The sequence below is a fragment of the Bacillus sp. MD-5 genome (assembly GCF_002201875.1).
Classification (GTDB): domain Bacteria; phylum Bacillota; class Bacilli; order Bacillales; family Bacillaceae; genus Bacillus; species Bacillus stercoris.
The window spans coordinates 3,088,015-3,145,301 of the sequence record NZ_CP021911.1; the positions used below are offsets into that span (position 1 = coordinate 3,088,015).

The 57,287-nt window shown below is 43.6% G+C and carries 61 protein-coding genes, 1 pseudogene and 1 riboswitch (2 of these 63 only partly in view); of the genes and pseudogenes, 12 read left to right on the forward strand and 50 right to left on the reverse strand.

From position 1 onward, the window contains the following. Positions 1-49, forward strand: the 3' end of a protein-coding gene (locus CDO84_RS15650) for a YjcZ family sporulation protein (protein WP_014665279.1). It extends 77 nt beyond the left edge of the window; the window shows 49 of its 126 coding nt (coding positions 78-126); its start codon lies beyond the left edge, outside the window; it ends in the stop codon at positions 47-49. A gap of 186 nt (positions 50-235) precedes the next feature. On the opposite strand, the gene pucE is transcribed toward CDO84_RS15650, so the two are convergent. The 7 genes from pucE to allC all read right to left on the reverse strand — a co-directional run bounded on the left by pucE (position 236) and on the right by allC (position 8,155). Further along, on the reverse strand, positions 236-757 hold the full coding sequence (gene pucE, locus CDO84_RS15655) for a xanthine dehydrogenase subunit E (protein ID WP_040081912.1): 522 nt from the start codon (positions 755-757) through the stop codon (positions 236-238). Further along, complete coding sequence (gene pucD, locus CDO84_RS15660; RefSeq protein WP_040081911.1) at positions 748-2,985, reverse strand: xanthine dehydrogenase subunit D; 2,238 nt, start codon at positions 2,983-2,985, stop codon at positions 748-750. Before pucD ends, pucE begins: the two co-directional genes overlap by 10 nt. Continuing rightward, on the reverse strand, positions 2,986-3,819 hold the full coding sequence (gene pucC, locus CDO84_RS15665) for a xanthine dehydrogenase subunit C (protein WP_040081910.1): 834 nt from the start codon (positions 3,817-3,819) through the stop codon (positions 2,986-2,988). It lies immediately after the preceding gene. Further along, positions 3,816-4,433 carry a xanthine dehydrogenase accessory protein PucB gene (pucB, locus tag CDO84_RS15670; RefSeq protein ID WP_014665283.1) on the reverse strand — a complete coding sequence of 206 codons (618 nt, stop codon included), beginning with the start codon at positions 4,431-4,433 and terminating at the stop codon, positions 3,816-3,818. The genes pucC and pucB overlap by 4 nt, the downstream gene beginning before the upstream one ends. Next, positions 4,430-5,422 (reverse strand): XdhC family protein, encoded by a 993-nt coding sequence (locus CDO84_RS15675; RefSeq protein ID WP_040081909.1) that lies wholly within the window; start codon positions 5,420-5,422, stop codon positions 4,430-4,432. Before CDO84_RS15675 ends, pucB begins: the two co-directional genes overlap by 4 nt. 227 nt (positions 5,423-5,649) lie before the next feature. Further along, positions 5,650-6,900: a (S)-ureidoglycine--glyoxylate transaminase gene (pucG, locus tag CDO84_RS15680; RefSeq protein ID WP_082032951.1), complete on the reverse strand. Its 1,251-nt coding sequence runs from the start codon at positions 6,898-6,900 to the stop codon at positions 5,650-5,652. A 16-nt stretch (positions 6,901-6,916) separates the two neighbouring features. Continuing rightward, positions 6,917-8,155, reverse strand: a complete 1,239-nt coding sequence (gene allC, locus CDO84_RS15685; protein WP_040081907.1) for an allantoate deiminase — start codon at positions 8,153-8,155, stop codon at positions 6,917-6,919. Between the two features lie 233 nt (positions 8,156-8,388). On the opposite strand from allC, the pseudogene CDO84_RS21500 reads away from it, so the two are divergent. Then, positions 8,389-8,484: pseudogene (locus tag CDO84_RS21500) on the forward strand (hypothetical protein); the annotation flags it as partial. An 81-nt stretch (positions 8,485-8,565) separates the two neighbouring features. Further along, the gene (locus tag CDO84_RS15695; RefSeq protein WP_040081905.1) at positions 8,566-9,432 is read left to right on the forward strand and encodes an endonuclease I family protein; all 867 of its coding nucleotides are present in this window, start codon (positions 8,566-8,568) and stop codon (positions 9,430-9,432) included. A 32-nt stretch (positions 9,433-9,464) separates the two neighbouring features. Here the strand turns inward: CDO84_RS15695 and CDO84_RS15700 are convergent, their stop codons facing one another. Then, positions 9,465-10,568 (reverse strand): ABC transporter ATP-binding protein, encoded by a 1,104-nt coding sequence (locus CDO84_RS15700; RefSeq protein ID WP_040081904.1) that lies wholly within the window; start codon positions 10,566-10,568, stop codon positions 9,465-9,467. A 180-nt stretch (positions 10,569-10,748) separates the two neighbouring features. Here CDO84_RS15700 and frlR point away from each other — a divergent pair, with 180 nt between their 5' ends. Further along, the gene (gene frlR / locus CDO84_RS15705) at positions 10,749-11,477 is read left to right on the forward strand and encodes a transcriptional regulator FrlR (RefSeq protein ID WP_040081902.1); all 729 of its coding nucleotides are present in this window, start codon (positions 10,749-10,751) and stop codon (positions 11,475-11,477) included. A gap of 24 nt (positions 11,478-11,501) precedes the next feature. On the opposite strand, the gene frlD is transcribed toward frlR, so the two are convergent. From frlD to CDO84_RS15740, 7 genes are all read right to left on the reverse strand, one after another. Further along, on the reverse strand, positions 11,502-12,356 hold the full coding sequence (gene frlD, locus CDO84_RS15710; protein ID WP_040081901.1) for a fructosamine kinase FrlD: 855 nt from the start codon (positions 12,354-12,356) through the stop codon (positions 11,502-11,504). Positions 12,357-12,369: 13 nt separating this feature from the next. Further along, positions 12,370-13,272 (reverse strand): carbohydrate ABC transporter permease, encoded by a 903-nt coding sequence (locus tag CDO84_RS15715; protein ID WP_040081899.1) that lies wholly within the window; start codon positions 13,270-13,272, stop codon positions 12,370-12,372. Between the two features lie 3 nt (positions 13,273-13,275). Next, the gene (locus tag CDO84_RS15720) at positions 13,276-14,154 is read right to left on the reverse strand and encodes a carbohydrate ABC transporter permease (protein WP_014665294.1); all 879 of its coding nucleotides are present in this window, start codon (positions 14,152-14,154) and stop codon (positions 13,276-13,278) included. Between the two features lie 57 nt (positions 14,155-14,211). Further along, a complete protein-coding gene (locus CDO84_RS15725; RefSeq protein ID WP_040081898.1) occupies positions 14,212-15,480 on the reverse strand; it encodes an ABC transporter substrate-binding protein in 1,269 nt (422 codons plus the stop codon). An 80-nt stretch (positions 15,481-15,560) separates the two neighbouring features. Continuing rightward, positions 15,561-16,547, reverse strand: coding sequence for a fructosamine deglycase FrlB (gene frlB / locus CDO84_RS15730; RefSeq protein ID WP_040081897.1), 987 nt, complete (start codon positions 16,545-16,547; stop codon positions 15,561-15,563). A 206-nt stretch (positions 16,548-16,753) separates the two neighbouring features. Continuing rightward, on the reverse strand, positions 16,754-17,128 hold the full coding sequence (locus tag CDO84_RS15735; protein ID WP_040081896.1) for a nucleotide excision repair endonuclease: 375 nt from the start codon (positions 17,126-17,128) through the stop codon (positions 16,754-16,756). A 102-nt stretch (positions 17,129-17,230) separates the two neighbouring features. Further along, entirely contained in the window at positions 17,231-18,349 is a 1,119-nt protein-coding gene (locus CDO84_RS15740) for an NAD(P)/FAD-dependent oxidoreductase (protein WP_040081895.1), read from the reverse strand. 158 nt (positions 18,350-18,507) lie between these two features. On the opposite strand from CDO84_RS15740, the gene sspG reads away from it, so the two are divergent. Both sspG and CDO84_RS15750 read left to right on the forward strand, forming a co-directional pair. After that, positions 18,508-18,654 carry an acid-soluble spore protein SspG gene (sspG, locus tag CDO84_RS15745; protein ID WP_040081894.1) on the forward strand — a complete coding sequence of 49 codons (147 nt, stop codon included), beginning with the start codon at positions 18,508-18,510 and terminating at the stop codon, positions 18,652-18,654. Then, on the forward strand, positions 18,654-18,929 hold the full coding sequence (locus CDO84_RS15750; RefSeq protein ID WP_014665301.1) for a hypothetical protein: 276 nt from the start codon (positions 18,654-18,656) through the stop codon (positions 18,927-18,929). The genes sspG and CDO84_RS15750 overlap by 1 nt, the downstream gene beginning before the upstream one ends. Positions 18,930-19,018: 89 nt before the next feature. Here the strand turns inward: CDO84_RS15750 and sufB are convergent, their stop codons facing one another. From sufB to CDO84_RS15850, 19 genes are all read right to left on the reverse strand, one after another. Then, positions 19,019-20,416 (reverse strand): Fe-S cluster assembly protein SufB, encoded by a 1,398-nt coding sequence (gene sufB, locus CDO84_RS15755; RefSeq protein WP_003240854.1) that lies wholly within the window; start codon positions 20,414-20,416, stop codon positions 19,019-19,021. Between the two features lie 20 nt (positions 20,417-20,436). Then, positions 20,437-20,880 carry a Fe-S cluster assembly sulfur transfer protein SufU gene (sufU, locus tag CDO84_RS15760; RefSeq protein WP_003222809.1) on the reverse strand — a complete coding sequence of 148 codons (444 nt, stop codon included), beginning with the start codon at positions 20,878-20,880 and terminating at the stop codon, positions 20,437-20,439. Beyond that, the gene (sufS, locus tag CDO84_RS15765; protein ID WP_040081893.1) at positions 20,870-22,090 is read right to left on the reverse strand and encodes a cysteine desulfurase SufS; all 1,221 of its coding nucleotides are present in this window, start codon (positions 22,088-22,090) and stop codon (positions 20,870-20,872) included. The genes sufU and sufS overlap by 11 nt, the downstream gene beginning before the upstream one ends. Further along, on the reverse strand, positions 22,090-23,403 hold the full coding sequence (sufD, locus tag CDO84_RS15770) for a Fe-S cluster assembly protein SufD (RefSeq protein ID WP_014665303.1): 1,314 nt from the start codon (positions 23,401-23,403) through the stop codon (positions 22,090-22,092). The genes sufS and sufD overlap by 1 nt, the downstream gene beginning before the upstream one ends. Before the next feature lie 17 nt (positions 23,404-23,420). Beyond that, positions 23,421-24,206 carry a Fe-S cluster assembly ATPase SufC gene (gene sufC, locus CDO84_RS15775; protein ID WP_003327022.1) on the reverse strand — a complete coding sequence of 262 codons (786 nt, stop codon included), beginning with the start codon at positions 24,204-24,206 and terminating at the stop codon, positions 23,421-23,423. Between the two features lie 192 nt (positions 24,207-24,398). Continuing rightward, the gene (locus CDO84_RS15785; RefSeq protein ID WP_014665305.1) at positions 24,399-24,536 is read right to left on the reverse strand and encodes a YuzK family famiily protein; all 138 of its coding nucleotides are present in this window, start codon (positions 24,534-24,536) and stop codon (positions 24,399-24,401) included. 193 nt (positions 24,537-24,729) lie between these two features. After that, positions 24,730-25,107, reverse strand: a complete 378-nt coding sequence (locus tag CDO84_RS15790; protein ID WP_014477920.1) for a carboxymuconolactone decarboxylase family protein — start codon at positions 25,105-25,107, stop codon at positions 24,730-24,732. 83 nt (positions 25,108-25,190) lie between these two features. Further along, positions 25,191-26,015 (reverse strand): methionine ABC transporter substrate-binding lipoprotein MetQ, encoded by an 825-nt coding sequence (metQ, locus tag CDO84_RS15795; protein ID WP_040081892.1) that lies wholly within the window; start codon positions 26,013-26,015, stop codon positions 25,191-25,193. 13 nt (positions 26,016-26,028) lie between these two features. Beyond that, positions 26,029-26,697, reverse strand: a complete 669-nt coding sequence (gene metP, locus CDO84_RS15800) for a methionine ABC transporter permease MetP (RefSeq protein WP_003228593.1) — start codon at positions 26,695-26,697, stop codon at positions 26,029-26,031. Beyond that, positions 26,690-27,715, reverse strand: coding sequence for a methionine ABC transporter ATP-binding protein MetN (metN, locus tag CDO84_RS15805; protein WP_003242531.1), 1,026 nt, complete (start codon positions 27,713-27,715; stop codon positions 26,690-26,692). The genes metP and metN overlap by 8 nt, the downstream gene beginning before the upstream one ends. A 105-nt stretch (positions 27,716-27,820) precedes the next feature. Continuing rightward, positions 27,821-27,927: riboswitch (SAM riboswitch) on the reverse strand. Positions 27,928-28,041: 114 nt separating this feature from the next. Continuing rightward, positions 28,042-28,386 (reverse strand): SCP2 sterol-binding domain-containing protein, encoded by a 345-nt coding sequence (locus CDO84_RS15810; protein ID WP_014665309.1) that lies wholly within the window; start codon positions 28,384-28,386, stop codon positions 28,042-28,044. A gap of 106 nt (positions 28,387-28,492) precedes the next feature. Continuing rightward, on the reverse strand, positions 28,493-28,813 hold the full coding sequence (locus CDO84_RS15815) for a thioredoxin family protein (protein ID WP_040081889.1): 321 nt from the start codon (positions 28,811-28,813) through the stop codon (positions 28,493-28,495). 1 nt (position 28,814) lies between these two features. Then, the gene (locus CDO84_RS15820) at positions 28,815-29,177 is read right to left on the reverse strand and encodes a toprim domain-containing protein (protein ID WP_040081887.1); all 363 of its coding nucleotides are present in this window, start codon (positions 29,175-29,177) and stop codon (positions 28,815-28,817) included. A 72-nt stretch (positions 29,178-29,249) separates the two neighbouring features. Further along, positions 29,250-29,486, reverse strand: a complete 237-nt coding sequence (locus tag CDO84_RS15825) for a YusG family protein (protein ID WP_003228581.1) — start codon at positions 29,484-29,486, stop codon at positions 29,250-29,252. 55 nt (positions 29,487-29,541) lie between these two features. Beyond that, complete coding sequence (gcvH, locus tag CDO84_RS15830; protein ID WP_014665312.1) at positions 29,542-29,925, reverse strand: glycine cleavage system protein GcvH; 384 nt, start codon at positions 29,923-29,925, stop codon at positions 29,542-29,544. A 66-nt stretch (positions 29,926-29,991) separates the two neighbouring features. After that, the gene (locus CDO84_RS15835; protein ID WP_003222779.1) at positions 29,992-30,348 is read right to left on the reverse strand and encodes an arsenate reductase family protein; all 357 of its coding nucleotides are present in this window, start codon (positions 30,346-30,348) and stop codon (positions 29,992-29,994) included. Positions 30,349-30,458: 110 nt separating this feature from the next. Further along, the gene (fadE, locus tag CDO84_RS15840) at positions 30,459-32,243 is read right to left on the reverse strand and encodes an acyl-CoA dehydrogenase FadE (RefSeq protein ID WP_040081886.1); all 1,785 of its coding nucleotides are present in this window, start codon (positions 32,241-32,243) and stop codon (positions 30,459-30,461) included. Positions 32,244-32,257: 14 nt separating this feature from the next. After that, positions 32,258-33,433, reverse strand: a complete 1,176-nt coding sequence (locus tag CDO84_RS15845; protein ID WP_040081885.1) for an acetyl-CoA C-acetyltransferase — start codon at positions 33,431-33,433, stop codon at positions 32,258-32,260. Positions 33,434-33,443: 10 nt separating this feature from the next. Beyond that, positions 33,444-35,813, reverse strand: coding sequence for a 3-hydroxyacyl-CoA dehydrogenase/enoyl-CoA hydratase family protein (locus tag CDO84_RS15850; RefSeq protein WP_040082514.1), 2,370 nt, complete (start codon positions 35,811-35,813; stop codon positions 33,444-33,446). A 174-nt stretch (positions 35,814-35,987) separates the two neighbouring features. Between CDO84_RS15850 and CDO84_RS15855 the strand changes: the two genes are divergently transcribed. Next, complete coding sequence (locus tag CDO84_RS15855) at positions 35,988-36,134, forward strand: YuzL family protein (RefSeq protein WP_003240817.1); 147 nt, start codon at positions 35,988-35,990, stop codon at positions 36,132-36,134. Positions 36,135-36,158: 24 nt separating this feature from the next. Here CDO84_RS15855 and CDO84_RS15860 read toward each other — a convergent pair whose 3' ends face one another. Continuing rightward, entirely contained in the window at positions 36,159-37,067 is a 909-nt protein-coding gene (locus CDO84_RS15860) for a proline dehydrogenase family protein (RefSeq protein WP_040081884.1), read from the reverse strand. A gap of 94 nt (positions 37,068-37,161) precedes the next feature. Between CDO84_RS15860 and CDO84_RS15865 the strand changes: the two genes are divergently transcribed. From CDO84_RS15865 to mdtP, 4 genes are all read left to right on the forward strand, one after another. Continuing rightward, positions 37,162-37,407 (forward strand): hypothetical protein, encoded by a 246-nt coding sequence (locus tag CDO84_RS15865; protein ID WP_003228567.1) that lies wholly within the window; start codon positions 37,162-37,164, stop codon positions 37,405-37,407. Positions 37,408-37,419: 12 nt separating this feature from the next. Continuing rightward, a complete protein-coding gene (locus tag CDO84_RS15870; RefSeq protein WP_003222766.1) occupies positions 37,420-37,752 on the forward strand; it encodes a spore coat protein in 333 nt (110 codons plus the stop codon). Between the two features lie 158 nt (positions 37,753-37,910). Then, complete coding sequence (mdtR, locus tag CDO84_RS15875; protein WP_014665318.1) at positions 37,911-38,381, forward strand: MarR family transcriptional regulator MdtR; 471 nt, start codon at positions 37,911-37,913, stop codon at positions 38,379-38,381. Next, complete coding sequence (gene mdtP, locus CDO84_RS15880; protein WP_014665319.1) at positions 38,378-40,000, forward strand: multidrug efflux MFS transporter MdtP; 1,623 nt, start codon at positions 38,378-38,380, stop codon at positions 39,998-40,000. The genes mdtR and mdtP overlap by 4 nt, the downstream gene beginning before the upstream one ends. Before the next feature lie 36 nt (positions 40,001-40,036). Here mdtP and CDO84_RS15885 read toward each other — a convergent pair whose 3' ends face one another. After that, positions 40,037-40,420, reverse strand: coding sequence for a tautomerase family protein (locus tag CDO84_RS15885; protein ID WP_040081881.1), 384 nt, complete (start codon positions 40,418-40,420; stop codon positions 40,037-40,039). Between the two features lie 18 nt (positions 40,421-40,438). Continuing rightward, positions 40,439-41,179 carry an SDR family NAD(P)-dependent oxidoreductase gene (locus CDO84_RS15890; RefSeq protein ID WP_040081880.1) on the reverse strand — a complete coding sequence of 247 codons (741 nt, stop codon included), beginning with the start codon at positions 41,177-41,179 and terminating at the stop codon, positions 40,439-40,441. Between the two features lie 133 nt (positions 41,180-41,312). On the opposite strand from CDO84_RS15890, the gene CDO84_RS15895 reads away from it, so the two are divergent. Next, the gene (locus CDO84_RS15895) at positions 41,313-42,200 is read left to right on the forward strand and encodes a LysR family transcriptional regulator (RefSeq protein ID WP_014665322.1); all 888 of its coding nucleotides are present in this window, start codon (positions 41,313-41,315) and stop codon (positions 42,198-42,200) included. Positions 42,201-42,219: 19 nt separating this feature from the next. On the opposite strand, the gene CDO84_RS15900 is transcribed toward CDO84_RS15895, so the two are convergent. From CDO84_RS15900 to CDO84_RS15960, 13 genes are all read right to left on the reverse strand, one after another. Continuing rightward, positions 42,220-42,507 (reverse strand): YusU family protein, encoded by a 288-nt coding sequence (locus tag CDO84_RS15900; RefSeq protein WP_080487994.1) that lies wholly within the window; start codon positions 42,505-42,507, stop codon positions 42,220-42,222. A 25-nt stretch (positions 42,508-42,532) separates the two neighbouring features. Next, the gene (locus tag CDO84_RS15905; RefSeq protein ID WP_079288351.1) at positions 42,533-43,360 is read right to left on the reverse strand and encodes an ABC transporter ATP-binding protein; all 828 of its coding nucleotides are present in this window, start codon (positions 43,358-43,360) and stop codon (positions 42,533-42,535) included. Positions 43,361-43,576: 216 nt separating this feature from the next. After that, on the reverse strand, positions 43,577-44,014 hold the full coding sequence (locus CDO84_RS15910; RefSeq protein WP_040081879.1) for a YusW family protein: 438 nt from the start codon (positions 44,012-44,014) through the stop codon (positions 43,577-43,579). A 109-nt stretch (positions 44,015-44,123) separates the two neighbouring features. After that, the gene (locus CDO84_RS15915) at positions 44,124-45,920 is read right to left on the reverse strand and encodes a M3 family oligoendopeptidase (RefSeq protein WP_040081878.1); all 1,797 of its coding nucleotides are present in this window, start codon (positions 45,918-45,920) and stop codon (positions 44,124-44,126) included. A 1,631-nt stretch (positions 45,921-47,551) separates the two neighbouring features. Further along, positions 47,552-48,748 carry an ABC transporter permease gene (locus CDO84_RS15920; protein WP_040081877.1) on the reverse strand — a complete coding sequence of 399 codons (1,197 nt, stop codon included), beginning with the start codon at positions 48,746-48,748 and terminating at the stop codon, positions 47,552-47,554. Beyond that, the gene (locus CDO84_RS15925; protein ID WP_040081876.1) at positions 48,745-49,470 is read right to left on the reverse strand and encodes an ABC transporter ATP-binding protein; all 726 of its coding nucleotides are present in this window, start codon (positions 49,468-49,470) and stop codon (positions 48,745-48,747) included. Before CDO84_RS15925 ends, CDO84_RS15920 begins: the two co-directional genes overlap by 4 nt. 55 nt (positions 49,471-49,525) lie before the next feature. Then, complete coding sequence (locus CDO84_RS15930; RefSeq protein ID WP_040081874.1) at positions 49,526-50,632, reverse strand: methyltransferase; 1,107 nt, start codon at positions 50,630-50,632, stop codon at positions 49,526-49,528. 29 nt (positions 50,633-50,661) lie between these two features. Next, entirely contained in the window at positions 50,662-51,903 is a 1,242-nt protein-coding gene (locus CDO84_RS15935) for an MFS transporter (protein WP_040081873.1), read from the reverse strand. Further along, positions 51,893-52,417 (reverse strand): GNAT family N-acetyltransferase, encoded by a 525-nt coding sequence (locus CDO84_RS15940; RefSeq protein ID WP_014480814.1) that lies wholly within the window; start codon positions 52,415-52,417, stop codon positions 51,893-51,895. The genes CDO84_RS15935 and CDO84_RS15940 overlap by 11 nt, the downstream gene beginning before the upstream one ends. Beyond that, positions 52,417-53,751, reverse strand: coding sequence for a glutathionylspermidine synthase family protein (locus tag CDO84_RS15945; RefSeq protein WP_040081871.1), 1,335 nt, complete (start codon positions 53,749-53,751; stop codon positions 52,417-52,419). Before CDO84_RS15945 ends, CDO84_RS15940 begins: the two co-directional genes overlap by 1 nt. Then, the gene (locus CDO84_RS15950; protein WP_040081870.1) at positions 53,748-55,040 is read right to left on the reverse strand and encodes a hypothetical protein; all 1,293 of its coding nucleotides are present in this window, start codon (positions 55,038-55,040) and stop codon (positions 53,748-53,750) included. The genes CDO84_RS15945 and CDO84_RS15950 overlap by 4 nt, the downstream gene beginning before the upstream one ends. Before the next feature lie 7 nt (positions 55,041-55,047). Beyond that, positions 55,048-56,331, reverse strand: a complete 1,284-nt coding sequence (locus CDO84_RS15955) for a hypothetical protein (protein ID WP_040081869.1) — start codon at positions 56,329-56,331, stop codon at positions 55,048-55,050. 11 nt (positions 56,332-56,342) lie between these two features. After that, on the reverse strand, positions 56,343-57,287 hold the 3' portion of the coding sequence (locus CDO84_RS15960; RefSeq protein WP_014480818.1) for an aminotransferase class I/II-fold pyridoxal phosphate-dependent enzyme. It continues 318 nt past the right edge of the window; 945 of the gene's 1,263 nt are visible here — the last part of the coding sequence; its start codon lies beyond the right edge, outside the window; its stop codon occupies positions 56,343-56,345.

A 57,287-nucleotide genomic window follows, 5' to 3' on the forward strand; every position in this document is an offset into this window, starting at 1 on the left:
ATTCATTTTGTTAATCATTGTTGGAGCTTCTTTCTTTAGCGGTTATTAAGTTTGACTTTGCCTATCCTCTGCGGTATCAGCACCTCCCTGTCCGGCAGACGCCATAAGAAGTTTTTATGGCGTCTTTGCTATGTGAAGCTGAAGCTATCAATTCTACAAAATGTACCGTATGTTTTCCCACACGCTGTCTGACCGCTTTTTCATAGTAAAATGTCAGGCTAAAAAAATCCGGCTTTTAAAAGCCGGACTCCCGTCTATCTCCGTTCAACTCTTCTCTAATCCTGCAAGCAGACCGCATAATCCCGCCATACCCGGTACACCGGCACAAATTCCCCGCCAGCCCCTCTTCTATGTCTTCCTCAGCCGGATGCGGGTTTTCCTCAAACAGCGCTTTAAGGGCAATCGTCATGCCCGGGGTGCAGTAGCCGCATTGGAAACCGCCTTCCTCTAAGAAAGCGGTTTGGCAGATATCCAGCTCTTCTTTTTGAAGCCCTTCGATGGTTGTGATGGAGTGTCCGTCTGCTTGATAGGCCATCGTCATGCACGCATTGGCCAGCCTTCCGTCGATTAGGATGGAGCACGCTCCGCAGCGGCCGATTCCACAGGACACCTTTGTCCCGGTCAGCTGAAATTCCTTTCTAAGCAGGTCACTTAGACGAGCCGCGGGAATGGCTGTCACCTCACGCTCCTGCCCATTTACGGTCATTCGAAATTTTTCCTTTTTTACAGGAAACGGCCCGGTCTCTTTTACGTCCATTGCTTCAGCCCCTTTCTGTCTATCGCTTCAAGCAGCTCTTCTCTTGAAATGGGCAGCTTATTTATCCAGCATCCGACCGCATCATGTATGGCCTTTACAATAGCTGGAGTGATGGCGATCGTTCCGATTTCGCCGACGCCGCGCGGACCGTGGGAATCGCCTTCCATCAGCTCTTCTATCGCGGTCAGCTTCATATCTGGAACATCCTTCACACCGGGAATGATATACTGGTCCAGATTCTCCGCCGCATAACGGCCGTCCGTCATTTTCGCTTCCTCCATTAGTGTATAGCCGAGTGCCATGGCAGCGCCGCCTTCAATTTGACCTCGATAACCCTGCGGACTGACAACCGGACCTGCCGCAATAGCATGCTCACAATCTATCACTTTGACATCGCCTGTTAACAGATCTACCTCCACCTCAACGGCAGCCGCTCCAAATGAGTAAAGAAAATGGCCGCCCACTACAGGATCAGGCGTTGTTGGAAATTCAAATGCCGTTTCCTCTGACAAAGGGCCTTTTTCAGCCAGCTCCTTATACGTCACTACGAGCGCCATTGTGTTTTTGTCACGCAATCCTGCAGCGCCGGGAATAAGGTTTTCTGCTGAACAGCCGCTCCATTCTGCCGCCCGTTTTTTCAACTGAGCTAGAAACGGCTTCTTCAAACGCTGGATCGCGTGCCACACCATGCTTGTGCCGCGGGATGCTGTGGAGGAGCCTGACTTCGGTACTTTTGCGGTATCCCCAATAACAATGGAAATATCCTCCGCGGCACAACCTAACTCCTCCATGACAATATGTTCAATCGCTGCTAGAATCCCCTGTCCGCATTCTTCAAATCCAAACGAAGCAGTGATTTTGCCTTCACTCGAAAGGGACAAACGGCCTCCCGCCGCATCCATTCGGCCATACCCCAGCCCTCCGCCGTGCATTGTGATTGCCGCTCCCGTGCCTCTTTGCAGATACCCGCATTTCCGGCTTGTTCTTGTAAGAATGGGAGATTTAGAAATAGTGTCCAGCACTTGCGCCGCTCCGTCAGTTGGTGCAATCCGATGCTCAAGCGGCCCCAAGTCATGCGGATTTCTGATATTTTTTCCTCTCAGCTCCAGCGGATCAATGCCGAGCATGCTGCTGAGACGATCTAGATGGGTTTCGAGTGCAAATGTGATTTGGTTGCCGCCAAAACCCCGAAATTCTCCAGCCACCCCGTTGTTCGTAAATACAGATATTCCTTCAGTCCGGATATTCGGAATACGGTACGGCCCCGCCGCGTGCTCGACAGAAAAGTCAAGAACTGCCGGTCCGAGCGTAGCATAAGCGCCTGTGTCCGCCACAATTTTCACGTCATGCGCCAATAGATTTCCTGCATGATCCGCACCCGTTTTTATCGTAATCTTCATCGGATGGCGCTTAATGCCAGAACGTACAGATTCCTTTCGTGTTTGATGAACTTTAACCGGGCGTCTGCTTTTCAAGGCCAAAAGTGCAGCATACGGCTGGATATTCAGTTCATCCTTCCCTCCGAATGAGCCGCCCATCGGACTTGACACAACCCTGATCTTCTCTTCAGGAATGTCAAAAATACGGGCAAGCTGGAATCGGTCTTTATAGCCGTGCTGCGTTCCTGCATACATCGTAAAGCCCCCATTATCCTCCGGAACGGCTACGCCTCCCTCCGTTTCCATATACGTATGCATCTGCCGCGGCAGCTCATAGGTTTCTTCAAGGACTGTGTCAGATGCTCGAAAACCCTGTTCCACATCACCGTTTGAAAAAAACGCGCGGTGCAGGATATTCCCGTCCTCGTGCAGTCTATGCGCGCCCGGCTGAAGCGCTTTTTCAGGTGAATCAATGACCTCCAGTTCTTTATACTCAACGCAAATCAGCTCCAGCGCAGCCTCCGCGATTTCCTCCGTTTCCGCAGCAACTGCGGCGATCGCATCTCCGACATGCCGCACCCTGTCCTCGCATAAAACCGGCTGATCAGGGATGACAATGCCAAATCGGTTTAAGCCGGGAACGTCTTTATGCGTGACGACGGCCCGCACGCCTTCCACTTTCTCAGCTTTCAACGTGCAAATCGACACAATCTCTGCATGAGGATAAGCACTTCTCAGCACTTTGCCATACAGCATTCCTGGAAAGCTGAGATCGGTCATATATTTCAGTTCCCCTGTGACCTTTTCCCTTCCATCCGGCCTGACTCTTGATGGTTTGTTGATGATCATTTATTCCCCTCCCTCAGCCATCAGCTCTGCCATGATGACGTTGGCAGCGGCTTTTTTTCTGTATGCCGCTGACATAAAATCATCTGCGGAAAACGGCAGCTCATGGATAAGTGTTTTGTACAGCTCATGCGGGTCCCCCCCTGGTGCCTTCCATTTCGCTTCGCTGTCCAATAATCTCTCAGGTGTGATATCGGCATGGCCAGCGGCGAGATGAATGCCGCCGTCTTTCAAAAAACGTCCGGCTGCAACAGCAACCGCTCCTGAAAAAGCCTGACGTCTCCCAAGCTTGCGGTAAAATACACACTCTCCCGCCACCCGCGGGACGATGACACGCGTAACGATAGCTGTTTTAAAGTCTCCATCCACGAGCCAAGCGCCTAGCGGCAGCCTGATCTGTTCCTTTTGATACACGATAAGCTCAGCATCAAGCACAAGCAAAAGCGGAATCAAATCACCGATTTTACTCGCTATGTTTCCGCCAATTGTTGCCTGGCTGCGGATTGCAGGTGCGGCGACAGCGGAAGCAGCCTCACTGAAGCAGCTAATTGCGCTCTTGATTAAAGGGTTCTTTCTGCATTCACTCAGTGTGGTCAGCGCCCCGATCGACACGTGGGTGCTATTGACGCTTATCCCTCGCATCTCGTCAATCCCTTCAAGGCTGACAAGGTGCTGTTTCGGCAAAATTCCTTTGTCCCACTGAAGCTGAAGCAGCGTGCTTCCCGATGCGGCACATACATCCGGAGCAAGCTGCTGCAAAAGCGAATAGGCCTCATAAAGCGCTGACGGCCTCCACAATTGAATATTCATCCTTTCTTTGGTCACTTGGCCGTTCAAGCCATCACCCTCCTTACCATGTCATATTCCTCCGGTGTATCAATATCCTCCAACTCACCGCTTCCCTTTGCCTCCAAAACCGCACCTGCTCCAAGCTTTCCGCTTTTCAGGAGCCTGCGAGCCCCTTCATCTCCCTTTAGCCCCTTTACATAAGGAAAACAAGCCGATGAGAAGTAGATTGGCGGGGTGAACGTCCCTAAAAATGATGACACGGCAAATGACTCAGGAGCCAGTGCCACAAGGGCATTGAGATGATCAACGGAAAGAAAAGGCTGGTCGGCTAACAAAATGACAACGCCGTCCGCCCCCATGCTTTCTGCTTTTCGCACCCCGCTGCTGATTGAATGCCCCTGACCCTTTTCCGCGTCTGGACAAACATGCAGGCTCCAGCGTTTTTGAAAAGGCGGTGCTTGATATGGCGATCCTATCCACTCAAGGGAGGCATGCTTTGTCCGCTCGACGACCAGCACATGATCAAGGCGGGACAACAGAGCAGTTTTCAAAGAAAGTGAGCCGATGGTTTCTTCTTTTAGCGGCAAAGCCAGCTTGTTTTGGCCCATTCTTTTGCTATTGCCGGCAGCGAGAAATACCCCAATCAGATAGGGGCTTCTCATACAACCGCCACCCGTTTTCTTGTTTGAATGATTTCTGCCACTACACTTACCGCAATTTCCTCGGGACCTTCTGCACCGATGTCCAGCCCGACCGGACTGTAAAAATGAGACGGAGGCTGTTTTCCGTTCAGCAGCCGTTTTGTACGATTTGCCGAACCCAACAGTCCAATATAATGGAGATTTTGAGAAAATAAGAAGTTGATGATCATTTGATCGTGCTGATAATGATGGGTTGCCACAACTGCTGCATCATGCGAAGAAAATTGGAATTCGCTGAGCATTTGTTCAGGAAAAGCGGTGATCAGCTGATCCGCTTTTGGAAAAAGAGAGGATGTGCAATAAGCGGGCCGCCAATCCGTCACGATAACAGAAAACCCTGTATCAGCCGCCAAATTGGCCAGCGGTACAGTATCCGGTCCCGCCCCGAACAGAATGAGACGCGGTTTCGGTTCAATTCGCTGAATAAACATGTTAGTTGGCGGATCGAAATGCGGTAAATGAAGCGTTGAAACAGTACGTTGAATATTTTGCAGAGGCGCGTCCGGCCAGTTCCCAAAATGCCCATTCTCCGTCAGAAATAAATAATGGGAGGATTCAATCTTTACAATAGAAGTGACAGCTTTGCCTGAATGAAGGAATTCCCTCACTTTTTCATAGTGGCGCCTTTTTCCCTGAGTGATTCGCTCCGCATGAACATGAATCATGCCGTTACACCCGGCTCCCATGCCCCAGGACAGATCGTCCTCCGCCCGCATGTCGTAGGGAATCAGCGCTGACGTGAGCTGATCGCCCAGCGCACTGATTCGTTGGCATAAATCTTCTTCCACGCACCCGCCGCTCAGCAAGCCAATCCGCTGGCCGTTTTTCTTAAAGAGCATAGAAGCGCCTGCTTTTCGATAAGCGGAGCCTTCAACCTGAACAATGGTCGCCAGCACAGCCTCCTCCTGTTCTTCCAGGAGTGCGTCTAACACCGTGTGGAAATTTCCCAATGCTGCATCCTCCTCTCAAAAATTGCTGTGAGAAACAACGAGTTCCGCGTGATTGTATGGGTAACTTGTATAAAGAATAGATGATGGAAGAGAAAATGACTCATGATTTGTCAGAAAATGAAACACATAGAAAGAGGATTTGTAAAAAGAGTCAAACGAAGAAAATCAAATTGGAGAAAACACGAAATGATAGCTTAAAAAGCTTGCGGAGGTCCGCAAGCTTTTCTTTACATCGCTGCCTGTCGGCCAGCGTTTTCATATACATCAAGCGCCGCTTGGAGCGCTTTTCCTGCTTCGATACCTGCATTATGTCTGAGAAGCACAGCCTCTAAACCGGCAAGCACGAATAACACATTTTCTTTTCTGCAGCTGTAGCCCATCGTGCCGATTCTCCAGATCTTCCCTGCGAGCGGGCCGAATGAGCTGGCGATTTCGATGCCGAATTGTTCGAGCAGCACTCGACGGACAGACTCGCCATCGATGCCGCCGGGAATTTCAACACAGGTGACAACAGGCATTTTGCAGCTTTCATCTCCAAACAATCTTAGCCCCATTGCCTTTATTCCTGCCGCTAATGCGGTTTCATGATATTGATGCCGCTCAAAACGGGCCTCAAGGCCTTCTTCAAGCACCAGCCTGATACCCTCACGCAAGGCGTACAGCATCGTTGTCGCTTCTGTATGATGATTGAGCCGTCTTTCGCTCCAATAATCCTCAAGCTGGCTCAAATCAAAGTAGTTGCTTGTAATTGGCCGATTTACCGAAAGTGCTGCCCTGTCAGCTTGTGTCGCAATCCCGCGCTCCACCTTTTTGCGGGCTGCAATCACGTCCGCCACCCGCTCATTATATGTAATCGGCGCCATTCCTGATGGCACAGACAAACATTTTTGCGTCCCGCCAATGGCAGCGTCAATCTTCCATTCATCGACTTTGACCTCACAGCCCCCGATCGTTGCGACTGCATCGACGATAAACAATGCATCCTCGGTGCGGCAGGCTTCACCGATCGCTTTCAGCGGGTGAATCCGTCCTGTCGATGTTTCTCCATGCACCATCGCCACAATTTTCGGCTTCACTTTTTTTATCTCCCGTATGATGTCCTCCGGGTCAAAAACCGTTCCCCATTCGCACTCAAGCGTATGAACATTAGCCCCATACCGCTCGGCGATTTCAGTCAGCAAGTAACCGAAACGGCCGTAAATGGGAATGAGCACATCATCTTCCGGCTCTATTACGCTAGCCAGCACTGCTTCAATACCCGCCCGTGAAGTGCCGTCAATCGGGTATGCCCAGCGGTTTTTTGTTTGGAACAGCTCCCGAAGCATCTCCATCGTTTCATTCATAATACCGGTAAACGCCGGATCAAATTGGCCGACAACCGGGGTGCTCATTACTCTTAATACACGCGGATCAACCTCAACAGGCCCCGGCGTCATAATCGTTCTTAACGGGGTGCATAATTCTCTTATGCCTGACACAGCCATTCCTCCTTTATCAGTAAGCCAGTTTGTGTAATAAATCAGTCAGTGCGCGGATGCCGATCTCAAGCTGTCTGGCTGGGGTATATTCCTTCGGCGAGTGGCTGATGCCGCCCCGGCTTGGCACAAACAGCATACAAGCAGGATAACGCCTTCCAATCATTTGCGCGTCATGCCCAGCTCCGCTCACCATTTCCTCACAGCTGATGCCGTTTTCTAATGCTGTTTCAAAAGCCGCAGCCTTCAGCCTTTCATCCATCGGCACAGGCTCTATCCGCATATATTCATCAATCACGGCGCGAATTCCTTTTTGATGGCAAATACCGTTGATCAAAGCAACCATGTCCTTATGAAACTGCTCCAGCACGTGCTGATGCTGATGGCGAATATCGATTGAAAACTGTACGCGGCCCGGTATGACATTGGCTACATTGGGCTCTGCCGTTATTTTTCCGCATGTCAGACGGAGCTCCTCCGGCTGCTCCTCCGACCGCAGCAGCAGCTCATGAATGATGCGGCTGCTGGCTGCGAGCGGGTCCTTGCGCCATTTCATGGAGGTGGTTCCCGCGTGATTGCATTCCCCTTCCAGCGTGACGAGATATCGCCTCTGCCCCGCAATACTTGTCACAATGCCGAGATCCCGGCCTGACATTTCCAACGTCTGCCCCTGTTCAATATGAAGCTCAACAAAAGCGCTGATATCTGTCCGATATGCTGGCTGAAACACGCCTTTGCCAAAACCGCTCTCATGCATCGCAGTTTGCAGCGAGACTCCTGATTCGTCTCTTGGCTCTGCTCCATCCTGTAATGAAAAAACACCCGTCATATTCCCTGATCCCCAATAGGTCAGTGGAAAACGGCTGCCTTCCTCCTCACATAAGGATACCGCTTCGAGTGTTTTTTTCGGCGCTCCATAGGCCTCTTTGAGCTGCTTTATCGCAAGCATTGCCGCCAAAACACCATAGGCGCCGTCGTATTTCCCGCCGTTGATGACAGTATCGATATGTGAACCGGTTACAATAACTTCATCCGGAGACTGGGTGCCCGAAAGCCTTCCAAACACATTCCCGACATCGTCGAATCTTGTCTCAAGCCCGAAAGAAGACATTTCTGTTTTCACGGCAAGCTGTGCGTCCATCCACTCTTTTGTGTATAAAAGCCTCGTTACGCCGCCGTCCGCGGACGCACCGTATTGGGCGAGCCATTCAATATAATCTGTGATGCTGTTTTTTACTGAAAGCTTTTGCTTTTCCATGTACTCCCCCCTCTGGCCGTTATAGTGACTTTATTATAGAAGGAGGAACATGATAGTTCATTGGCATATTAACCAAAAAAACGTTTATTTTTTGGTCACAGTATCTAGCAATCAGGTTCACCCTACCTGTCAGAAGTCAAAAGAAAACACGGTAAAGAAGAGAGCAAGCAAGAACGGAAGAGAGGGTCAAACTGCCTTTTATATGTACGAGCTAGGCTTGCGGGAGAGGCCGTAAAAACAGAAATGGCGACAGCTTGCAAAAACAGGACCTAAAGATATGGGAACAGGAGATTTCCGCCTCCTCCAAAGGAACCAATTTACAATTTTAATGAAAAATATACAAAATGACACTTCTATCCTTTATGTCAATTTTAGATAATAGACATGATCTGATAAAAGGAGGGCAAGTGATGACAAAAAAAGCATGGTTTCTGCCGCTCGTCTGTGTATTACTGATTTCCGGATGGTTTGCGCCGGCAGCTTCAGCAAGTGGGCAAACCGCATTAAACCTTAATGACCGATTGGCGTCTTCCCCTTCAGGAACAGGGAGTCTTCTCTCATTAGCCGCTCCCGCTGCACCCTATGCTGACACAGATACCTATTATGAAGGGGCTGAAGGCAAAACAGGAGACTCGCTAAAAAGCGCCCTGCACCGCATCATCAGCGGACACACGATGCTGACCTACAGCGAGGTGTGGAACGCGCTGAAAGAAACTGATGAAGACCCGGCTAATCGGAATAACGTCATCCTGCTCTATACGAATGAATCGCGGCCCAAAAACCTGAACGGCGGCAATGTCGGTGATTGGAACCGCGAGCACGTCTGGGCGAAATCCCATGGCGATTTTGGTACGAGCAAGGGACCTGGTACTGATATTCATCATTTGCGCCCGGCTGATGTCCAAGTTAACAGCGCCAGAGGAAACATGGATTTTGACAATGGCGGCACTGAATATGCAAAGGCACCCGGAAATTATTATGACGGCGATTCATGGGAGCCCCGTGATGATGTGAAAGGCGATGTTGCCCGCATGCTGTTTTACATGGCTGTCCGTTACGAGGGTGATGACGGCTACCCTGACCTTGAGCTTAATGATAAGACAGGCAATGGCTCAGCTCCTTATCATGGCAAACAATCTGTCCTGCTCGAGTGGAATAAGCAGGATCCGGTTGACGACCGTGAGCGGAAAAGAAATGAAATCATTTATGAGAAATATCAACACAACCGCAACCCATTTATCGATCACCCTGAATGGGCGGATGAGATTTGGCCGTAAGAAAAAGGTGCTCCTAAAAAGGAGCACCTTTCCTAATACACAGCCTCTTCTGTTTCCGCATCGAAAAAGACGACGTGATCCATTTTCACTGTGAGCTGGATTGAATCGCCTGCTGCGATTCGCGTGTTTCCATCCAGACGAACCGTCAGCCGCTCGCCCCCAGCCATGACATGCACAATGAGCTCTGAGCCCAGATTTTCATTCACTTCTACCTTTGCTTGAAACACTGAATCAAACACCTGTTTATTTCCTGTCATTTGTGTGATGTGCTCCGGCCGGACTCCGGCAATCATTTGCTCTCCGGCATATCCGTTTTCCTTTAGCCGCTTTGCTTTTTCTTCAGGAATATGAAGACGGATCGAAGGGTTTGTGAAAAACAGCTCGCCATGCTGCTGTTCTATAACGCCTTTTAAAAAGTTCATTCCGGGAGAGCCGATGAAGCCTGCGACAAACAGATTCGCCGGGTAATGATAAATGTCATGAGGTTTCGCCACTTGCTGGATTTCCCCTTCATTCATGACGACAATCCGATCTCCCATTGTCATTGCTTCGGTCTGGTCATGCGTGACATAAATGATCGTTGCCTCTAATCGCTGGTGCAGCTTGCTGATTTCTGTCCGCATCGTCACTCTTAGTTTTGCGTCCAGATTAGAAAGCGGCTCGTCCATTAAAAAGACCTTCGGCTCCCTTACAATCGACCTGCCAAGCGCCACCCTTTGCCGCTGCCCGCCGGAGAGCGCCTTTGGTTTTCTCTTCAGCAAATGTTCAATTTCTAAAATTCTGGCTGCCGCATGAACCCGCTCGGCAATTTCCTGCTTCGCCATCTTTCTGAGCTTTAATCCAAACGCCATATTATCAAAAACCGTCATATGCGGATAAAGCGCATAGTTTTGGAATACCATCGCAATATCACGTTCTTTTGGGGGAAGATCATTGACCCGCTTCCCATCAATGAGAAGATTTCCTTCAGAAATGCTTTCTAATCCAGCCACCATCCGCAGCGTTGTTGATTTTCCGCATCCTGACGGCCCCACCAGCACCAACAGCTCCTTATCCTTTACATCTAAATCAAAGTTCTTCACGGTTAATTGTGAGTGATATGATTTTTTGACGTGTTCGAATGTTAATGAAGCCATCAGAACATTCCCCCTATCTTTTGATCGTTATTTCGTCACTGGAAACAACTTGGTCTTTCTGTTATTTTTAGAGTAATCGATTCCCATTTTTGCTATATTTCTAAAATAAAAAATGTAAATTTGTATTATAACGTCATAATACATTATAATATAAATAATAGGTTAAAAGGAGGCTACCCTTTGTTAAACAACGGAAGTTCTACACCTTTATACATTCAGCTAAAACAAATCATCACTGATGACATCAAAAAGGGCGTGTATTCCCCAACCGCCAAGCTGCCTACCGAAAATGAGCTTTGCAGCAAGTATAACGTCAGCCGCATCACCGTCAGGAAAGCCATTCTCGATTTAGTCGAAGAAGGCTATCTCATCAGGCAGCAGGGAAAGGGAACGTTCGTTAAAAGCCCTAAATTAAAACGAGAGCTAATCGCTGTAAACGGCTACTCGGAATTTATGGAATCAACCGGCAAAAAACCGAAGCACCAAGTGCTGTCCCATGACATCATTCCAGCGCCAAAGCCCATCGCCGAAAAGCTTCAAATCCATCCCGAGAGCCCTGTCGTTGAATTAAAACGCATTCTGTATAACGATGACCAGCCTCTCACCTTTGAAGTGACACATTATCCGCTTGATTTGTTTCCCGGCATTGATACCTTTATTGCTGACGGTGTATCTATGCATGATATTTTGAAACAGCAATACAAAGTTGTACCCACGCACAATACGAAACTATTAAACGTTGTATATGCCCAGCAGGAGGAAAGCAAATACCTGGATTGTGATATCGGGGATGCGCTGTTTGAAATTGATAAAACCGCTTTTACATCAAACGACCAGCCAATCTATTGCTCTCTGTTTTTGATGCACACAAACCGTGTCACTTTTACCATCAACAGCCCCTACACATAACAGGCATAAAAAACGAGACACTGCTTATAGTATTCTCGTTTTTTCACTGCTTCCCCCGTCCTCCAAGCGATAAGGATAGCCATAGCCGAAAGCCCCGTACACACCGCATGTTTTCGCAGCCGTTTCGGCGGCCTGGCGCAAAGCGTACATTATATCCTGCTTCACGCAAAAGGCAGTCAAAAAGCCTGCTATAAAAGAATCTCCCGCTCCAAGTGTATCTATTATATCAGTTTCCACAATCGGCTGATGATAGATTCGATCACCCGCAGACAGGATTGCACCTTGACCCCCTCGAGTCATACAAACCATTTTGGCTCCGTACCCATGAGCTGTTTTGGCAAGCTCGCCGCATTCCGGCTCACTCAAATCGCTTCCTGAAAAAAACGCATATGTCACATAAGGACAGACCCTCCTCAAATAATCATCCTCCCGATTGGTTGAAAAATCAAATGAGACAGGGACAAGCCCGCACAGCTGCGGAAGATCGTTCTCAAGCCTGCTGTACACGCTCGTATGCAGCAGATCATGCCTGCTGATAAAAGATACATCTTTCTCCTGAAACGCGAGGCGAAGCCGAGACTGAATGCCGCCTTTATTTGATCTGACAAAAATACGGTCCCCCTGTTCATCAAGAGTGACAATCGCCATCCCGTTTTCTCCGTGCGCCTGGCGGATATAATCTGCATTGACCTGCTCCTGCTTGAGAACGTTCAACAGATGTGCCGCGGCTTCGTCATTGCCGACGATTCCGATATAAGAAGACTCATGCCCGAGCCGCTTGGCAAGCACAGCAACGTTTAAGGCATTTCCTCCCGGGTAAAATGTTTCTTGATCCTGGTAGTAATCGACAACATTATCTCCAACCGCAATCAATTTCATTTCGCTTCCTCCTTCATCCTTTTACACTTCCGCTTGCAATCCCGCGGACAAAATACTTCTGCATCAATAAAAATAAAATAATAATCGGCGCGGCTGAAATCGTTAACCCGGCCAGCAGGACGCCCCAATCCGTCTGAAGCGCGTCTCTGAACTGCATCAGCCCAGCTGGAATGGTCCGCAAATTCTCATCATCTATGAAAATAATCGCAAACATAAACTCATTCCACGTATGGTAAGCCGTCAAAATGCCGGATGTCACCAAAATCGGCACACTCATTGGTAAGAAAATTCTGAAAAATACTCCGAAACTTGTACATCCATCTAAATAAGCCGCCTCCTCTAATTCTTTGGAAATAGAAAGAAAATAAGAGCGGATCAATATGATGGTGAATGGGATCCGGTAAGCCGCGTACGGCAGGATTAATGCCCAATACGTATTGTACAGGCCCAGCGACTGAATAATAGAATAAAGCGGCACAAGACTGACCTGCGGCGTCAGCATCAAACCGCCAAGACAAAGCACCAAAAAGAATCCTTTTCCTTTGAATTCAAACCGGGAAAGGCCGTACGCCGCCCATGCACTGATAAAGACAGTGATCACACACGTCAGCACCGTAACGATGACGCTGTTCATAAAATAAGAAGAAATCCCCTGGTTCCAGGCGGACACAAAGTTTTCCGGATGCCACGAAGACGGCAGCGACCAGCTGTGCTCAAAAATATCGTCAGAGTTTTTAAAGGCGCTCATCACCATCCATAGAAGCGGATAGGCAATCGCAATCAAATAAAGAAACAGAAAAAACCACACAGACGTTTCTCCGATGTACCATTTTCGCCTAGTCTTTCTTTTGACCTCAATGTGCTGGTCAGGCACAGGCTCCAATCTGAACGAATCTGTCTTCTTCTGAGGCAGCATCTGTTACTCCTCCTTTCCGGTTTTAAAGAACTTCATTTGCATGAGCGACAATGCGAGCGTAATGATTAACACGACAGTGGCAATCGCTGAGGCGTAGCCCATCATATCCTTTGTAAAGGCACTTTTATATAAAAACGTGCTCAGGACTTCTGACGCGTTTCCCGGCCCGCCGCCTGTCAATATGTACGGCTCATTAAATACCGTAAAGGCCCCAGTCAGCGTCATGACCACCGCTACAAAAGACATCTCTTTCGTCTGTGGAATAGTAATATGAAAAAACTGCTGAATTTTACCCGCGCCGTCAAGCCGGGCCGCTTCATACAGTTCATCCGGTATTTTTTGGATCGACACGATGTACAGCATCGCAATATAACCGACAGATTGCCACTGGGACACAAAAATGACAGAAAGCATAGCTGTGCTGTCATCCCCGAGCCAGGCCCTCGTCAGCTGATCAAGACCGATAGCCTGAAGCAGCTGATTCAAAAGCCCTGTCTCCGGATTGTAAATAAAATCAAACAAAAGCGCGATCACCGTCATGGAGATGACAACCGGCAAAAAGAAAACGGTACGAAAAAACGGCGACCATTTTCTGACCAGCTTATCCTCAAGCACCGCCGCCAAAATCAAACCGCCAAATACCTGGCATACAATTGAGATCACTGCGTAAAGCACATTATTGGTAAGCGCCTGATAAAAGACAGGATCATGAAACAATTCAACATAGTTTTTCAAGCCGATAAACGTTTTTTCCGGAGAAAAAGAGCTCCACTGAAACAGGCTGAGGAAGACATTCTCAAAAATCGGGATATAAACGAAAAGTAAAAAAACGAGAGCGGGCACCAAAAACAAATAGGGGATTATTTTATTTTGATTGACCAAGGGTATCTCATCTCCTTTATAAAAAGAAAAGGTGCGAAGCTTCACCTTTTCTTTGATTTATTCAGCTGACGCCCTCGCCTGCTTTGCTGCTTTTTGAACGGCTTTCATCACCTGCTGCGGTGTCATGTCGCCGCCAAGCATCTGCTGGACGCTCGTTAGGTACGCATCTGCGACTTCAACATCGACATCCATATCAAACCATGGCACCATTGATTTGGCATCAACAATATGCTGAACGGCTTCACGCTGAATGGCTGTTGCATTTTCTTCAGTAGCCGTACCTTGCACCGCACTGTATTTTCCAACATCTTTCACGAGCTTTTCGCCCATTTTTTTCGACGTCAGGAACTGCAAAAACTCCATCGCTTCCTTCGGATGTTTTGTTCTTGAGGAAATCATGAATCCTTCCGGTGCTCCCGTTAATGCTTCTGAAGATCCTTTTTGCCCGCTGATTTCAGGAAATGGGAACATCCCGAGGTTAACCGGTTCAACCAGCTTGATTTCCGCTGTTTCCGCATATATCATCGCCGACTTTCCGCTCTTAAATTGCTGTCTCACATATTCATGGTCGACGGAGTTTACATGTTTATTAAAGTAAGGTGTCAGCTCTTGAAGCTTTTCAAGGGCTTTTACGTAGCCTTCATCAGTAAATTCACCCGTTTTGGCGTTATAGTCCTTTTCCCGTGTTTTTTCATCGACCATCCGCTGATTAAGCGTGCCGATATAGTGCGAGATTGTCCAAGTCGCCTTTGTTCCGAAGCTGATCGGTGTGTAGCCATGCTCTTTCAGCTTTTTTGACACCTTGATTAATTCATCCCACGTCTTCGGGGGATCAAGTTTCAGCTTTTGGAAAATGTCTTTATTATAGAAGAATGATTTAGCGTCCATTTGCCACGGCACGCCATATTGCTTGTTTTCATAAGTAAATGGTGTAATTTGCGATTGAACGAGCTGTGATGACCAATCGGTGTCATTTTTGTAGTAGGACGAGAGATCAAGTGCTTTATTGCCTCTGATAAATTTAAAAGCAAACTCATCGCTCCAAGAGAAGTAAATGTCAGGAGGGCTGGTGGTTCCCAGCATGACCTTAATTTTATCTTTATAGGAGTCATTTAAAACGGCTTCAATTTGAATATCGATATCTGGGTGTTCTTTTTCAAATTCCTTCACAACTTCTTCAAAATAACTTTTTTCCGGCTCCTTCGGCCATCTGTGGAAAAATTTCAATGTCACCTTTCCGTCCGCTGAACTGCTTTGGCTCGAACAGCCTGCAATGGTGAACATACTGACAGCTGCAATGATCAAGAACAACAACATTTTCTTCAAAGGGTTGGCCTCCTCTGGACATTAGACTATAATGTTATATAACATTATAGTCTAATGCATAATGGTTCCTCATTTTCAGATCAATACTCAACTTTCCACATGTATCTTCTATGAGATAAAGGATGATTTCTCGCCTCTGCCAGCTCGTCTGCATAGCTTCTCAGCACACGGTTGAGAACGAGCGGAGCAAGGTAGCCTTTAACTGAATCGTCAATTGCAGTGAAGTCGTAAGATGCAGCATCAAGCACAGTGAGCTTTTTGCCATACTTTTTCGAGAAGGTAAGCGCCCGCTCTTCAAGAGGCCTTGTTTCATCTAAACCGAGCAGGATGATAAACGGCACGGATTCATCAATAATTTCAAACGGTCCGTGAAAATATTCTCCGGCATGGATGGCGTGGGAATGAATCCATTGCATTTCCATGAGAATGCAGATGCTGTAGGAGTAAGCGACACCGTAGTTTGCACCGCTTGCCATTGTATAAATAATGCTTTCTTTTTCATGAGCTTTTGCAAACTGCTTTGCGTTGTCAGCTTCCTGATTAAGGGCTTCTTCATACACAGCCTGTAATTGGTCTAAGCCTTCAATTGCCTGTTGAAATTTCGTATTGTTTTCTAAAACTTGCAGGGTTCCGAAAACGATTTGATACAGAACGCCATAGTTCGTATTGATCGCAAGCGCCTCATCACCCCAATCGTACTGGGCAACATATTGCGCTTCCTGCGCTAAAGGAGACTCCGGCTTATACGTCATCGCAATCGTAAGTGCGCCTTTGCCTCTCGCAAACGCAGCAGCTTTGACTGTTTCCGGGGTATTTCCCGAATGCGAGCACAAAATAACAAGAGACTTTTCGCCAAGCTGAACAGGGTTGCGCTGAATAAATTCATTAGAACTGTAAAGGTCGGAGTTGATTGATTTTGACTCTCTGTCAAACACATATTTACTCGGGTACATAATGGCCGAAGATCCTCCGCATGCGACAAAGAATACATGGTCAATGGTTTTCCCTTTCAAATCCTGCAAGAAAGCTTGAACCTCACGATTTACTTTTGCTGTGGCCTGACTCAAATCCTTCACTCCCCATTTTTATTATATAACGTTATATAACATTATATATTGTTATATTAAAGTCCACAGCCAGGATTGTCAATGTTATTTTCTGAAATTTCTCAATAATTGTAGACTAGACCTATAAGTGAAAAAATGCCCAAAATGAAAAGCCAGAACTTCATTTAAGCTCTGGCTTCGCTGTTCAATCCGCAGACTGACGTCTCTTATTTAAAAAATGCCTTGTCCACATTGTACTTCGATTGCTGTGTATTGATGATATAGGTTTCGTAAATGTCTCTTTCCATTGGATCATCGACTACACATACTTCAATTTTATATACTTCGTCTCTGTGATGTTTGATCGGTGAGACATTGTCTTCAAAATGCTTCTTAATTCTCTGTCTTAACTTTCTGGCTTTACCGACAAACAGCAGCTCGTCATGAATGTTATAAAACATAAAGATGCCGCCTTTATCCCGTGGGATCTGGTGAAAGTCGATGAAGCCGTATATCGCCTTTATTTTCGGCTCGTTATCATTAGCTGACTGCTGTCGTTCAGTGATGGTGACATTCGGTGCGGGGATATCAATTTTTATCAAAATCAGTTCACGTCCTCTTTTTCATTAAAGATAAATGCTAACACATACAGAAAAGAAAAGCCAGAACAGCTTTATACTATTTGTTTGTCATGCTCTTACTTATTATGCAAGTGCTCCGGCTGGATCATAAGGGCTAAGGTCTAATTCTGTCTGCTTTCCGAGAACTAGCTTTGCGAGCTCTGCACCCAAGAACGGCCCCATCGTCAGGCCAGAAGCACCCAAACCGTTAGCAGCGTACAGGCCTTGAACATTCGGCACAGCCCCTATGACCGGCAGAAATCCCGGTGTAAACGGCCTGAAGCCCACTCTTGTTTCAATGGCAGCGGCATCAGCAAGGCCCGGTGCAACGCCTAACGCTTTGCTCAATACTTCGTGCTGGCCTCCGGCTGTCACACGCAGATCATCAAGACCGGCATCGTTTTCGTGTGTGGCGCCGGCTACAATTCTGCCGTTATCAAACGAAAGAATGTACTGATCACTCGGCGGCATCACAACCGGCCAGAATCCTGTATCTGCATCTGTCATTTCAAAATGCATAATCTGCGCTTTCTGAAAAGACACTTGAAAATGAATGCCAAGAGGCTTCATGATTTCATTGGCCCATGCCCCCGCCGCCACAATCACCGCGTCTGCCGCAAACTGCTTTGTATCTGTTCGCACGCCGGTGACTGTTCCGTTTTCAAAAAGCAGGGATGCATTTCCTTTGATGATCTCTGCGCCGCGTTTCTCCGCAGCGCTTAAAAGCGACCGGCACAGCGCTCTTCCATTCACGCGGGCGGCCCCGCTGATATGAACCGATTCATAGCCATCAGCCAAAATCGGAAACAGCTTTTTCGTCTCGCTCGCGGACAAGCGGGTAATCTCACCGATCTCTGGCGCATCCTCCCGCCTCTTATACGCCCGCTCCTCCATCTTATCGAGCTTCGCCGGATCAGTATGAATGCTGATCGCACCGACACGCTTGTATCCCGTATCTGTTTCTCCGTCCTCTTCCAATTGATGGATTAAATCCGTATAGTACCGCGCTCCTCCCTTTGCAAGCTGATACCAATCCTGATTACGGCGCTGTGAGAGCCAAGGACAGACGATCCCGGCCGCCGCATCAGTCGCTTGTCCCGGCTCTTTCCGGTCAATGACAGTAACACGAGCGCCTGATTTTGCGAGATGATAAGCCGTCGACGCGCCCAGAATCCCTGCGCCGACAATGATGTACGATTTCATATGCAAACACCTTTTCTATTATAATGTCTATTCATTTTACCAAATCAAATGCTTTCCTTCGACCTTTTGCCCTAATGTGGAAAAACCGCGAAGTTCGTCCAATCTCTTTACTCTCCTATCGAATATTCTGTCACTATCAATAGAGAAAGGATGATACCATGAGCGAAAATCGTCATGAAAATGAGGAAAACAGACGCGATGCGGCAGTCGCAAAAGTCCAAAACAGCGGTAATGCAAAAGTCGTGGTCAGCGTGAACACAGACCAGGATCAGGCACAGGCTCAGACACAAGACGGAGAAGACTAATGAACGAAAATATCATTCCTATCAACAGACATGCACAAGAGATACCCACTACTGAATCTGCTATCAAAAACAGCGGCAACTCAGAGGTCCATATCGACATTCACATTGATACAATGCCAATTGCTTTTGCTATATTATGCTCCGCATTAGCCGCAAAGCAGATGACAAAAGAGGAATTCGATATGGCTTATACTCAATTGCGAGAGATGAACAGAGAAAATAACAGCAGATCATCTGTAAAACAAATTATCAACCAGGAAATAGAAGAGGAGTAAAGAACCGCGGGTCCTGCGGCCAGCGGTTTTTCTTCTTCATACAAAAAGGACGCGACTGAAAACCAGTCACGTCCTTTTTTGTGAAACAATTAACCGATTGACCCTTCCATTTCGAACTTAATCAAACGGTTCATTTCTACTGCGTATTCCATTGGAAGCTCTTTTGTGAATGGCTCGATGAAGCCCATTACGATCATTTCTGTCGCTTCTTCTTCAGAAATACCGCGGCTCATCAAGTAGAAGAGCTGCTCTTCAGATACTTTAGACACTTTCGCTTCGTGCTCCAATGAAATGTTATCATTTAAGATTTCATTGTAAGGAATTGTGTCTGACGTTGATTTGTTATCCATAATAAGCGTATCGCACTCGATGTTAGAGCGGGCGCCTTCCGCTTTGCGTCCGAAGTGGACGATTCCGCGGTATGTTACTTTTCCGCCCTGTTTTGAAATCGATTTTGATACGATTGTGGATGATGTGTTTGGCGCAAGGTGAATCATTTTCGCACCTGCATCCTGATGCTGGCCTTTACCTGCAAGAGCGATAGAAAGCGTCATACCGCGCGCGCCTTCGCCTTTTAGGATACAAGCCGGATATTTCATTGTCAGCTTAGAACCGATGTTGCCGTCGATCCATTCCATTGTTGCGTTTTCTTCACAGATCGTACGCTTCGTTACAAGGTTGTAAACGTTGTTTGCCCAGTTTTGGATCGTTGTATAACGGCAGTAGCCGCCTTTTTTCACGATGATCTCAACAACCGCACTGTGAAGTGAGTTTGTTGTGTAAACAGGCGCAGTACAGCCTTCAACATAATGAACGCTTGCTTCTTCGTCAACAATAATCAGTGTACGTTCGAACTGGCCCATGTTTTCAGAGTTGATACGGAAGTAAGCTTGAAGCGGCGTTTCCACCTTCACGCCTTTAGGCACGTAGATGAAAGATCCGCCGGACCAAACAGCTGAGTTAAGCGCCGCAAACTTGTTATCAGTCGGCGGGATTACTTTTGCCCAGTGCTCACGGAAAATATCTTCATTCTCTTTCAGCGCACTGTCAGTGTCTTTAAAGACGATGCCTTGCGCTTCAAGATCTTCTTTCATGTTGTGGTATACAACCTCAGATTCGTACTGAGCAGAAACACCCGCAAGGTATTTTTGTTCAGCTTCAGGAATACCGAGCTTGTCGAATGTTTGCTTAATTTCGTCAGGAACTTCATCCCAAGAACGCTCTGAACGCTCAGACGGTTTTACGTAGTACGTAATTTCGTCAAAGTTCAGTGAGTTTAAATCTCCGCCCCATTGAGGCATCGGCATGTTGTAGAAATGCTCAAGTGATTTCAAGCGGAAATCAAGCATCCATTGAGGCTCTTCTTTCATGCGAGAAATTTCTTCTACGATTTCTTTTGTCAATCCGCGCTCTGAACGGAAAATGGAAACGTCCTTGTCGTGAAAACCATACTTGTATTCACCAATATCAGGCATTTTTTTAGCCATCCATTTTCACTCCAATCCTTTTAATTGCCGCCTTCTTCTTTTGCGACTCCTTTTTCAAGTGCTTTCCATGACAGGGTTGCACATTTGATACGGGCAGGGAATTTTGAAACGCCTTGAAGGGCTTCAATATCCCCGAGATCTATAGAATCATCATACTCTTTCCCTTGCATCATATCCGAGAAAATCTTAGACATGGAAAGGGCAGTTTCAATATCTTTCCCTTTAATCGCTTGAGTCATCATCGAAGCGGATGCCATTGAAATGGAACAGCCTTCCCCTTCAAATTTCGCATCTTCCACGATGTCTCCGTCAAGCTTCATTGTCAGCCTGATTCGGTCGCCGCATGTCGGGTTGTTCATATCCACGACGATGCTGTCATTTAAAACCCCTTTATTGCGCGGGTTTTTGTAATGATCCATAATCACCTGTCTGTACAATGTATCTAAGTTTGCATTAAAAGACATTTGTAAAATACTCCTTTGTCTTTTGAAGAGCTTCCACAAGCTTATCAATCTCTTCCTCTGTATTATACAGATAAAAGCTTGCTCTTGCAGTAGCAGTTACATCCAGCCATTTCATCAGCGGCTGCGCGCAATGGTGGCCGGCTCTGACTGCGATTCCCTCCGCATCAAGCACAGTCGCCACATCGTGCGGATGAACATCATCAAGGTTAAATGTAACAAGCCCGGCACGCTCTTTTGGCCCGTAAACCGTTACGCCGTCAAGCTGGCGGAAGCGTTCAAGCGCATAAGCTGCAAGCTTGTGCTCATGGCGGGAAATCTCATCAAGACCGATTTCTTCGAGAAAATCAATGGCGGCACCGAGACCGATTGCTCCTGCAATAATCGGTGTGCCCGCTTCGAATTTCCACGGAAGCTCTTTCCAAGTTGATTCATAAAGCCCGACAAAGTCGATCATTTCACCGCCGAATTCGGCAGGCTCCATGTTTTCCAGCAGGGCTTTCTTTCCGTACAGCACACCAATACCGGTGGGTCCGCACATTTTGTGGGAAGAAAGCGCAAAGAAGTCGCAATCGAGATCCTGCACGTCAATTTTCATGTGAGGCGAGCTTTGTGCACCGTCCACCACAATGACAGCCCCGTTGTCATGAGCGATTTTCGCCATGTCTTTAATCGGGTTGACCGTGCCGAGGACATTAGATACATGAGACACTGCAACAATTTTTGTGTTGCTTGTGACCGTTTCTCTGACGTCTTCTAAAGAAATCGTTCCGTCTTCCTGCAGCGGAATATATTTTAATGTGGCGCCAGTCGCTTTGACAGCCTGCTGCCACGGAATGATATTCGCATGATGCTCCATGTAGGTGATGACCACTTCATCACCAGGTTTCAGGTTGGCGCGCGCATAGCTTAACGCCACCATATTCAGTGATGTGGTCGTGCCTTTTGTGAAAATAATCTCAGCCATTGACTTCGCGTTAATAAACTTGCGGACTTTTTCACGCGCTCCTTCATAACCGTCTGTCGCTCTGGTTCCAAGTGTATGGACGCCCCGGTGAACATTGGAATTGTATTGGTTATAATACTTATCCAGTGTTTCAATGACAGCACGCGGCTTCTGGGAAGTCGCCGCGCTGTCGAGATAAACGAGATCATGTCCGTTCACTTGCTGATGAAGGATCGGGAACTGTTCACGAATATCTGTGATATTCATTACTTCACTTTCCTTTCGATAACAGAAACCAATTGTTTCTTAACGCCTTCAATCGGAAGTTCATTTACTACCGGTGCAAGGAATCCGTAAATGACTAAGCGTTCTGCTTCTTCTTTCGGAATACCGCGGCTCATCAGGTAGTAAAGCTGAATAGGGTCCACACGGCCGACAGATGCCGCATGTCCTGCAGTTACATCGTCTTCGTCAATTAAAAGAATAGGGTTGGCGTCTCCACGTGCTTTTTCGCTGAGCATCAGCACACGTGATTCCTGCTCCGCATTCGCTTTAGAAGCACCATGTTCGATTTTGCCGATTCCGTTAAAGATAGAAGAAGCAGAATCCTTCATTACACCGTGCTTCAAGATATAGCCTTCAGAAGCTTTACCGAAATGGATGATTTGTGTTGTAAAGTTTTCTGTTTGCTCTCCTCTTCCGACAACAACCGTTTTCGTATCGCCGTATGTGCCGTCACCGTAAAGGTTTGTTGTGTTTTCGGAAATCGTGTCGCCGTCGTTCATCAGGCCGAGAGCCCATTCGATTTTGCTGTCGCGTCCGCGAGCAGCGCCGCGGCGGTTCACATAAGTTGTCACACCGCTTGACAGATTATCCACCGCACCGTATGTCACGCTGGCATTATCACCTGTGATGACCTCACTGATAATATTGAAGACAGCGTCTTTCGGGTTTACAGTGCTGATGTAGTTTTCTACATATGTGACAGAGCTGTGGTCTTCAGCCACAATCAGCACGTGGTTGAATAGAGCTGTATCATTGCTTTCGTGGACATAAACAGCCTGAACCGGCGTCTCCACCTCAACATTTTTCGGAACATAAAGGAATGCTCCTCCGTTAACAAGAGCCGCGTGAAGTGCAGTTAACTTATGCTCATCAACCTTCACGCCGTCCTTCATAAAGTATTTCTCCACCAAGTCGCTGTGCTCGCGAGCAGCAGTCAGAATATCAGTGAAGATAACGCCTTTGTCTTTCAATTCTTGAGAAAGTGAAAGGTATGCCGGCGTCTGGTCACGCTGTACGTATAATGTTTTATCTTCGTTTTCAACGTCGATCAGCGCTTTTGCTTCATCAGTCAAATCTTCTAATGAAGAAAGCGGTTCGTTATCAACTGTATGCTTCGCGAAATTCGTGAAGTTCCAATTTGTGATTTTAGTTTTGTCAGGCTTCGGCATCGGCAGATCCTCAGCTTGTTCAAGAGCCTGTAAGCGCAGGTTTTTCAGCCAGGCAGGTTCTTGATGCTTTTCGGAAAAGCTTTTGAGATACTCCTGATCTACGGATAGTTTTGTATCTAGTGTCATATTAATCCCCCTAACGCTTACGCTTCTTGGCCAACAGTTTCGTCTTCAATGCCAAGTTCTTGTTTGATCCAGTCATAACCTTCTGCTTCAAGACGCTGTGCAAGCTCTGCACCGCCGGATTTAACAACGCGGCCTTGCATCATAACGTGAACAACATCCGGAGTGATGTAGTTTAACAGGCGCTGATAGTGAGTGATCATCAGGCAGCCGAAGTTTTCGCTGCGCATTCTGTTGATCCCTTTAGATACAACTTTCAAAGCGTCAATATCAAGACCTGAGTCGATTTCATCAAGGATGGCGATTTTCGGTTCAATCATCATTAATTGAAGAATTTCGTTGCGTTTTTTCTCCCCGCCTGAGAAGCCTTCGTTAAGATAGCGCTGAGCCATTTCAGGGTCCATTTCAAGGAACTCCATGTTTTCGTCCATTTTGCGGATGAATTTCATAAGAGAAATTTCATCGCCTTCTTCTCTGCGCGCGTTGATTGCTGAGCGAAGGAAGTCGGCATTTGTCACACCGCTGATTTCACTTGGGTACTGCATCGCAAGGAATAAGCCTGCCTGCGCACGCTCGTCCACTTCCATCTCCAGTACATCTTTGCCGTCAAGCGTGATGCTGCCTTTTGTTACTTCATATTTAGGATGCCCCATAATAGCAGCTGATAAAGTGGATTTACCAGTTCCGTTCGGGCCCATTACTGCGTGGAATTCTCCACCTTTTATTTCAAGGTTTACACCCTTTAAGATCTCTTTCCCTTCGATTTCAACGTGAAGATCTTTGATCGTTAATGTTGAAGCAGCCATATCTATACCTCCAAAATATATAATCATTATTCTCATTTTATTCTCATTCTAATTTTATAACAAATGAAAAGTAAATACAACTTTTTATCGTGCCTCGCACATTCCTCAAGTTTAACAAAGATCAGCACTTTATTAAAGCGATTGAAAAAGAAAAAGAGTGGATTCCCACCCTTTTTTAAAAGATTGATTTTCTCAATAAGCTCCTGCAGAAATCCGCTTGCTTTTTTGATAATCAAGCTCTCTCTGCCGCTCTACTTTCATTCTTGTTTCCAGCCGGCGTCCGTATTCCTCGTATCCAATTCCGTGTGACAGCTGCATCGCTTTTTCCATTTCTGACGTATAATCGAGGTTCAGTCTGTCCTGGCTGCTGCAAATAATGAATCAATCCCTTCATATATTTGCTATCTATTGTATCAGTGCTGCGTTTGATGCCGCAAAAAGGATATGGCTTGAAATAGCGGCAGATGAGACGAAAGCATCCATTCAGAACAAATGAGAATGGTTTTTCGAAATATTCCTTCTCTTAATGCGTGGTGTTTCCGAATTCCTCAATGCACTGCTGGACAACTGTCACGCCTTGACTGAAGGCCGCGCCGCCTCCAAATGCCGCTGCCACACTGACGGCTTCGAGAATGTTTTCTTCTGTCGCTCCCTGATCAAGACAGCCTTTTGTATGATAGATCATGCAATATTCGTCCTGAGCATTGATGGCGATTCCAAGGGCGATCAGCTGTTTTTCTCTTTCAGTCAGAGAATTCCCGGCAAAGCACTGTTCAGTAAACTCGTTAAATTTCCTTCCCATCAGCGGCATCTTTTGTTCAAATGTGCCTAAACCATGTTTATATTGTTTTAGCGCGTCCTGCATGCTTCCTCTGTCTTGATTCAAAGAAAATCCCTCCATCTGTTTAACATTCCTTTTTATTATGAGCAGCTTTTAGGAAAATACGCGAAAAAACCCCGGATTTCTCATCCGGGGTTTCAGACTTATTCAGATACAGGAAGCACAGCTCCGTCGTATTTTTTCTCGATGAAGTCTTTGATCTTTTTAGAGTGAAGAACTTCCATCAGCGCTTTGATTTTTGCAGAATCTTCTTCGCCTTTTCTCACTGCGACGATGTTAGCATATGGGTTGTTTTTCGTTGATTCTACTTCAATTGCATCTTTTTTAGGATTTAATTTATTTTGGATCGCATAGTTTACATTGATGAAGGCCGCGTCTCCTTCTTTGTTTTCATATGCTTTTGCCGTTAATTCAGGCGCTACTTTTTTGAATTCAAGGTTTTTCGGGTTTTTCTTAATGTCTTTCAATGTTGCGTCAACGGTTTCCACTTTAGAATCAAGAGTGATTAATCCAGCGTTTTCAAGCATTGCAAGCATACGGCCTTGTTCAGCAACGTTGTTTGTCAGGATGATTGTCGCACCGTCTGGAAGGTCTTTCAGTGATTTGTATGTTTTAGAGTAAATACCAAATGGCTCTAAGTGAACAGCGCCGGCATTCACAAGTTTGTAATCTGTGTTTTCTTTCATTTCTTGCTCAAGGTAAGGAATGTGCTGGAAGTAGTTCGCGTCCACTTCTTTATCAGCTAAAGCTTTATTGTACATTTTGTAATCACTAAGCACTTTCACTTTCAGCGTATAGCCTTTTTCTTTCAGCAATGGTTCAGCTTCTTTTAAAATTTCCGCATGCGGTGTTTTCGTTGCCGCAACGACAATTTCTTTCTTGCCGGATTCAGCGCCGTTATTCGAACCGCAGGCAGCCATAACTCCTGCAAATACAAGCAGTAATGCACCTAAAAATAGCTTTTTCAATGTAAATCCTCCCTTATCGTTTGTCTATAATATTTGTTATTAAATCACCGATGATTTGAATAATAAATACGATGATTAAAATAAACACAGTCGCAACGAAGGTAACATCAGCGTTATTAGACTGATATCCTTCTACGTACGCAAGGTTTCCAAGGCCTCCTGAACCAATGGCTCCGGCAATTGCCGTTGAGCCGATCAAAGCGATGGCTGTAACCGTAATGCCAGAAATAAGAGCCGGCATTGATTCCGGAATCAGCACTTTGAAAATGATCGTAGACGTTTTCGCGCCCATTGATTTAGCGGCTTCAATCACACCTTTATCCACCTCACGCAGCGCGATTTCAACAAGACGTGCGTAAAATGGTGCCGAGCCGATGACCAGCGCCGGCAATGCGGCGTTTGGCCCTAAGATCGTGCCGACTAAAAACTTCGTAAACCCTAATAGTAAAATAATTAAAATAAGGAACGGAATCGATCTGAATATGTTAACAACGGCAGCAATCACAGAGTTGACCGCTTTATTCTGCCAGAGGCTTCCTTTGCTCGTCAGAAAGAGCAGCAAGCCGAGGATGACCCCGATGACAAAAGCAAACAGTAAAGAAATCAGCGTCATATAAAGTGTTTCATAGGTCGCGTTCCATAATTCAGTTAAATCAACGTTCGGGAAGTATTTTTCAAACATTCGTGATCACCTCTGCTTTCACCTGTTTGTCATTAATGAACCGGATCACGTTTTGCACTTCTTCCTCGTCTCCGTCAATGTGGATGAACAGTGAACCGTAAGCTCCATCCTTCGTCTGCGAAATTTTCCCTTGCAGAATATTGACGCTGACATTGAAGTTTCTGATCATCTCTGTAATCAGAGGCTGTTCAGCTGACTCACCGACAAATGTGAGCTGAACCATTTTTCCTGATGCTGTATCATCAAGAAGGTGCTGAAGCGTTTCTTTCGTTTCTTCCGGCTCTGTCACCTGTTGAACAAATCGTTTTGTCATTTGTTCCTTTGGATTTTTGAAGACGTCGAGAACCTCGCCTTCTTCGACCACCTTACCGTTTTCCATGACGGCGACTCTGTTGCAGATTTTGCGGATGACATGCATTTCGTGCGTAATCAGCACAATCGTCAAACCGAGTCTTTCATTAATATCGGACAATAGATCCAGAATTGAATCTGTCGTTTGCGGATCTAATGCTGATGTCGCTTCGTCACAAAGGAGAACCTTCGGATTGTTTGCAAGCGCTCTGGCAATTCCGACACGCTGCTTCTGACCGCCGCTCAGCTGGGACGGATATGATTTTTCTTTTCCTTCTAAACCTACCAGTTTAATCAGTTCATTGGCGCGCTTGATCCGCTCGCTCTTTTTCACCCCGGCAATTTCTAAAGGAAACATGATATTATCTCTGACAGTCCGCGACCAAAGCAAATTGAAATGCTGGAAAATCATACTGATCTCATGGCGTGCTTTTCTTAAACCGCGTCCATTTACTTCATTAATCTTTGTTCCCGCCACTTCCACGGTTCCTGAGGTTGGTTTCTCAAGGCCGTTCAGCAGACGGATTAAGGAACTCTTACCAGCTCCGCTATATCCTATAATTCCAAAAATCTCACCTTTTTTAATGGAAAGCGAGACATTTTGGACAGCATTGACATCTCCATGTTTCGACTTGTAAACTTTTGAAACATCCTGAAGATTGATCAAAGCAATCACCTGCCTTAACACTATTCTAAGAAATCTTCCGGTTTTTTCTGCAAAAGAAAAGCCTTTCTGCACACTTGAGCAGAAAGGCTTATATAAAATGCCTTTCTCTCATCTTTCAAAGCTGAACGCTTCGTGTGAATTGGCACCATTTCAACAGCGTTGATGGTTGCCGGGCTTCATAGGGCACTTCCCTCCACCTCTCTTGATAAGAGAAATATATAGTCTTTTTCGTCCGGAAATTCTTAATGTAGAATAGCACGGCGAATGATTAAATGTCAATAAAATAAATGATGACAACTTTTACTATTATAATAATTTATTATTTTTCAATTCTTTGAAATCCTCTGAAAAAATCCATTTGTCAGCCAGAGAATGGCTTCTAGCTTTAACAGGGCCCTGAATGACCCCTTTACTTTGAGGCTTCCGCTCTGAATCAGGTGCTGAAGAGAAATGTCTCCGTGCAATAAATCAATAATTTCCGTTTGGTTTCCGTAAAAGGTCAGGTTGGACGTTTGGGGCGGAGAAACTTTTTTCATTTCTCCCTGTTCGTTTATTGAGACGGTTAAGGCTTCTGCTTCTCCTTGAAAGGTAATGAGCAATGTTGAGGCATTCAAAAGGGGTTTTAAAAACAGATGCTGATACTCATCTTCTAAAACTTCCGCTTTCTCCATATGTACAACCTCCTATTTGTTGGTCATACATACACATTTCTCTCTCTGTCGCAAGAACCCCTTTATAAAACGAACGACAATTTCGTTGGATATGCTGAGAAATATGTCATAATTGGGATGCGGAAGATGATTTTTGTTTGATCAGCTCATATAAATAAGAAACGGAATGAAACGCATATCCTCTTTCGACCACCTTTCCGCCTTTAAACAGCAGAAAACAAGGGACACTTTCAATTTGATATGCTTTTGCAAATGTCGGAGAGTAATTGACATTGTTTTGATAGAAGGCGACATCAGGCAGCATTTCTTTCACCACTGTCAGCATTTTGCTTGCAAGCTGGCAGGTGCCGCAAAACGGAGTATATAAATATAGAAGGTACACATCATCTTCAATGTGATCAAGTTCGTGTTCTTGGAGTTCTTTCATGCTATACACCTCGGGACTTTCTTTCAAGAAAAATAGTTTGGACATTCAGATTCGCACGCAGCAAGACAGAGGCGACATGGTGCCTGGGCGCAGCCGCTACTTCCTTATAGGTTCTGTCGATATGGAGATGGCAGGCTTCATTAAATTCACGCTTCAGCTGTTTTCTCAATTTCTCGCCTGATTCATCAGCATCAACTAATATATAGACGTCTTTATCATAAAGCTCGTCAGCCAATTCCTCAAGCTTCAGCTGGCTGATTGTTCCGTTTGTGCAGATAATGCGCACCGGTTCATTCAGGACGCTTTCGATTTTCTCTTTATCTGATTTCCCCTCGACAATCATAACCTTTTCCAGCTCATCCATCTTCTTCACCTGCCGCGTCAAATTTGAAACGTTCAGATTGTAAAAGAAGGCAGTGAAATTCACCGCCAACATTTAACACCAGCCGTTTTCGTAGTCACAATCTACATATTTTGCGTCGTCACCAGAGACCACATCGGCTGTCTTATAAAACTTCTCATTTTCAAAGGAATAACCGGACTTAAGCTCATATTCATTCATGCTTGTCATTTGGCCGATCATCTCATTATCATGATATAACGAGAGCCGGCCATTTTGAAAGCGGCCTGTCACGTCGTTGGTGACATCGAGCTTTTGTTTGTCGAAAGCCATATTGGACACCTCCCATAACGTTAGCGTGTCCAATTGCTTTTACGGCTATCCTGTTTTAGTCTTCTTGTGTCATCTCTTCGTATTGCTCTGCTGTCATCAGTTTTTCAATTTCAGAAGCGTCAGTCGGCTCAACGACGATCATCCATGCTTTTTCGTACGGAGATTCGTTGACGAATTCCGGACTGTCATCAAGATCTTCGTTTACTTCCACAACAGTTCCGTTAATCGGCGCATAAAGCTCAGATACCGTTTTAACGGATTCAACACTGCCGAATGGCTCGTCCGCTTTGATTTCAGCGCCCACTTCAGGAAGTTCGACAAACACGATGTCGCCTAGCTCGGACTGGGCAAAATGCGTAATTCCGATTCTGGCTTTTTCTCCTTCAACTTTTACCCATTCGTGTTCTCCTGAGTAACGCAAATCTTTTGGTATGCTCAATTGAATCCCTCCATTTTTTACAGCACTACAATAAGAAGATACCACACTTTTCAAAAAAAATTTACATTAAGCCCAGTTTTCTTCAAATTGGTCTTCTTTAAATCCGACAGTCACTTTTTCGCCGTCTGTTGTAAGCGGGCGTTTGATCAGCATTCCGTCTGAAGCCAGCAGTTCGAGCTGTTCGTCCTCTGACATGTGATACAGCTTTTCCTTGAGATTGAGCTCGCGGTATTTCATGCCGCTCGTGTTGAAAAATTTCTTGAGATCCAGCCCGCTTTTTTCATAAAGCGCTTTTAATTCTTCTTTGCTTGGCGGCTGCTCTGCAATATGTATTTCGTTTATTTCTTTCCCATGCTCTTCAAGCCACTTCTTTGCTTTGCGGCACGTTCCGCATTTAGGGTACCAGTAAAAAGTTAACGACATCTTCTTCCCCCTCAATAAAATAATCGAGGTTATTTTAACACAGTTTGTTTTAAAAACCTAAAACAGTGCTTCTTAAAAAAGAGCTCCGCGCATGCGGAGCTCATGGCCAATCAGACAATATATTTCTTAGCCTCAAAAATGCCTGCCGCCGCCTCGCGTTTTTTCTGAATCACGTTTTTAGGCGTTACGCGTGTCAGCTTTCGCAGAGCGGAAAGCATCATGCGGAGGGAGTCTCCTTCTTCCATGGCGATAAGGGATTCCTTCGCATGCGCTTCAATTTCGTTAAAGGCTTCTTGAACGAAAATTTCTGTGTACAGCACCTTTTGCGCAGCTTTTTCAGCGCCTTGTGCTGCAATGGCCTTTTCCGTTCTGAGCACGGCCGATTCCATTGCGTATACATTGCTGACGATATCCGCGACGTTCACGAGAATTTCTTGCTCATGATCGATGGCTTTTCCGTATTTTTGCGCGGCTAGGCCGGCAGCAAACAACGCAATTTTTTTCGCTTGCTTGACAATATATTTCTCCTGCTCTAAGACGCCGCTTCCAGGCTCTTCAGGCATAAGCATCATGAGTTCTTCCTGCAGCGATTGCGCTTTTTCAAATAGAGGCAGCTCGCCTTTTAGCGCTTTTTTCAGGAAAGTGCTTGGCACGATTAATCGATTGATTTCGTTTGTGCCTTCAAAAATTCGATTGATCCTTGAATCCCTATAGGCTCTTTCTACTTCGTACTCCTGCATAAAGCCGTAGCCTCCATGAATCTGAACGCCTTCATCAACAATATAATCAAGCGTTTCAGAGCCAAACACCTTATTCAGAGAGCATTCGATGGCGTATTCCGCAATTGACTTGGCGATTTGCCGGCCGTCCTTGAGATCTTCGGCCGTGAACTGGCTCATATTGTCTTCAAACAGCCCGACGGTTCTGTATACAGAGCTTTCCATCGCATACAGCCTTGAGGCCATTGTCCCGATTTTTTCCTGTGTCAATGAAAAACCTGCAATCGGGGTTTTAAATTGGCGGCGCTGATTTGCGTATGCCGCAGACAGCTCGATGACCCGTTTAGATGCGCCAATTGTGCCAACCGCCAGTTTGTAGCGGCCAATGTTTAAAATATTAAAGGCGATGACATGCCCTTTGCCGATTTCTCCGAGCAGGTTTTCCTTCGGCACTTCAGCTTGATCCAAAATGAGGGTCCTCGTCGATGATCCTTTGATTCCCATTTTCTTTTCTTCCGGTCCCGTGGAGACACCCGGGAACTCTTTTTCTACAATAAAGGCTGAAAACTTGTCGCCATCCACTTTAGCGTAAACCACAAAAACATCGGCAAAAGCAGAGTTGGTAATCCACTGTTTTTCCCCAGTTAATACATAATGCGTTCCTGCTTCGTTCAGCACGGCTGTTGTTTTTGCTCCAAGTGCATCAGACCCAGAGCCAGGCTCAGTCAGAGCATAAGCCGCGATCTTTTCGCCTGAAGCGAGGCCAGGCAAATATTTTTTCTTTTGTTCTTCTGATCCGAAAAAGACGATCGGCAAGGAACCGATGCCGACATGCGCGCCATAGGAAAGAGAAAAGCTTCCCGCACGAGAAAATTTCTCAGTGATGAGCGCCGAGCTGATCTTATCTAGGCCGAGCCCGCCGTATTCTTCCGGCACATCGGCGCCAAGCAGCCCTAGTTCGCCCGCTTTCTTCAACAGTCTGACAGAATGCTCAAATTGATGGTTTTCAATGTCATCTATATGAGGGAGAACATCTTGCTCGATATAATCCTCTGTTGTTTTCGCAATCATTTTATGCTCGTCAGTGAAATCCTCCGGTGTATACATTTGATCGTATGTGACATCCTCGATTAAGAATCCGCCGCCTTTTAGTACGTCAGCCGTTTTTTTTGCCATTTGTTTTTCCCCCTTTAGCATAATTCAAATACACCGGCCGCTCCCATCCCGCCGCCGATACACATGGTCACGACTCCAAATTGCTCGTTTCTCCGTTTCATTTCATGGATGAGTGAGAGTGTAAGCTTTGTGCCCGTACAGCCAAGCGGGTGCCCAAGCGCGATTGCGCCCCCGTTGACATTCACTTTTTCTTCATCAATTCCCAATTCTCTGATCACTTGAATGGCCTGTGAGGCAAAAGCTTCGTTCAATTCAAACAAGCCGATGTCCTGCAGCTGAAGGCCGGCAAGCTTCAAAGCGCGCGGAATTGCTTCAACCGGCCCGATTCCCATGACTTCCGGCGGCACGCCGCCTACTGCAAAGGAGCGGAATTTCACAAGCGGGGCCAGGCCAAGAGCATCGGCTTTTTCCCGATCCATCAGCATGACAGCCGCCGCTCCGTCACTCGTCTGCGAGGAGTTGCCCGCGGTCACCGTTCCGTCAACGGAAAAGGCCGGGCGCAATGTCGCTAAGATGTCTGCAGTCGTTTGCGGGCGAACGCCTTCATCCTGAGAAAACACGAATTGTTTTTCCTGCGGCTTATGGTTTTCTCCGATTTGTGTCACCGTCACTTCGACAGGTACAATCTCATCTTTAAATTTCCCTTCTGCAAGGGCTTTAGCGGCGTTTTGATGGCTGCGAACGGCAAACGCATCTTGATCCTCACGGGAGACGCCGTATTCTCTCGCAACCTGCTCAGCTGTATGTCCCATGCTCATATAATATTCCGGTGCCTGTTCTGCCAAAGCAAGGTTCGGCCGGGTGACATGCCCCATCATCGGCACCTGTGACATGGATTCTGCTCCGCCAGCAATCGCTGTATCATAGGCGCCGAGCATAATTTTTTCTGCCGCATATGCAATAGACTGAAGGCCGGATGAGCAATACCGGTTGACTGTAATCGCCGGAACCGTGTATGGCAATCCCGCGAGCGCCCCGATATTTCTCGCCATATTAAGCCCCTGTTCCGCTTCAGGTGTTGCACAGCCGATAATCAAGTCATCAATATTGCCTTCGTAGCCGCCTGCCCGTTTCAGCGTTTCTTTTACGCAAATCGCTCCCAAATCATCCGGGCGAACGGTGGCCAACGATCCTTTTTTTGCTTTCCCAACCGGTGTTCTTGCACCTGATACAATGACTGCCTCTTTCATAAGCTCCCTCCTAATTCCGTAAAGGTTTACCTTTCACAAGCATATGCTGCATTCTCGCTTGAGATTTTGCCTCTCCCGCTAAACTCAAAAACGCTTCTCTTTCGATCTCCAATAAATACTCTTCATCAACCTCTGTACCGAACGGCACTTTTCCGCCCGCAATGACATAAGCGAGTTTTTTCGCAATCTTGAAATCATGCTCAGATATATAGCCGGACAGTTTCATCTGCTCAGCGCCAAGCAAGAGTGCTGCATAACCAGTTTCTCCCGGCACCTTGACCTTTTCTTTTACAGGCGGCCGCCAGCCGGTATCGTATAAGGATGCGGCCAGCTGCTTCGCATCGTACAGCAGGTGGTCTTGATTCACGCTAATGTGATCGGTTTCTTTTAAAATGTTCATCTCACGAGCCTCTTGGGCGGAAGCGGACACTTTCGCCATCGCAATTGTTTCAAATGTTTTCATTGCCGCATTCATCGGATCATGGCCGCGGCGAAGATGATTGATGTACAGCTCTTTGTTTCCCCCTCCGCCAGGGATGAGGCCGACACCGGATTCTACAAGTCCCATATAGGCTTCGCTTGCTGCTTGAGTGCGAGCCGCAGGCAGGCATACTTCCGTTCCTCCGCCGAGCGTCATGCCAAATGGCGCGGCGACGACCGGTTTCGCACTGTATTTGATCTTCATCATCGTCTCCTGAAAACGCCGTATCACAAAATCAACTTCCAAAAAGTTGTCATCTTGGACTTCCATTAAGATCATGGCGAGATTTGCGCCGACGCAGAAATTTTTTCCTTGGTTGCCGATGACAAGGCCCTTGTAATTCCGTTCTGTTTCCTCTAATCCTTTGTGGATCATTTGAATGATATCGAGGCCGATCGCATTGCTTTTCGAATGAAATTCAAGAAGGGCCACATCATCTCCAAGGTCAATTAAGCTTGCTCCGCTGTTTTTCGCAATCACGCCTTTTGTTTCTTTAAGTGCTTGTAAATGAATTCGTTTTTTGTTTTCTTTCACGGCTCTGTATTCGCCGCGGTCATAATAAAATACCGTTCCGTTCTCTTTGATGTAGAAGGTTTCATTTCCTTTGTCCAGCATCTCTTTTATCCAGCCAGGCATATCTGCTCCAAGCTGCTCAAGCTTTTCCGCTGACTGCCTGAGGCCGATGGCGTCCCACATTTCAAAAGGCCCCAGCTCCCAGCCGAATCCCCACTTCATGGCTTGGTCAATCGCATGAATATCATCGGCAATCTCACCGAGCAGCTCGGCTGAGTAAAGCAGGGTTTGAGAAGTGATATTCCACAGCAATCGGCCGGCCCTGTCATCCGAATAAATAAGCGCTTTCATTTTGGCCTTTGTCCCTTTTGCCTGTTTTGCCGCTTCAAGTGCCGGTGTTTTCATTTTTGTCCGCTCGCCATAAGTAAGCGTCACTGGGTCAAGCTCATAAATAATTTTTCCTTCTTTTTTATAAAAGCCTTGGCCGGCCTTACTTCCGATCCACCCTTTTTCCAGCATATCGTTCATGAAGCTTGGAAGGCGAAACACTTCTTTCTCATCGCCATCGGCTTTGTCATACACATTTCGGGCAACGTGGGCGAATGTATCGAGGCCGACAACATCAAGCGTTCTGAAGGTGGCGCTTTTTGGCCTGCCGATCAGCGGACCTGTGATCGAATCAACCTCTCCAACCTGATAGCCGCCTTTCAGCATTTCTTGGACTGTCACAAGAAGCCCGAATGTTCCGATGCGGTTTGCGATAAAGTTCGGTGTGTCCTTTGCTGTAACAACGCCTTTACCGAGGACATTTTCTCCGAAAGCTGTCATAAACTTTAAAACATCTGGATCCGTTTCCTTAATCGGAATGATCTCCAGCAGCTTTAAATAGCGTGCGGGATTAAAAAAATGCGTTCCAAGAAAATGGGCTTTAAAATCATCCGACCGGCCTTCAGCCATTTCCTGCACTGATATGCCGGATGTGTTGCTTGAGACGATGCTTCCAGTCTTTCGATGTTCATCCACAAGAGCGAAAATTTTCTTTTTGACTTCAAGGTTTTCGACAACGACCTCAATAATCCAATCTGCTTCTTTCAGTTTTTCTGCATCATCCTCCAGATTGCCCGGTGTAATATAGGAGGTGTTTTTCGCTGATGTGAGGGGAGCGGGCTTTTGTTTCAGCAGTTTTTTCACCGCCTGCCGGCTAAGCCTGCTGCGCACCTCCGGACTGTCCTTCGTCAGCCCCTTTTTTTCCTCTTCCTTTGTCAAATCGTTCGGCACAATATCTAGCAGCAGGACAGGAATTCCAATGTTAGCCAAATGCGCCGCAATCCCGGAACCCATTACCCCCGATCCTAAAACGGCTGCCTTCCGAATGTGTTTGTGCATGAGATATCCCCCTTGAACATTGAATGAATAGTCATTCATTTTTTGACTAAAAAAAATGAAACCCGTTTCTTCTTTCATCTTAAAAGATTTCCGGTTCGACTTCAATAGCTAATTTGTTATTTTTTTGTATGAAGCCTATAAAAGACGGGTAACTTAAGCCCGGAGGTGAAGGGAATGGTGCGAGAGAAAAAAAATCCGTCTTCTGCGGCAGTCAGCGCGGCGAGCGTAAAGGGAGATGCCGGTCCGACTCAGCATTACGGCGGCGGAAAACGGACAAGTCAAAATCAACAGTATAAAAAACATAACATGGAACAATCATAATGCAGCTGCTTCCCGCGGCTGCTTTCACTTTTTCAGAATTCCTTTTAACACAAATGCTGCATTGGCGGGCCGTTCGGCAATTCTTCTCATAAAGTAGCTGAACCAGTCTGTTCCATATGGGACATACACACGCATTCTGTAGCCTTCTTTCGCGAGTTCCTTCTGACGCTCTGGCCTGATGCCGTATAGCATTTGAAACTCAAATTGCGATGCGGGGATTTGATGTTCGTCGACGAGCTGTTTCGTAAATGCAATAATGTCATCGTCATGTGTGGCGACAGCCGTGTAGTTCCCGCTTAATAGCTGCAGCTTTATTAAGCTCTGAAAATGTAGGTCTGTTCCTTTTTTGTCAGGAAACGCTACAGCCGCAGATTCTTTATAAGCGCCTTTCACAAGTCTGAGATTCGGCTTTACGTCACGCATCTTTCTAATATCTTCTGCCGCCCTGTACAGATACGCCTGAATGACCGTGCCAAGCTTCTCAAATTCCTGTTTGCATTGCCTGTAAATAGAAAGTGTCTGTTCATAATGAGAATAGTCTTCCATATCAATGGTCACAGCAACATTATATTGCTTCGCAACGGAAAGAATGGCGCGCAAATGAGTAAGAGCAAGTTCTTCTGAAAGATCGAGCCCAATTGAGGTGAGTTTAAGTGAAAGCTCCGACTCCAATTGATGTTCGGCAATGGCTTGAATGGCTTTCTTGCATTCCTCTGCGACTTGGTTCGCTTCTTTTTCCGAAGCTGCATACTCGCCTAAATAATCAATTGTTGCACACAAACCGGATCTGTTTAGCCTTTTGACGGTCTTAACTGCCGATTCAATCGTATCCCCTGCGACAAATCTTCGTGCTCCAAGCCTCTTTCCATATGCTTTTGCGAACTTGGTAAGCGTTTTATTTTGAGATAAAAATAAAAACACATGTCTCAACATCCGACTCCCTCCCGCCATCATCTTCAAAACACCTGTATACAACTCCCAGTCTGAAGGAAACTATAAAATGAACTGAAATCAAAGGAGGATCACAATGGACAATCAGCAGCAATCTCAAATGCCGCCTTCCGTTATTTCGACAAAGGATCATTTGTATCTCAATGACATGCTGAACTGGAATTTGCTCGCGATGAAAAAAGCGCATTTCATGGCGCAGCAGTGCCAGGATCAAACGTTAAAGCAAGAACTCGATCGCGTCGGACACATGCATCATGATCACTATCAAAGAATATTAAAGCACCTGCAGCCAGGGCAGCAGCAGTCCGGCTACATCCAATAAGGAGGCGTCAGAATGAATCAACAAAATCAAAAAATCAGCAACCCTCAGACACCTGTACCGACAACATCGGAAATGAATGACAGAGATTTCGTCAACGAACTGCTGACAACCGAAAAATACATGACAACAGCTTATTGCACAGCCTTGCACGAATTCAGCCACGAGTCTCTTTATCAGGATATTCAATCCATTTTTGATGAGTCACAAAAAGCGCAAAGAAAACTGTATGACCTCATGTTCCAATATGGATGGTATTCTGTTGAAGCGGAGGATGCCCAAAAGCTGCAGCAATCCTATCAAAAATTCCAGCAGACCATTCAGCAGCAGTCTCCTTATCAGCAATAACAATATTAGAAAAAGGATACGATGTTCTTTCGGGCATCTATCCTTTTTTTTGTGTAAAATCAGTTGACTTTTCATTTACGCTTATTTATATTTAATAAGCATTAACTATTTTGTCATCAAAATATATATACAGTGTATGTAACAGAGGGGAATTGAATATGAAGAGTGCGGATCAGTTAATGTCCGATATCCAATTATCGCTTCAGGCGCTCTTTCAAAAGATACAGCCTGAAATGCTGGAAAGCATGGAGAAACAAGGTGTCACCCCAGCGCAGCTGTTTGTGCTGGCCAGCCTAAAGAAACACGGCAGCCTCAAAATTTCTGAAATTGCCGAGCGTATGGAGGTGAAGCCAAGCGCGGTGACGTTAATGGCAGATCGCCTTGAACAAAAAAATCTTATCGCCAGAACACACAATACAAAAGACAGGCGAGTGATTGATCTCAGTCTTACTGATGAAGGAGACAGAAAGTTCGAGGAGATTTTGGCAGGCAGAAAGGCCATTATGGCGCGCTATCTTTCCTTTTTGACGGAGGAGGAGATGCTTCAGGCGGCGCATATTACAGCAAAGCTCGCACAGGCAGCAGCGGAAACGGATGAAAAGCAAAACATGAAAAGAGGAAACGGATGAAAATGAGTAAAGAAGGCAAACAATCCAAACGGACGCTATTAATAACAGGCTTAATTATTGCTATGTTTTTTTCAGCCCTTGACGGTACCATTGTCGGAACGGCCATGCCGAAAATTGTCGGTGATCTGGGCGGTTTGAGCATGATGACCTGGCTGACAACTGCATATTTGTTAACATCAACAACCATTGTTCCAATTGCCGGCAAGCTGGCTGATTTATTGGGACGCCGCATTGTCTATGTATCAGGTTTGATTATTTTTATGGCCGCTTCTGCCTTATGCGGAATGGCCAACAACATGACAGAATTGATTATCTTCCGTGGACTGCAGGGAATCGGCGGAGGCATCATGATGCCGATGGCGATGATTGTTATCGGTGACTTGTTCACAGGAAAACAGCGTGCTAAATTCCAAGGGGTCTTTGGCGCGATTTACGGGCTGGCTTCAGTAATTGGACCGCAAATCGGCGGCTGGATTGTAGACTCGTTAAACTGGAAATGGGTTTTCTATATTAACCTGCCAGTCGGAATTATTGCGGTTATTTTCATTGCAAGAGGATTACAGGGACGCCAGCAGACTGGTCCGATCAACTTCGACATCGCTGGTATTTTCACGATGATTGTCGGTGTTGTCAGCCTCTTGCTCGCCTTAAGCTTTGGCGGGAAAGATTACGCATGGGATTCATGGCAGATTCTTGGTTTGTTCGCTCTCGCACTGATCGGCATTGTCAGCTTTATTATCGTAGAATCAAAAGCAAAAGAGCCAATCCTGCCAATGTATTTATTTAAAAACAGAACATTTACCTTTTTAAACTTGATCGGCTTCTTTATGAGTATCGGTATGTTTGGCGCCATTACGTTTGTTCCTTTCTTTATGCAAGGAATTGTCGGTGTAAGTGCGTCTGAATCGGGTACAATTATGACACCGATGATGATCTCTATGATTATCACAAGTATTATCGGCGGCCAGCTTGTATACAAAATCGGAATTAAACCGCAAATCATTACAGGCATGCTGATTATGGCCGGCGGATTCCTGCTGTTAACGACATTGGATCTTGACACGAGCAAGCTTGTCGCTACATCATATATGGCGATTATTGGCCTTGGAATGGGTCTTGTTATGCCGATTCTGACATTGGCTTTACAGGAAAGCTTTTCGAAAGAGGAGCTTGGCGTTGTCACCTCATCCAGCCAATTCTTCCGTTCTATCGGCGGAACATTCGGCATTACCATGCTGGGAGCCGTAATGAATGCGAGATCAGGAAATCTATTAACAGATAAATTGGTGCCGTATTTAGACTCTCTTCCGGCACAGGCAAGCTCGTTTGCCGCCCAGCTAAAGGGTATGATTGATACAAATCCGCAAGGGCTGCTGCAATCACTGTTCAGTCCGGACGCAGTCAAACAAATCCCTGCGGCTTTCTCATCCCATATTGTGCCGATTTTAAAAACATCGTTGATGGATTCACTCCACAGCGTGTTTTATACAGGCCTGATCTTTATCGCAGTCGGAGCCGTATTTACATTGTTCTTAAAACCTATCAAACTATCAAATAAGAAAACGGGAGAACAAGTGAAAGAGAAAGCGGCAAAAGCCGTTGAATCACCTTCCCATTAATAGAGCACCCCGCGGGTATCAAACCGCGGGGTTTTTTTATTCAATCATCTGGGCCCTTCCATTTCCGAAAGACCAATCCTCATCCTGATTTCCGGCCAGCATGATAAACACATCTTCTTTTCTTACGCCAAGCTCGGAATGAATCCGGCTTGCGATTGAGCGGTAAAGCGCTTTTTTCTGTTCAGTTGTTCTTGAGTGTTTCAGTGTAAAATGAATGTATATCAGTTCATCAGTACGCTCAACTTGGAGATAAAATGGATCATAGAAAAATTCGCCTTTTTCATATTGCCTGATGACTTGAAAATAGTCATCTTCCGGCACATTGATTTCTTCAATCATCGATTGGTGGATGGCCCTGCTCAGTTTTTGAAGCCACGCTTCGCTTCTTCCCGTCCGTAAATGAATCTGTACAAATGGCATCTCCCTGCTTCCCTCTCTTTACAGCGTCTGTCCGCTGTCAATTGTGATGATTTGGCCTGTGAGTGATTCCTGTTCAACTAGTGAACAAATCAATTTGGCAACATCATCTGGTTCAGCAATATACTGCAGCGGCAAAGAGCCGATCATGCTTTTCATTTTTTCTTCCCGGCCAGCCCACCATCTCGTTGCCACAGCTCCTGGTGCTACACCGCTCACTCTGATGTCAGGCGCTAAGGCGTGGGCCAATGATTTCGTTAAACCGTGCACCGCCGATTTTGATACTGCGTAAGGCATAGATGAGCCCGCACCGGTTAACCCTGCGATGCTGCCGACGTTTACGATCGCTCCGGCCTTGCTTTTCTTCATGAACGGAACCACTGCCCGCGCGCAGAAAAACATTCCTTTCACATTGACGGCATACAGCTCATCCCATATGTCTTCTGTCGCAGCCTCAAGATCATCCATTGGAATATGCCGTGTAATGCTGGCATTATTCACTAAAATATCAACCGTTCTGTGTGTGTTCACGATTGCTTGAATCATATCCTGCACTTCGCTGTTTCTGGATACATCTGCTTGGATGGCGAAGGCTTGCCCGCCAGCTTTTTGAATCATTTCCACTGTTTCCTCCGCTTCTGATTGAGAACGTGAATAATTCACCGCAACAATCGCCCCGCGCTTTGCCAATTCCATACTGGCTGCTTTTCCGATTCCTGTGCCGCCCCCCGTTACGAGAGCTATTTTGTTCAAGACATTCATTGCCGCCACTCCTTGCTGTTGACTAAAATAGATTTCTGATTCCATTGTAATCCAGCTTTGATGTTACGTATAATGATTGTTAAAGATACTTGATATCATTCGGATTGATATCAAATAAACGGAGGAGTTCAAAATGGAAAGCGGAGATTTACGTGTGTTTCAAATGGTAGCCCGTGAAGGGACCATTACGAAAGCGGCCTTGCAGCTTGGCTATGTGCAATCGAATGTCACGGCCAGAATTCAACAATTGGAAGCTGAACTGGGTACGACGCTGTTTTTGCGCCATAATCGGGGCATGACACTTTCTGCAAGCGGAAAGCTGCTGCTGGACTATGCAAATAAAATTATCGGCCTTCTTGATGAAGCGTCTAAAGCGCTCTCATCCTCCGCAGAACCAAGCGGGCCGCTTATGATCGGCTCCACTCAGACAACTGCCGCGGTAAGGCTTCCAAAGCTTCTGGCATCTTATTATGAAGAACATCCAAACGTCCAGCTGTCTTTAACAACAGGACATACGCAATTTCTCCTTGATAAAGTTCTTCGTTATGAATTGGACGGCGCGTTTATCGGATGCGAATGCAATCATCCTGAGCTCGAATCCTATCCGGCATTCGAGGAAGAACCAGTAGTTGTTTCGGCTGCCTCTGTGTCCGATGTTGAAGAAGCCATCACAAAGCCGATTCTCGTATACAGCACAGGCTGCTCGTATCGAGAAACACTTGAAAAATGGCTGCGCTCCGTCGGTGTCACACAGCCGGTCATTATGGAATTTGGTACGCTTGAAGCAATTATCGGCGGGGTTACAGCAGGTCTTGGCATCTCGTTGCTGCCTAGAACGGTTGTGCAGAAGCATGAGGCAGAAGGATCGATTCAATTGTACCCGCTGCCTGAAACACTCAGACAGATGAAAACAGAATTTATTGTTCGAAAAGATTCGTTTATCAGCAGCGCGCTGCGGACCTTTATGAATTCCTTTGCACCAGACAAAACGGATGAATCACAAAAAAGCAGCCTGCTATGATGAGCAGACTGCTTTTTGGCTATTGTTTGTTTCGATGCGCTTCATTTAATTCTTTAATATGCTGAATGACATCTTTAATGCCCTGCTTTGCCTCGGGATATGTCGCATTCCAATGCTTAGCGAGCGGAGGCATGCTCTTGGCTATATGCGTGTACAAAATCCATTGCTTCACTTCTTCTTTTAGCTCGTCGTTTGTTTCACCAAGCAGAAGTTCCGTATACTTTTCCAGCAATCCATCCAGCTGTTCCTGAAGTTTTTGTTCCATTTTCCATCTTCCTTTCGAAAAAACAGCAAGGAGCTTTCTCAATTGAAAGCTCCTTCGCTGGCGTTATTTATCCATGTGATGTGAAAGCCGCTTCCTGAACAATGCATCTGCCCCTGCCATGAGGAATGCAAAGAGGCGTTCCGAACAGCGGGTCCTGTGTAACCTGACAGTTCATAGAAAACACATTTTGCACAAGGTCACAAGTGATAACCTCTTCCGGACGGCCTTCTGCATAAATCTGTTTATCTTTTATGGCCACAAGATGATGCGCATAGCGGCATGCCAGGTTTAAGTCATGGAGAACCATAACAATCGTCCGCTCTTCCTTTTCATTCAGCTCAAACAGCAAATCAAGAATTTCAATTTGATGCGTCATGTCTAAATACGTCGTCGGCTCGTCTAGAAGGATGATATCCGTTTCCTGGGCAAGCGTCATCGCGATCCAAGCCCGCTGGCGCTGTCCGCCAGACAAAGAATCAACGGCACGGTCAGCCATGTCCTCAAGCTTTGTTGCTTTAAGCGCTCTCTCAACTGCTTCCTCATCCTCTTTTGACCACTGCTTCAGCCAGTTTTGGTAAGGATATCTTCCTTGCTTCACCAGCTGGTGCACCGTCAGCCCCTCTGGAGCCGAAGGACCTTGAGGCAGGATGGCGAGCTCTTTTGCGACTTCCTTCGTCGGAAGCTTGGCAATGGCTCTTCCTTCCAGCAGCACAGAACCGCCTCTCGGCTTCATCAGGCGCGCTAATGAACGTAAAAGTGTCGATTTTCCGCAGCCATTGCTGCCAATAAATACGGTAATTTCACCTTTGGGAATTGTTAAATTCAACTCATCAATAATAACGGCATCCCCGTATCCTAAGCTCAGCGTTTCTGTAGAAATTGCACTCATACCCATAACCGCTCCTTTTTGCTGGCTTTTAGCAGCACTATGTATTGCACGTTTTCTATATACATGCTTTTCAGTCAATTGTCATCAATGCAAGTGATTCCGATATTCAGCCATTTGATATGGTCATATATCCCTCATTGTAGCAGAAAACACTGACTTTGAAAATCATTTTCAATTAGTTTTTTGGACATAATTGGCGTTTATGGTTTATTTATCACATGATTATTTCTTGATTTCTCTGATGGAGCCGTCCTTCAGCTTTAGTTTTAAATCGATATGATCATAATGACTGTCCAGATTAAATGCTGCCAGTACGCTGTGTATCACTTCTGTTTCAGCCATTTGATCTGTCACGGAAAGTTCGCTCAGAATCATTTTCATCTCATCCAATGCTTCTTCTCCCTCCTGATTGACACCGGAGAGCTTATCTTGTATTTCCGCTTTTTCCTGAGTCCCGTTCTTTGTATAGATTCCTTCATAACGATTATGCTCACCATCCCCGTAGCTTACACGAAGCGAAAAATTGCTGTAGGGAACGGACTTCAGCTGGGTGACGGTTGTATTTTCTCCTTCTGCCTGCTGCTGGTCTTCATGAAGACGGCAGCCCGCAATCAGAACCACTGCGAGACATACAGCCCCGGCTGCTCTGATCAAATGCATATGTTTCCCCCCTGTAGGATTCCATTTGTTTTAGGTATATCCAGAGAATGAAATCCTCATTCAGAGAAGAATTGAAAAAGCCGTGGCATTTAACGCCACGGCTTTTTCTTTAAGATTCGGTCATTTGCAAAAAGGTTTCGGCGTCACGCACAGCCAGCTTGATGGCATTCTCCCAGAAATCGCGCTTCGTGATGTCAGCACCCAAATGCTTCATCGCCAAATCCTCCACGGTCATAGAAGCCGTATCACGCAATAGCGCCATATACTTCTCTTCAAATGTGTCTTTTTCTTCAAGCGCCAGCGCGTAAATACCAAGAGAAAACAGGTAGCCGAATGTATAAGGGAAATTGTAAAACGGCACCCTCGTGATGTGAAAGTGAAGCTTTGATGCCCAAAAAAGCGGATGATACTCTCCTAACGCATTACAGTAAGCCTCTCTTTGTGCCTCTTCCATCAGTTCATTCAAGCGGCCGGCTGGTACCACTCCCCGCTTTCGTTCCTCGTAGAATCTCGTTTCGAATAAAAATCTCGCGTGAATGTTCATGAAGAACGCAACGCTTCTTTGCACTTTATCCTCCAGAAGAACAAGCTTTTCTTCCCTCGTCTCGGCCTGCTGGACAGTCGCGTCCGCGACTATCATCTCTGCAAACGTTGAAGCCGTTTCCGCAACGTTCATAGCGTAGGAACGGTTTAACGGCCTGACGTCGAGCATTGCTTCCTGATGGAACGCGTGCCCGAGTTCATGCGCAAGAGTAGAGACATTTGAGGCGCTGCCCGAAAATGTCATGAAAATCCGGGATTCCCCGCTGTCAGGAAAACTGGTGCAAAAGCCGCCGACTCTTTTTCCACTTCTGTCTTCCGCCTCAATCCAGCCGTCCCGAAACGCTTTTTCAGTGAATGAGGACAGCTTTTTGCCAAAAGTTGAAAACTGGCTGGTAATAATATTCGCGGCTTCATCATAGGAATAGGCCTTTCCGTCAGAACCGATCGGCGCCTCAACATCGTACCAGCTAAGCTTTTCAAGACCGAGCATGGATGCTTTCCGGTTCAAAAACTGAACGAACGGCTGCTTGTTTTCAGTGATGACCTGCCACATCGTATCAAGTGTTTCTTTTTTCATCCTGTTGATCTGCAACGGTTCCTTCAGGACATTCTCCCAGCCGCGCGCTTTATAGGTTTCAAGCCGAAATCCCGCCAAATGATTCAGCGTGCTGCTGAAAAGATCCTGCTTGCTTTCCCATGCTTGATGGAAACGTTCAAAAACTGCTTTTCTGACAGCTCGGTCTTGATGGTCCATCATATTCTCCGCCTGACCGACAGACAATTGCTTGTTTTCACCGTTTTCCTCATACGGGATCGTCATTTTCCCGACTACCATATTGTATAAGTCACTCCAAGCGTGATATCCATCCACCGCAAGGTTTCCGATCAGTTTTTCTTTACCTGGGCTAAGCTTTTCGGCAACCCTCTGTCTTCTTTCATTTAATATGTAAGATATATCGCGTAATCCCGGTTTTGTTAGCAATTCATTCCACACGTCTTGATCTACGTCCACAAGTTTATGATCTAATGTAACGAGTGACGATTGAAAATCTGCGTAAAGCCGATTCATAAGCGACTGATGCTCTATAGCCTTTTGATCATTGATATTCTGGGCCTGAAGGCAAGCAACGAAAGCGCCGGCCTGCTGAAGCTTGACGGATGTCTGTTCGAATAAATCTAGCAACGCGGCCAGCTCATCAGCCTCTTCAGACGATGCAGGCACCTGCAACGCGTCAGTCATGTCTTGAAATGCACGCAGACTTTGTGACAACTTCTCAATATACCCTTTGAATTCTTCTGATTGGCTCCCACCCTTAAAAAATGAATCAAGATCCCATTTTTGGTCTACCCCTTGCAGCGCCATATCACAAAACCCCTTTCCTTCTTTCGTTCCATTATAGAACAATTCTGAATTATTGTATAAAAATTTCTATTACAGGCGTCATTTCGTATTCAGGATAGTACAATAGCTGTAGCAGTTTAATAGGAGGGTTAGGATGAATAAAAAAATAGCAATCGTAACAGGAGCAATTGAAAGTCCGAAAAACTTGACATACAGAACAACTTAGTGCTTGTTAACGGGTTGCTAAACCCACTCATTTTTGACTTTTTGGAATAGACGGTGATTTAGTACTATTTACAGGAAAAAGTATTCAATGCTTCCTAAAATTACAGCAGAGTCTGAAAAGGGGTTGATTGGTACATAAGAGATTCATTTAGTGTTTATGTAACCTGTCGATGACGTCAATGGCGAAAGATTTATCAAGAAAGAGAGTTATTTGGACTAATTGTCACTGTCCATACTCTCAATTAAAGCGTCACCAATCTTCTATTTGTGTTGTTTCATAATAAAAGTTAACAATTAGCATATAGAATATTATAATGAAAGGAGAAAATATTTGTTAGCAACCATGTCCTTTACAACAATGTTAATTTCTAGGATGTGGTTTGGAAGCAGTGGAAAGGCAGAGGGGGTCCCGAGTCTTGCCGATCAAAGAGTTCAAACTGAACCCAAGAGTTAAAAGAAGAAGGATTGACCGATGATGAGATTAAAAAATTTATGAAATGAGCAAGGAAGAATATCAATTTGTATAAAAACATGCAGATGACTTATACAAGGAGTCACAAGAAGGAAATAAAAAAATTGAAAGAATCCGGTGAAATTGATGAAGTTTTACACAAGTGGAACGAACCTAAATATCAAACAGAAAACAAAGTTTTAGGATTATTGGGCACCAAAGTAGATGTATAGTTAGTTATGAGGTTAACTCTGGTAGCTGATTCATTGGTGGTGTAGGACATGCTGCTATTGTATCTAGAAATAAAGCAAAAACAGTTGAATCCTATATAAGATCGATAAATAAACTGACGGCGGCCTAGGCCTAGGGTTGAGAGAAGATTTTGGAAATCTGGAAGTGTCAGTAACTAATATAAAATGATCACTATGTTTCATCAAAAAATTGACTCCTTAAATACGCACAACCTGCAATTTTGTGTTCATGTTTGGGTTGAAAAGAACTTAGTATTGTTTGAATATGACGAACTGTTTTCTCGGGATCAATATTCTTTTTTATGAGATTTCATTGTTGCTTTCTTGTTATAAAATATATTTTATGCAATATACCAAGGGTGAGAGCCTTCTCTTAAATCCTTGGGTATATCTTTAATGGCAGGCAGAAGCTCCATAGCCCTTCCTCCCAAACACAATATAAACATCTGATACTCCAATAGAACTTATCAAAAGGCCACTCTCCCTTAATTAAATCTAAATAGAGTTCAATAATAAAGTTATCGATTCCGCTTGTGATCTGTGCCGGTTTGGAGTAGGATACCACCGAATCAGTAAAGACGGGGCGGACAGCTAAATTGTCACCAACAGGATATATACTGATAAGTAATAGAGTACTTTCTTTTCAAGAGCTCGAGTCCAAAAAATTTGACACTACTTCCAAACACAACCGAAATCTTGAGACGATGTTATAGGGAATCAGAGTTTTAATCGTTAAATATATCTTTTACCTTTTTGGGAACATACCAGAAACTTAAAATATAGGCTACAGCAAGGGATAATGCTTGTAATAACAATATATTTTGAATTTCAATACTACCTGAAATCAACAACAATAACAGAGAAAAGATTTGAAGTAAAAGTAATGAAAACACAATATATTCAAGTCCAAGTTTCACATCTCTATTTGTTATTGGATATGTACGTAGTATTAACGGATATAAGTTAGGCTTGAAATTATGAAGTACTTGTAATGTTGTTAGAAATAATCCCAACAGCGTAATACAAACGGTTAAAACAGGGTTTGTTGTGAATACCAAAGCAATCAACATGACAAATGAGAAGCGAATATAGATGCCAAAAAACTCCCCATATCTTAACGAAGAGCGAATCAATAAATATAAAAAAGGGTTTAGGAAAATAAACGAAGATCTTTTAATCAAAAAGAACAAATACTTTCTTTCTCTAACACGATGTTGCACACTCGGTATATCAATAAACAAGTTCAAAAAAGTATAATAAAATGACTTTCGCTTTTGTTCCTTGTTGATTTGGATAATCCACATATCGCTTGGCAATATGTATGTCTGCCTGGTTATCAAAATATAGCTTATAGTCCCAACCATAAGCAAAAACAACAGAAGGTGATAAAAGAAAAGATTTAGCAATACAACATTTATAGTAAACTGAACAAGAAAGATTTCTTTATTTACATAAAAAACAGCTTTCATGTTTAAGTATTTTAAATAAAGCAAGATTATACATGTTGTTAAAAACAGTATATGATCACCTGTCTTGCTTTGAAATAATGGATACAGAATAAACATTAACACAATAATTTTTAGTACTTGGATAAACAAGCTAAGATAAAAAGCATATTTAAAATATGGGGTCAACTCTGATTCAGCCGGTAGCATAAAGTAAATATCTGTTTCACGTAAAAAGGTTGTGAGTGGATTCCTTGTTAGAAAAATCGCCATTATAATAGAAAAAAATAAAATAAATTCAAACCTGCCCGTTACAATCTGATCAAACCATTTAAACAATTTTACATATAAATACATCAACACTCCGAAAACTATGAATACGCCGCTATTGCTGAATACTCGAAAAAGATAAATTCTTTCTTTTTCCCATTGAGTTTTCAATCGTCTTTTAAACAATTTCCCCCATAGTGAACTCAATTTTTCACAACCCCAATAAACATTTCTTCTAATGAAACATCATTCATTTTCATCTGATCTTGAATTTCCTGAATGGTTCCTTGCACCCTAACCTTTCCCTCATGTAAGAAAACAACACGGTCACAATATTTTTCAGCCATAGTTAAAATATGAGTAGAAACAAGGATTCCCATTCCCCTCTGTTTCATTTCAACCATTAAATCAATTAATGTATCAATTGCTAAAGGGTCTAGCCCAACAAAGGGTTCATCAATAATAAAGAAAACTGCTTCAACCAAGAAGGCACAAAGAATCATAACCTTTTGTTGCATCCCCTTCGAAAAAGTCTGCGGGTAATCATTTATTTTTTTTTCCATTCTAAATTTTTTTAACAGTTCGGCCGCTTTTAATTCGAATTTATCTCTTTTCATTTTATAAGCTGATGCAGTGAATTCCAAATGTTCCCAAAGAGTTAATTCTTGATATAATTGCGGAACTTCAGGGATATAGGAAATACGCGGCCTAAAATAGGAGGGATCATCTCTTAATGACACACCATCAAGTGTAACACGGCCTTCAGTGGGTTTTAAGATACCTAAGATGTGCTTAATGATCGTGCTTTTCCCCGCACCATTTAGCCCAACTAAACCAACTATTTCCCCTTTATCAATCTGAAAAGAAATATTGTGGTTTGCCATCTTATTACGCTTATAACCTCCTGTAACCTGTTCTACGCGCAACATATGAAAACACCTCTGCTAAAATATTGAGAAAACACTCATTTTATTTGAATGCTTTTCACTTTAATTTTATTGCTTTAATAATACCATAACCTTCAAATGATCCGTCTGTAATTTTTGAAATATTTGAAAAACCCTCTGTTCCCAACAATTTTTCCCATTCATCAAAAGACCTGGCAAAAACGTGAGCTTCAATCCCCATAGCCATAAATGTTAACCAAGAACGACTGATCCCATCAGGTTTGTTTATACGTTCAAGTATGTAAATTTCTCCTTTTGGTTTCAAAGCATTAAAAGCTTTTTTTAACAACATACATACAACTGCATCTTCCCAATCAACTAGAACCCTTGAAAATAAAATTTTATCATATCCTTGAGGGAACTTATCCTGCAAAAAATTTGCTGGAAAGACAGTTATTTTAGACATTGTATTCCATCTGCTTAAAGTTTCTTCAATAATGGAACAGGCACTAGGAAGGTTTAAAATATCGATGTATAAATCAAGATGTTTCTTAACTAATATAGAAGCCATAGTTCCATCTCCGCCACCAACATCTAGCATGGTTACATCTTTCTGTGAATTAGAAAGCAAGTGCTGCGATAAAAAGGAAGCTAAGTAAGGTACTTCCGCCGTCATAATAGGTTCAAAATTTCTTGATTCTATCTCATTTTTTGGTGGCCAATGAATCTCATCAAATTGGACATTTGTCTTTACCATCTCTGAGAAAATAGGACCGTACTTTTTTAAAAAAAGTCGTGTGAATCCGATTCTTGGCCACAAATAAGGTTCAAAACTATTTGAGGCAGGAATAAAAAACTTCTTCGAAAAGTCCGTTACTTCTATTTTTTCTTTAATAGTAACTAGCTGCATTTTTTCTAACATATATACTAAACGATATGCATTTGTTTCTGGAACATTGAGTCTTTTACTTAATTCCGGCAAATCTAAAGGAGTTTCATGTAGTACATCAAACAAGTTCATTTCAACAGCTGACAGAAGCAGATAAGTGCTTATAAAACCGTTTAAAATAACATCTGCTTTTGCACGTTCATCTTTAGAACTTTGGATATCCTTTTGAGATAATAAAGGTGAGTGGTCTATCCAGTATTCACAATACTCATTCCAAAGATCAAACTTCTCTACAATATCAAAATTTTGTTTCATAAAATCATCTCCTTAAAGGACTGAGAAAACTACAACGTCTCTTGTATTCTTTTTTGGGACTCGATGTTTAAAGTACGTAATGAACCGCTTAATTTAAAAAAGATTGCTGTAAGTAATAAAAGCAGACCACCGCTTATAAACACAATGGAAGCATTTGTTATATCAGCTAAAGCCCCCCCTAATAAAAATCCAATAGGTATTCCCATTTGAGCAAAAGTTGTTCTTATGCTAAATACTCTACCTTGTAAATGGTTAGGAACAACCTCCAGCCATATAGATGTACTTGTTGCATTTATAAATGGAAGAACAAATCCAAAGAATCCGATCAATAAAGTGGACCAAGAAACGTCTACAAAAAGACCAAGTCCCATTTCTATAAGAGCACAAACAATCAAACTAAATAAAATTACTTTTTCTTTTTCTTTTCGGATAATTAATAAAGCATTCAGGATGCTACCAATTATAAGTCCAATTCCAAGTGACAGTTCCAAATGGGCTAAGGTAACAGGTCCCTTTAAAAGATCATTTGTTACATACAAAGGGAGAATTGGTTGTACAGCACAACAAATATTGACTATAAAAAACAACAATAGTAATGCTTTTAATAATTTACGCTTTTTAATGAATTGAAAACCTTCATATAGCATTACAATATGTTCACTAAGAAAATGATTATGATCCTCTTTACCAAATTCTTTTTTAGGCACATTTGTAAAAACTAATAACACAACAGCTAACATAAAAAAGCTCAGGTTTAAAAACAATATTTGCTGAATTTTTAGGACCACTATAAGGTAGCCCGCGATTATTGGTGAAAAGACCATCCCTAAAGCATTTAGCAATTCTTGCAAACCCGCTAATTTTCCTTTCTTTTGCTCCAATACCATACTAGAACAGCTTGAAATTAGTGCGGGTTGCTGCATCGATAGTAAAGAACTGGCTATAAAACCATATAAAGTTAATGCAATCAAATTCACTGAAGAAAAATTAAAAAGAACCCAAAGACAGAATAAAATAATTAAATTTGACACATTACAAAAAAGCAGAATATTTTTGCGGGAAAGCTTATCAATTAGGGGACCTAAAAGAGGCCCCAATATTATTCCAGGTAAAGTGGCAGCAATCATTTGAAACGATGTTATGATTCCTGAATGATAAGCTGTTGTTATCCACCACACTATAGAAAAACGACTGATTCCATTACCCAAGATAGCAAATAACTGACTGCTCAATAGCAAATAAAATGATCGCCTGTAATCATTATGAATCAATTTCATTCTCCTTTTTATCAGCTAAAGAAAGTGTATAAATTAAGCTATTCGGCTCAAATTTAAAGCGTGGAGCTAATGTTTCTTTAATTTTGTTATTATAATTCACCTGTGCTGCTACCAATTTAAAGCCTCTTTGCTCTAATAACTGGATGTTTTTCTCTAATAACCTTACCCCGACAAACTTTGCTCTCCAGTCAGGATGCACCCACAATGCGTAAATAAATGGGTACCGAAGACCGGTTATTTCATTTACCCTCTTACCTGAAAAAGAGTATCCGATAATATTCTGGTCCGCTTTTGCAAGTAACAACGTTCCTTCAGGGACTTCTAAACTTTTCTCAATAAGATTATCTACTCTTTTTCTGTTTTCGTTATTGTTATCAAAATTAAAATTACGATAGATATCCTCTAGCCCTTCCATTATGACATCTAGAGAGCACTCTAAATTCTCCTTATCTTTAACAGATACATTCACAATCGAATATGCTTTAGACATATGAATAATTGTAGACATTAAATCTCCCTTTCACTAATGATATACGCTGGTTGAACAGCTCCCCTTTTACCGACATTTGTAATAGGATCAATAGATGAACGGCATAAAAGTCCAGACGCTTTCCCTTTTATTAAATATAACGCTAAGCTTTGATATACACTTATCTGGGTAGGATCTACATTGGGATTAATGATTATTTTCTTTGATTGATCTATATATTTTTGTATAATGAAAGGTTTATCTATAGCTTGGTTAACATGTTTACTCCATAAATCAGCAGGACAAAATTTCCCCAAGATAACTCCTCTACCCCTTGTATCAATAACTCGCTTTAAAACGTATTGATCTTTATTATTTATAACCTCTTTTACTTGGTCGAGTTTTTGCGATGTTAGAGAAAATGTCTCTGGAATCAACATATCAATAGCCTCTTTTTGTTTCTCAGAGAAAAAAGATTGAATGTGTTTGTCTTTTAATAGATATAATATTCTTTTATTTTCGGCGACCATTGCAGATGGAAATGAATTAACATAAATAAATTGATTGTTTTTTAATCCATTCCAATACTCTTCTACCTCTGACACTGATTCTTCGTAAAGACAGTATTTAAATTGGTCATTTTCATCTATAAATGCGTCAAATTTATGGAACGCCATCTGAAGAGGTTTATTATCCCAACCAGGAAGATTCTCAACAGACTGCAATTTTTGAATAGGTATATGTTTTGCTGAAAGTCCCATAGAAGCAGCAAGTTTTTCAAGCAAATCCAAATCAGTAAGCACAGGATGATACTCACTACTTAAAAAACCAATATTGGGATCTTGGTTCTTTCCAGTTACTTCTTTATACACATCTATAAGGCTCTTTATAAAGAGTCGCGGATCATCTGTAGCCTGTGCATTTATTTCATATTTACTCGAGATTTCTTTAAAAATGTCAAGATCTTCGTATATTTGTTTAATATAAGAAACCCAAAGAATCGCACCTGGACAATCACAATTTGTTTCCATAAGTTTAAAACTGCCGTCAATTGTTTCAGTTACATCAAATCGTGCCAAGTGTATCCAATATTTATATTCAGGTTTTACCTTACTCAGTTCTCTAAACACTGATAACTCAGGAAACTGCTTCTGAATATCTTCATATTCAATATAGATTCGCAAAAATGTTTCCATCGCTTCTAAAACGAGTTCTGATTTAGATACTAGGTGATCATATTTACATTTATCAATTAAAAAAGGAGTTAAAGAAACGGGTATAGGTGTTTTACCATCAAAATAAATTTGTTTCTTTTCAATACCTTGCTTCATCTTTCTTTGATCAATTGAGTACATCTCATTTTGTACAATCATAAGACAGCCACTCCCGTTGAGCTCATACAACTATTTGAAGGTAATGCTAATACTCGTTTATTAGAGTCATCCTCTATTCTGACTAAAACCCCTCCCAAATGTGACCCGAATATATAAGGACTTAGCGTAAACCTTTTAGATTCAGTAATAATTCCTTTTGTAGAATGATAATATTGAAAATCATAAAAAGGTGATTCTAGGTTTTCCTGTACAATCCACTGAGTAGAATCCATACCTATTTTATGAACTAAGTCTTCCCATCTATCATCCTTTGTTTCAGCTCCTATAAAAACGTATTCACCAACATGCGAATGCGATCTTTTTATGACAAATTGGTTTTTATTCGAGAGGATAAGATCAAGAAGATTGTATTGTTTGCCCTTGTAAATAACGTCCCTCTTCTTAATTGTCCGTGTCCAAGGGATATATTTATTGATTAAATCAATTTCGCACGATGTTAAACGGCCATTATTTTCTATTTGCTCACTCAGTTCAGCAACAATCCCTTTATGATCCATAAAAAGATCCGCAGGATTTGAGTAAACTCTTGTGTCGGTGTTCCATGCTTCTTTTATAACTCGAATCATTTCCTTTACTTTTTCCTGAGGATGTACCAACGTTCCGATTCGGTATAATATATGATAATTTCGTATACCATCAGTAATGTAATCTGCTGCTGCCCTTAAATTCTCCGGTGTAACAAAAAAAGCTCTAATTCCAACAGCCTCTTCAATCCATTCAACCATTTCTTCCGTTAAATCTTTATAAAATTGATCGAAATCATTAAACCCCATAAGTGCAATATTGATTTCTTCTTCCTTAATATTTGTTTGACTCTCTCTTTTTATATCGATTAAAAATCTCTTTATTCCGTCTTTTACACTGGGGTATTCAGCATGACTTGGTGCCTGACTTAATGGATTCTGTTGTATCCAATACTGAATGAAATCAACTTCCCATGTCCCTCCTACTGCAGATTCAATATTCATTTCAATTATCTTAAGCTGATCATCAACTAATATTCCATCTGGACGCATGATTCCAGGAATAGACTCATTCTTATATAACTCCGCAATTTCTTTATGATCCGGTCGCACCTGAGATTTATTATTAAATGTAACCTTGCGTCCCAACTCTAATAATTTGGGAAGTTCTTTTTCCCACTCATATATTTTTTCTTTCTTTAAAATTATTGGTGATATAGGCATTCTTCCATCCTCAAAAAATATCCCTAAATCTGTTAATTCATTCTTGAATCTTTCGCTCCAATTTTTAAACTCCAAATTCATATAGTTGTTAACCTCCATGTCTTACTTGAATATCCTGTTGAATTTTCAAAGTTTGACTAAGATCTTTATTTTTTCTCCTGCTCCAAATAAAAGCGTCCAAAATATAATGATGAAAAGCCACTCCCCAAAATAAAGCACCTAATGTGTAATTCAGCAATTCATAAGTCATTATCTGATTGTTTATTGCTCTCGGAAGAGTTATGAACATATCAAACAAAAAAGCCAAGACTACAAATAAAATTAATTTTTCAGTAACTGAAAAAGCTAAACCAAACTTTACTTTTCCTTCATTAACTAAATATTTATTTACATTATGAAACCTTATAAACCGATGGTATTGAATATTATGAAATATTGTTAGGGCTATAAATGGAATAGTGATAGGAACATTAATCAGCAATATAACATTATGAGTTATTAAAACAGCACCAATTAGTAACCATTTAGGTAAGTTGAAAGAGTTATGTTTTAGATTTGATACTGCATGGTATATTGCAAAAACTGCAGATAGGAAAAAACCAACCAATGATATAGTAGCCAATGTTTTTAATACGGAAGATAAACCATACATTAGAGCAAGATGAATAAAAACAGAAATCCCTAAGAATACAAAAGAACTTTTAAATAAAATTTTCATAACCTTATTTTTTTCGATGTTTTTAAAATATTTTAAAAACATACATCCTATCACTAAACAGAGACCGATTAAAAGTGAGGAATTTGCGGTCTGTTGCCAATACAAATAGGAAACTGAAAAGCGTTCTGCTAATGAAAAAGGATGATAGTATAGTAGGTGATTTTGAAAAAGTGGGTATAAGCTCCCGAATCCTATCAAGAACGCATCATATCTCTTTGTTTTTAGATCTTTCTCTCCGTTTTTTCCTCTGTAATAGGAAATAAAACCCCAATGCTGTCTAATTAAGTGATAATAGGCATAGAGCAAACCAAAGCGATTAAATGTGATTGCAGCTGCTCTTGTGGCCCCTATCCCCTGTGTTAAATAGAAAAATAAAATGAGTAAGGGACCAACAACTAAGATCAATAGACTATAAAGTAAAGCTTTATTATTTTGGCTTCGGAACTCTCTATCAAAGTATGTTCTTGTATATGTAGCAAAAACATGGGTGCCGTCAAATAATAATGTCCAACTTAAATAAAGAATGCCCAGGGTTAAAGTTACTCCTAATCCCAAAGCCGTCATACCATAATATAAAATAACCACAATAAAACTGATTACTGCCGGGCCGATAATCCATTTTAAATCTTTTCGCCTGTCCATTATCCAATTCATATTTACACTCCTTATTTCAGAATAGACAACGCAACTTTTTCAATTGCATTTAATGTGTAATTTAGATCGGATTTTTCTAAGGCTGCACTCGTATTTAAGCGGAGTCTAGGCAGTTTTCTTGAAACGGCTGGAAAGAAAACGGGGTTAACGTAAACACCTTCTTGATGAAGTAAGTCTGCAAAACGTAAAGTTGTGTTGCGATCTGGAAGAATAATTGGAATAATAGGTGATTCACTATGCAAAACATTAAGTCCTATTTGTTGAATGCCATCTCTTAAATACTTTTCGTTCTCGTGTAACTTTTCCTGGATGTCCGGATTTTTCTCTAGAATATCAATAGCTGCAATTAAACCTCCGATAACTGACGGTGGTAATGATGCAGAGAACATATAGCCATTGGATCCCCAGCGAAGAATATCTATTGTTTCTTTTGATCCAGCAGCAAATCCACCAACACCCGGTAATCCTTTACTTAGGCTTCCAGTTAGTATATCAATCTCTTTTTCAACTTTAAAATGAGATGGCGTCCCTCTGCCATAAGGTCCAAAAGCTGCGGTTGCGTGCGCATCATCTACGATAATAAATGCATTGTATTTTTCGGCTAATAAAACAAGTTCGTCTAACTTAGCTACATCACCATCCATACTAAAAATGCCATCTGTGATAATAAACTTTCTCTGAACGTATGGCAATCCCTCTAGAGCACCTTTTAGGCTGTCCGAGTCTCTATGTTTATATTTAATATATTTAGCTCCAGATAATTTAATGCCATCAATAATAGATTGATGATTCAATTCATCAGATAATATGACATCTTTTTCTGAACAAAGAGCTGAAATCACAGATACATTTGCTGAAAATCCGCTACTATACGTTAACACGTCTTCTACACCAAGGAAGTTCGCAAGTTTTTTTTCAAATTCAACATGTAAGTCAGTTGTCCCGTTTAGTAGTCT

What these genes read in the sequence shown, in the direction of transcription:
- pucE (WP_040081912.1), bottom strand. Translation starts at nt 757, where the DNA reads ATGGACGTAAAAGAGACCGGGCCGTTTCCTGTAAAAAAGGAAAAATTT.
- pucD (WP_040081911.1), bottom strand. Translation starts at nt 2,985, where the DNA reads ATGATCATCAACAAACCATCAAGAGTCAGGCCGGATGGAAGGGAAAAG.
- pucB (WP_014665283.1), bottom strand. Translation starts at nt 4,433, where the DNA reads ATGAGAAGCCCCTATCTGATTGGGGTATTTCTCGCTGCCGGCAATAGC.
- allC (WP_040081907.1), bottom strand. Translation starts at nt 8,155, where the DNA reads ATGGAAAAGCAAAAGCTTTCAGTAAAAAACAGCATCACAGATTATATT.
- CDO84_RS15695 (WP_040081905.1), top strand. Translation starts at nt 8,566, where the DNA reads ATGACAAAAAAAGCATGGTTTCTGCCGCTCGTCTGTGTATTACTGATT.
- CDO84_RS15700 (WP_040081904.1), bottom strand. Translation starts at nt 10,568, where the DNA reads ATGGCTTCATTAACATTCGAACACGTCAAAAAATCATATCACTCACAA.
- frlD (WP_040081901.1), bottom strand. Translation starts at nt 12,356, where the DNA reads ATGAAATTGATTGCGGTTGGAGATAATGTTGTCGATTACTACCAGGAT.
- CDO84_RS15715 (WP_040081899.1), bottom strand. Translation starts at nt 13,272, where the DNA reads ATGCTGCCTCAGAAGAAGACAGATTCGTTCAGATTGGAGCCTGTGCCT.
- CDO84_RS15740 (WP_040081895.1), bottom strand. Translation starts at nt 18,349, where the DNA reads ATGAAATCGTACATCATTGTCGGCGCAGGGATTCTGGGCGCGTCGACG.
- sspG (WP_040081894.1), top strand. Translation starts at nt 18,508, where the DNA reads ATGAGCGAAAATCGTCATGAAAATGAGGAAAACAGACGCGATGCGGCA.
- CDO84_RS15750 (WP_014665301.1), top strand. Translation starts at nt 18,654, where the DNA reads ATGAACGAAAATATCATTCCTATCAACAGACATGCACAAGAGATACCC.
- sufB (WP_003240854.1), bottom strand. Translation starts at nt 20,416, where the DNA reads ATGGCTAAAAAAATGCCTGATATTGGTGAATACAAGTATGGTTTTCAC.
- sufU (WP_003222809.1), bottom strand. Translation starts at nt 20,880, where the DNA reads ATGTCTTTTAATGCAAACTTAGATACATTGTACAGACAGGTGATTATG.
- sufS (WP_040081893.1), bottom strand. Translation starts at nt 22,090, where the DNA reads ATGAATATCACAGATATTCGTGAACAGTTCCCGATCCTTCATCAGCAA.
- sufD (WP_014665303.1), bottom strand. Translation starts at nt 23,403, where the DNA reads ATGACACTAGATACAAAACTATCCGTAGATCAGGAGTATCTCAAAAGC.
- sufC (WP_003327022.1), bottom strand. Translation starts at nt 24,206, where the DNA reads ATGGCTGCTTCAACATTAACGATCAAAGATCTTCACGTTGAAATCGAA.
- CDO84_RS15785 (WP_014665305.1), bottom strand. Translation starts at nt 24,536, where the DNA reads ATGGAAAAAGCGATGCAGCTGTCACACGGAATTGGATACGAGGAATAC.
- CDO84_RS15790 (WP_014477920.1), bottom strand. Translation starts at nt 25,107, where the DNA reads ATGGAGGGATTTTCTTTGAATCAAGACAGAGGAAGCATGCAGGACGCG.
- metP (WP_003228593.1), bottom strand. Translation starts at nt 26,697, where the DNA reads ATGTTTGAAAAATACTTCCCGAACGTTGATTTAACTGAATTATGGAAC.
- CDO84_RS15810 (WP_014665309.1), bottom strand. Translation starts at nt 28,386, where the DNA reads ATGGAGAAAGCGGAAGTTTTAGAAGATGAGTATCAGCATCTGTTTTTA.
- CDO84_RS15815 (WP_040081889.1), bottom strand. Translation starts at nt 28,813, where the DNA reads ATGAAAGAACTCCAAGAACACGAACTTGATCACATTGAAGATGATGTG.
- CDO84_RS15820 (WP_040081887.1), bottom strand. Translation starts at nt 29,177, where the DNA reads ATGGATGAGCTGGAAAAGGTTATGATTGTCGAGGGGAAATCAGATAAA.
- CDO84_RS15825 (WP_003228581.1), bottom strand. Translation starts at nt 29,486, where the DNA reads ATGGCTTTCGACAAACAAAAGCTCGATGTCACCAACGACGTGACAGGC.
- CDO84_RS15835 (WP_003222779.1), bottom strand. Translation starts at nt 30,348, where the DNA reads ATGTCGTTAACTTTTTACTGGTACCCTAAATGCGGAACGTGCCGCAAA.
- fadE (WP_040081886.1), bottom strand. Translation starts at nt 32,243, where the DNA reads ATGGCAAAAAAAACGGCTGACGTACTAAAAGGCGGCGGATTCTTAATC.
- CDO84_RS15845 (WP_040081885.1), bottom strand. Translation starts at nt 33,433, where the DNA reads ATGAAAGAGGCAGTCATTGTATCAGGTGCAAGAACACCGGTTGGGAAA.
- CDO84_RS15850 (WP_040082514.1), bottom strand. Translation starts at nt 35,813, where the DNA reads ATGCACAAACACATTCGGAAGGCAGCCGTTTTAGGATCGGGGGTAATG.
- CDO84_RS15855 (WP_003240817.1), top strand. Translation starts at nt 35,988, where the DNA reads ATGGTGCGAGAGAAAAAAAATCCGTCTTCTGCGGCAGTCAGCGCGGCG.
- CDO84_RS15860 (WP_040081884.1), bottom strand. Translation starts at nt 37,067, where the DNA reads ATGTTGAGACATGTGTTTTTATTTTTATCTCAAAATAAAACGCTTACC.
- CDO84_RS15865 (WP_003228567.1), top strand. Translation starts at nt 37,162, where the DNA reads ATGGACAATCAGCAGCAATCTCAAATGCCGCCTTCCGTTATTTCGACA.
- CDO84_RS15870 (WP_003222766.1), top strand. Translation starts at nt 37,420, where the DNA reads ATGAATCAACAAAATCAAAAAATCAGCAACCCTCAGACACCTGTACCG.
- mdtR (WP_014665318.1), top strand. Translation starts at nt 37,911, where the DNA reads ATGAAGAGTGCGGATCAGTTAATGTCCGATATCCAATTATCGCTTCAG.
- mdtP (WP_014665319.1), top strand. Translation starts at nt 38,378, where the DNA reads ATGAAAATGAGTAAAGAAGGCAAACAATCCAAACGGACGCTATTAATA.
- CDO84_RS15885 (WP_040081881.1), bottom strand. Translation starts at nt 40,420, where the DNA reads ATGCCATTTGTACAGATTCATTTACGGACGGGAAGAAGCGAAGCGTGG.
- CDO84_RS15890 (WP_040081880.1), bottom strand. Translation starts at nt 41,179, where the DNA reads ATGAATGTCTTGAACAAAATAGCTCTCGTAACGGGGGGCGGCACAGGA.
- CDO84_RS15895 (WP_014665322.1), top strand. Translation starts at nt 41,313, where the DNA reads ATGGAAAGCGGAGATTTACGTGTGTTTCAAATGGTAGCCCGTGAAGGG.
- CDO84_RS15905 (WP_079288351.1), bottom strand. Translation starts at nt 43,360, where the DNA reads ATGGGTATGAGTGCAATTTCTACAGAAACGCTGAGCTTAGGATACGGG.
- CDO84_RS15910 (WP_040081879.1), bottom strand. Translation starts at nt 44,014, where the DNA reads ATGCATTTGATCAGAGCAGCCGGGGCTGTATGTCTCGCAGTGGTTCTG.
- CDO84_RS15915 (WP_040081878.1), bottom strand. Translation starts at nt 45,920, where the DNA reads ATGGCGCTGCAAGGGGTAGACCAAAAATGGGATCTTGATTCATTTTTT.
- CDO84_RS15925 (WP_040081876.1), bottom strand. Translation starts at nt 49,470, where the DNA reads ATGTTGCGCGTAGAACAGGTTACAGGAGGTTATAAGCGTAATAAGATG.
- CDO84_RS15930 (WP_040081874.1), bottom strand. Translation starts at nt 50,632, where the DNA reads ATGAAACAAAATTTTGATATTGTAGAGAAGTTTGATCTTTGGAATGAG.
- CDO84_RS15940 (WP_014480814.1), bottom strand. Translation starts at nt 52,417, where the DNA reads ATGTCTACAATTATTCATATGTCTAAAGCATATTCGATTGTGAATGTA.
- CDO84_RS15945 (WP_040081871.1), bottom strand. Translation starts at nt 53,751, where the DNA reads ATGATTGTACAAAATGAGATGTACTCAATTGATCAAAGAAAGATGAAG.
- CDO84_RS15950 (WP_040081870.1), bottom strand. Translation starts at nt 55,040, where the DNA reads ATGAATTTGGAGTTTAAAAATTGGAGCGAAAGATTCAAGAATGAATTA.
- CDO84_RS15955 (WP_040081869.1), bottom strand. Translation starts at nt 56,331, where the DNA reads ATGAATTGGATAATGGACAGGCGAAAAGATTTAAAATGGATTATCGGC.